The following is a 56,371-nucleotide window of genomic DNA, read 5'->3' as shown; positions in this document are numbered from 1 at the left end:
GACACTTTTTGACGACCCCCGAGGCATCGCCCGGGGGTTTGTCGTTTTCAGGGTCGGATGATTTATGCCGACTCGGGCCGCCTACGCGCGACAAGCTGCCATTTCCCCCTCAGCAACATTTTGCCCGGCATTTTGCAGCGCAGCGAATCTCGTGGCGGTAGCACTGCCCCGCCAAAACTCGCCTTAAAGCACTCCGTCCCTATGAACGCAGCATCCAGCCTTTGTAACTGGCGCCGTCTACCACGACAAAAACCAATCGGAGGCAAAAATGTCGACTGCAAGTAGTATCGAACGAGAAATGCTGGCGCTTATTAACCAAGAGCGTACATCCCGCGGGCTGGACCCCTTACAGCTTGAAACCCGCCTGAACGACTCGTCCGAGGATCACAGCGAGTGGATGCTGGAAACGAACAGGTTCAGCCACACCGGCTCGGGTGGCAGCAGCGCCACACAGCGGATGGAAATGGCAGGGTTCGATTTCTCGGGCAACTGGCGATCAGGTGAAAACATCGCCTGGCAATCCGAGCGCGGCGCGCCCGGTATCAGCGATGACGTCGCGCAGCTTCATCAGAACCTGATGAACAGCCCCGGTCACCGTGCGAACATTCTGAACCCGGATTTCAAATACATTGGCATCGGTATTGAAACCGGCGATATGCAGGGTTTCGACGCTGTGATGGTCACGCAAAACTTCGCCGCCACCCAAGGTGAAGTTATGCCGGACAATGGCTCCACCACACCGCCGACTCCGACACCACCGGTTGAAGAAACCCCGCAGCCCGACGAGCCCGTGGCCGAAGTACCTGATCCCGAGGTTACCGAGCCAGAGGAACCCGTAGCCGAAACACCGGATACCGACAAAGAGGAACCAGCACCCGAAACGCCTGACACAGATGTCACCGAGACTGAAGAGCCGGAGCCGGAAACGCCCGACACTGACGTCACCGAGACTGAAGAACCGGAGCCCGAAACGCCCGACACCGACGTCACCGAAACCGAGGAGCCGGAACCGGAAACACCCGACACCGACGTCACCGAGACTGAAGAACCGGAGCCCGAAACACCCGACACCGATGTCACCGAGACCGAGGAGCCGGAACCGGAAACACCCGACACCGATGTCACCGAGACAGAAGAACCGGAAACACCCGGAACCGAGGACCCGGAACAAGTCGCCTGTTTTGACGTTCAGGAATTCCTTGCCGAGATCAGGTCCTTTGTCCAATCACTGCAAGCACAGTTCGACCAGTTTGACTGGAACGACACAGACTATGCCGATGCAGAACCCGAAGCGGATGACTTTGATATGACGATGACCGGTGCCGACAACGGTGGGGACGATGTGGATACCACATGCTCTGACATGTCCGGAAACGATTCAGGTGATGTCTTTGTGTTCAACTATTATGACTTCGACTGCATGATGGACGCAGCTTAACAAACCCCACGGTGCGAGGTGGAGATGAGCCTGCCTCGCACCAATTCCAACTGGGATTTTCAATAGACCTTAGGAACGTATAGTTCGTCCGGCAGAATCCGGCGTTCATACTCAGGATTGTACTTACGGTCCGGCAAATCGACCTTTTCCTGCGGTACGTCCGAATACGGAATTTTGGTCAGTAGATGCTCGATACAATTCAGGCGTTCGCGCTTTTTGTCATTGCCTTCGACGATGTACCACGGCGCTTCGGGAATGTTCGTGCGAAACAACATATCCTCTTTGGCCTTTGTGTACGCCTCCCACCGAATGCGCGACTCCAGATCCATAGGGGACAGTTTCCACTGCTTCATCGGATCGTGAATGCGCATCAGGAATCGCAACTGCTGTTCTTCGTCGGTGATCGAGAACCAGTATTTCAGCAAGATGATACCCGACCGCACCAGCATTCTTTCGAATTCGGGAACGTCCTGAAAAAACTGTTCGACCTGATCTTCGCTGGCAAAGCCCATGACTCGTTCAACGCCTGCGCGGTTGTACCAGGACCGGTCGAACAGAACGATTTCACCGGCGGCCGGCAGATGCGGAACATAGCGCTGAAAATACCATTGGCTTTGCTCCCGGCGGCTGGGCGCGGGCAATGCGACCACACGCGCAACACGCGGATTTAGGCGCTGGGTGATGCGCTTGATCACCCCACCCTTACCGGCACTGTCGCGACCTTCAAAAAGAATGCACACTTTGGCACCGGTGTGTTGAACCCAGTCCTGGACCCGGATCAATTCGGCCTGCAATCGCAGAAGGTTCCGGAAATAAACCTTGCGGTCCAACATTTCGGGATGTTGTTCCTTATAGATCTTGCGAACTTCCATCGACAGCATCGGTTCGCTGAATTCAATCTCGAAATCTTCATCCAGCGTGTCTTCCAGCTCGGCTTCCAGCCAGTCTTTGGGGGCATCATTGTGTTCGTAAGCCAAGATCTGCTCCTTATTAGTCAACGGGTTCCGACCATACCGAGGTTGTGTGACCGCCTGATGTCATCAGAAAAATTGATGAACGCTCCGCGCAGGTTCAATACCAAGTTGGCGCGGCGCCGGAAAACAGGCAGATGTACGGTCATTCCCATAATTGAACTGACCAGCGCCGGGATACAAGCGTCTGAATTGACGCAATGCCGGCATACTGGCCCGGTCTGCCCCGTTTGGTCATTCTATTTTGGGGGTATCCGACGGTATCCCTACACACCTGAGCACGTAATGGCCGTGAGGCATTTTACATCCCTTTTGCCAGCGAAATGGCTAAGGCTCGAACGGATCGCTGGTATTCTCTGTGCGGTTTCGAAGCTGCGCACCTGACCCCGTTCACCCTGCGTCAGCCAGATGGTCACACCGGCAAGGCGGTCGTTTTGAACACGGTGCGCAGCGCGAATGAGCTTTGCATCTGCGCCACCCCAGGAAGCCGCGAAAGGTATTGACGGTGAATGCGGGCGAAATCCTCGGTATTCTCGGCAACCACTTTCAAAATATAGTCTGCCGTACCTGCCATAAGGTGACATTCAAGAACGTCGGGAATACGCGCCACCGCTTTTTCGAACGCGTCCAACAGTTCTTCTGCCTGACCTTGCAGGGTGATCTCGACAAACACCGTGGTGGGGACATTCATCTTGCGTGCATCCAGCAGCGCCACATAGTTGCGAATGTACCCTTCGGCCTCAAGTCGCTGGACTCGACGATGACAGGCCGAGGGCGACAGATTCACCTGATCTGACAGTTCTGCATTCGACATCCTGCCATTTCGCTGCAGGGCAGCCAGAATCTTTTTATCAGTCGTATCAAGGCTCATTCGCGCACATCCTTTGCAAGATGACGCAATATTACAGGAAATTATCGCAAAGAAAAACCAAATGACGGGCAGAGTTTCACAGAAATTGCATCCCAAGTTGCCCATAATTTAGGCAGTTTATGAATGGAGGAGCAAAACATGAAAATCGGTTGCCCCAAGGAAATCAAACCCCAGGAATTTCGTGTTGGCATGACGCCTAACGCCGCGCAAGAAGCTGTCGCGCGCGGCCACGAGGTTATCATTGAAACCAATGCCGGCATGGGTTCCGGCTTTGACAACGACTCGTATATCGCTGCAGGTGCCCGCATCGTCGACACCGCAGAAGAAGTGTTCGCGACCGCGGACATGATCGTAAAGGTCAAAGAGCCCCAGGCGATTGAACGCAAGATGCTGCGCGAAGGTCAGCTGCTGTTCACCTACCTGCACCTGGCACCTGATCCAGACCAGACCCACGACCTGCTGGCGTCGGGCTGCACCGCGATTGCCTATGAAACCGTAACCGACCGCAACGGCGGCCTGCCGCTGCTGGCGCCGATGTCCGAAGTTGCCGGTCGTCTGGCACCTCAGGTCGGTTCGTGGACCCTGCAAAAGGCCAATGGCGGCCGTGGTGTTCTGATGGGTGGCGTTCCCGGTGTTGGCCCAGCCAAAGTCATCGTGATCGGCGGCGGCGTTGTTGGCACGCACGCAGCCAAGATCGCGGCCGGCATGGGCGCTGATGTCACCGTTCTGGACCGGTCTCTGCCGCGCCTGCGTTACCTTGACGACGTCTTCGGCGGCACGTTCAAAAGCCAGTATTCGACAGCCGGTGCAACGGCCGAGCTGATCCAGGATGCCGACATGGTTATCGGTGCTGTTCTGATCCCCGGCGCTGCGGCACCCAAGCTGATCTCGCGCGCGCAGTTGTCCACCATGAAACCCGGCGCGGTTCTGGTTGACGTTGCCATCGACCAGGGCGGCTGCTTTGAAACCTCCAAGGCGACCACCCATGCGGACCCGATCTACGAAGTTGACGGCGTCATGCACTACTGCGTGGCCAACATGCCGGGCGCAGTTGCGCGCACCTCGACCATCGCACTGGGTAACGCGACAATGCCGTTCATGCTGTCGCTGGCAAGCAAAGGCTGGAAGAAAGCATGTCAGGACGACCCGCATCTTCTGGCGGGTCTGAACGTACATGCCGGTCAGCTGACTTACGAAGCTGTTGGCACGGCGCTGGGTCTGGATGTTGTCTCGCCCGAGGCAATCGTCAACGCCTGAAGCACTCCCGTCCCTGAAAGCACCCGCTGACGCGGCTGCTTTAAAGTGTTGGGCATGGCGGCGCGCCTTTGGCGCGCCGCTTTTCGTTTATGGCCACGATCCTGGCTTCCCAAAAAGAAACGCCGCGCTGAAAGCGCGGCGCCGGGCCCAACCGGAGGAGGACATTTCCAATGCCCGTGCGACGGGCGGGAGCCTTTACCCTTCCTTGTGGATTTCCACCGAATGCGGGTAGGGAATCGAAACGCCTTTGGCGTCAAAGGCTTCCTTGACAGCTTTGGTCAGGTCGAACTTCACATCCCAATAATCTGCTGCCGCGCACCAAAGGCGCGCGGTCAGATCAACCGAGCTGTCGCCCAGATTGGTCACGCGAACCCAAGGTTCCGGGTCATCCATGATGCGCTCATCAGCCTTGGCGACATCCAGAATGATCTTCATTGCCTCATCTGCACTGTCACCATAGTCGATGCCGAACACCAGATCGACGCGGCGCGTGTCATGAGCCGAGTAGTTGGTGATGATTGATCCCCAGGACTGGCCGTTCGGAACGATGATCTGTACGTTGTCTGGCGTCACCAATTCAGTCGTGAACAGGTTCAGGTCTTTCACCGTCCCCGCGGTTCCACCGATATCCACATACTGACCCAGCTTGTAGGGGCGGAAGACAACCAGCATGACACCGGCAGCAAGATCGCTCAGAGTTCCCTGAAGAGCCAGACCGATGGCCAGTGATGCAGCACCCAGAATGGCGACGATACTTGTCGCCTGAATGCCAAAGATGCCCAGGACGGCAACCAGCACCATGGCCAGTATGACCCACTTCACCAAGCTGGCGACAAAATTCCCAAGTGTCGGATCAATTTGCGGCGTCGCATTGATCCGGCGGCGGACCATGCCGGCAATGGCACCAGCAACGATCCACCCAAGGATCAGTACGAACAGCGCCTTGACCGCGCTTATGATCAGCGGGGCGAATGCACCCACCTGTGTTACGACGTCATCCACGCGCATCTCCTTTCGATTCACGGCGAACCCGCGTCTCTCGGCGCGGGATTGGCGGAATAGTGGTCCATAAGCGCGCTTCGGTCTAGGTGCGAGATACACAGGTTTTCCCCGTTGTTCCCAATTACACAGGCCCTGACCGGGTGCGCACAGCACAAACACTGGCAAGACAGGGTCACCATGCCTAACTATTGCAGGCAACCCATGACAGGAGCCCCCATGCTGGACACCGCCTCTCACCCGATTACAGCCCGCTGGCCTGCGCAGTTTTCAGACAGGATTCAGCTCTACTCTTTTCCCACACCCAACGGCGTCAAAGCGTCAATCATGCTGGAAGAAACCGGCTTGGCCTATGAAGCCCACCGGGTGACCCTTTCAGACACGGACGTCAAAAGCCCCGAGTTTCTTTCACTGAACCCAAACAACAAGATCCCGGCGATTATCGACCCGAACGGCCCCGATGGCACACCCATCAGCCTGTTCGAAAGCGGTGCAATCCTGATTTACCTAGCAGAGAAAAGCGGGAAGTTTCTGGGCCAAACCAAGGCTGACAAGTATCGCGTGATCCAATGGGTGATGTTCCAGATGGGGGGCGTCGGTCCGATGTTCGGGCAATTGGGATATTTCCACAAATTCGCAGGCAGCGAGATCGAGGACCCGCGCCCGCGTGAGCGTTACGTGAACGAAGCCAAGCGGCTGCTGAACGTTCTGAACCAACAGCTTGAGGGTCGGGACTGGATTGCCGGTGAATATTCAATTGCCGATATCGCAATTGCGCCGTGGCTGCGCGGGCTAGAATTCTACAATGCTCACGACCTTGTCGGCTGGGAAGACCACACAAATCTGGTGACTTATCTTGACCGGTTCTTGAATCGGCCCGCGGTGCAGAAAGGCCTGGTTACGCCGCCCCGCGATTGATTGTTTCGGCGATCTTTTCTGCAATCATGATAGTGGGCGCATTGGTATTGCCACCAATAAGTGTCGGCATGACCGATGCGTCCACAACCCGCAGCCCATCAACGCCATGAACGCGGCCTTCGATGTCCACCACCGCCATATCGTCTACCCCCATCTTACAAGTTCCGACCGGGTGATAAATCGTATCGGCGCGGTTCCTGATATCGGCTTCTAGCGCTTCGTCGCTTCCGTCATGTGCATAGAGGCGCTTTTTCCGCCACGGCTCCAGCGGTTCAGCTTCTAGAACTGACTCCATAACACGCGCCCCGCGCTTCAAAAGATCCAGATCACGGTTATCGCTGAGATAAGCCGGATCAATGCGCGGCGGCTCTCCGGCCTGATCCGAGCTAAGCCCAACACTGCCCCGGCTGAACGGGCGCAAGACACAGACATGACACGAAAACCCGTGCGGCAGGTGAATCTTTCGCATGTGGTCGTCGACGATGCCGACAACAAAATGAAGCTGAAGATCTGGCTTGGCGACGGAAGGGTCCGATTTGACAAACGCGCCGCCTTCGGCAAAGGGGGTGGCAAACAGGCCCTCTCCGGTACGACGCCAGTCCAGGCCGGCCTTGGCCAACTTCAGCAGGCCACCAGGTGTAAGCCCGACAACGTCTTTACGTTTCGAATGATAGCTGAGGACATAGTCCAGATGATCCTGCAGGTTTTGACCAACGCCGGGCAAGTCGTGCTGAACCGCGATACCGTGCTGCTTCAACTCGGCTTCCGGCCCGACACCTGACAACATCAGCAATTGCGGCGAACCAAAGGCGCCCCCGGACAGGATAACTTCCCGCCGGGCGCGCACTTCGACCGCTTTGCCTTTCCGACGCAGCAACACACCGGTTGCGCGCTTTTTGTCAAAAAGGATCTTCTCGGCTTCTACCCCGGTCATGATCGTCAGATTTGGCCGTGTTTTGATGCCCCGTAAATAGGCCGCCGCGGCCGAGCAACGTTCACCCTTATGCTCTCCGCCGTGGAACTGCGTGACCTGATATAAGCCCGCCCCTTCCTGTTCCGGCCCGTTGAAGTCGTCTGTCTCGCGAATTTGCTGCTGGCCGCAAGCTTCCACAAAGGCATGCGAGATCGCCCGCGGCTCGGACTGGTTCGACACTTGCAACGGACCGTCGCCGCCATGAAGGTCATCCGCGCCGCGCGCATTGCCTTCGGACTTTCGAAAGTAGGGCAGGACGTTTTCCCAATCCCAACCCTCGCATCCCAGATCCGCCCATTCATCATAGTCGCTGGGGTGACCGCGCACGTACAGCATCGCATTGATCGCCGACGACCCGCCCAATGCCTTGCCCCGCGGCTGAAACCCTTTGCGACCATTCAACCCGGGCTGACGCACGGTTTCAAAGGCCCAATTATTCAGCTTGGGTCGCCCCGAAACCATGGCCGCCACAAGGGCCGGAGCCCGGATCACCAGATCCTCGCCAGCTCCGCCCGCTTCAAGCAGGCAAACGCTTGTGTCTGGATCTTCGCTCAGCCGCGCGGCCATAACACATCCGGCGGACCCACCGCCCACGATGACATAGTCGAATTCCATGAATGTCTCCCCGTACTGCCCAAGCAGACGGTAGAAAGCACTCTGAATTCACGCAAGGAAAACGTCGCGTGAGTTATTTTGGCAGCGCGCCCGTCAGAACATAGCGCAGTACATCAACGACTTGGCCCGGTTGCTCGGCCACGGCCAGTGCCGCCGCATCCACCTCTTTCAACGCGTGTTGGTGATCAGGGCCGTGCAGCACAATCAGTGATTTCCCCAGCGCCGCAGCGTAACCCGCGTCAAATGCAGCGTTCCACTGTTTGTATTTTTCACCGAACCGGACCACGACCACATCGGCATCCGCGATGCCCTTGCGCGTGCGGATCGCGTTGACCATTGCACCTTTGTGGTCGTGCCAATACTTGTTTGGCTCGCCCCCCAGAATGGTCACACCGCAGTCATCGCTGGCCGCGTGATCAGTCACAGGACTGTTGAACGTGATGTCCAGACCCTGAGCGTCTTCGATGATCTGTTCCCGCCAATCGGTATGGATTTCGCCGGATAAGTAAACGTTCAGCATCTTTGCTCCTCCGCAAAAACAGAAAGGGCGCCGCCGCCCTTTCATCTTTTCAAAAACTCCAGCCGGAGGCGGCCAGGCATCACCCGCGCAGAACGCCGCCAGTCGCCTTGGTGACCTTCGCGATGATTTTTTCAGCCACCGCTTCGATGTCTTTTTCCTTTAGCGTCGCATCCGTCGGCTGGAGGCGAACAGTGATGGCCAGAGATTTCTTACCCTCACCCAGGCTACCGCCGACAAACTCGTCAAAGACCCGGACGTCCTCGATCAGTGCCTTGTCAGCACCCGCTGCGGCGTTCACCAGTGTCAGCGCTTCGACGCCCTCGTCGACGACAAAGGCGAAGTCACGCTCGACCGCCTGAAGATCGCGCAATTCCAGTGCCGCTCGGGTGGCACCGGACTTACGTGGCAGAGGCACCTCTTCCGGCCAGATGGTGAAAGCCATCGCAGGGCCTTTGATATCCATCGCCTGCAACACGCGCGGGTGCAGTTCTCCAAAGACACCCAACACCTTTTTTGGGCCAAGACAGATCTTGCCGTGACGGCCAGGATGCCACCACGCATCACCGTCGCGCAGGACCTGCACTTTAGCGGGCGCGCCGATTGCGGCCAGCACAGCCTCGGCATCTGCTTTGGCGTCAAACACATCGACAGGGCGCGAAGCACCGTGCACATCCTTGGGACCGCTGCGTCCAACCAAAAGGCCAGTGATCTGGGTTTTCTGATCGCCAGGCTCACCATCGTGAAACACCGGACCAACCTCGAACAGCGCGACATCGGTATAGCCACGCGCTTGATTTCGTGCCGCAGCCTGCAACAGGCCGGGCAGCAAATCAGGGCGCATATGGCTCATCTCGGACGAGATCGGGTTTTCAAGCTGCGTCGCCTCATCCCCGCCTCCGAACAACGCGGCCGAGGCCTGATCGATGAAGGTATAGCTCACACATTCGTTGTACCCCAGCGCCGCACAAGTGCGACGTGCCATCGACTGACGCCGCTGTGACGGGGTCATCACCGCCTTGGGAATACCATCCGTAATACGCGGCAGCGGCTTGCCCTGCAGTTTGGTCAGAGATGCAATCCGAGCGACCTCTTCCACCAAATCGGCCTCACCCATGACATCGGGACGCCAACTGGGAACGTGAGCCATCTCACCTTCCAGGCGGAAGCCCAGACGGGTCAGGGTTTGACGTTGCTCGGCCTCAGGAATGTCCATGCCGACCAGCGACTGCACACGCTCGGCATCCAGCTTGTAGGCCCGTGCGTGGTTCGGTGCTTTGCCCGCTTCGACCACCTTGGACACTTCGCCGCCGCAGATATCCAGGATCATCTGTGTGGCGTGTTCCAGCCCTTCCAGCGTGTACTCAGGATCCACGCCACGCTCAAAGCGATAGCGCGCGTCCGAGTTGATCTTCAGAGCACGACCGGTCAACGCGATCTGCACGTGATCCCAGAACGCGCTTTCGAGGAAGACGTTCACGGTCTCTTCGGTACAGCCGGTTTCCTCACCGCCCATGATACCAGCGATGGATTCGGGACCTTTGTCGTCCGAAATCACCATCATGCCGGGCTGCAGGGTGTATTCTTTCTCATCCAACGCCACCAGCTTTTCGCCACCTTTGGCACGGTGAACACGCAGGTTGCCCTGAACCTTATCGGCGTCGAACACGTGCAGCGGACGGTTCTGGTCGAAGGTCATGTAGTTGGTGATATCGACCAGCGCCGAAATCGGACGCAGACCAATTGCCTTTAACTGATCCTGCAGCCATTGCGGGCTAGGGCCGTTTTTGACGCCCTTGATCAGACGACCGGTGAAATGCGGCGCGCCGTCCAGCGTATCCTCATCAATTGTCACCTTGATCGGGCTTTCGAAGTCACCCGGCACCGGCACATAATCACGCTCTTTTAGCGTGCCAACACCGCGCGCAGCCAGATCGCGGGCGATCCCAGCCACGCCCAGCGCATCAGGGCGGTTCGGCGTGATCGCGATTTCGATCATCGGATCGACCTTCGCGGGTTCGTTTTCGGCCAGCCAGTCGACGAACTTGTCGCCGACGTCACCCGAAGGCAGTTCGATGATGCCGTCATGCTCGTCCGACAGCTCCAGCTCGCGCTCGGAGGCCATCATGCCATAGCTTTCGACACCGCGGATTTTGCCGACGCTAATGGTCAGGTCCAGACCGGGGATATACATGCCGGGTTTACAGACAACGACAGTGATCCCTTCGCGCGCATTCGGCGCGCCGCAGATGATCTGCAGATCGCCCTCGTCGGTCGCGACCGTGCACACGCGCAGCTTGTCGGCATCAGGATGTTTTTCCGCGTGTTTCACATAGCCCAGCGTAAAGCCTGCCAGACGGTCCGCAGGGTTCACGATTTCTTCGACTTCCAGTCCAAGATCGGTCAGCGTCTCTGCAATCTCATCCACCGACGCATCGGTGTCGAGGTGGTCTTTCAGCCAGGAAAGAGTGAATTTCATCGGTCGGTATCCGCCAGTCAATCTAGGGTCAGACCGCGTTTAACGGATATTGCGGACAGGGGAAAGAGGGTGCGGGGGGCTTGGGTGCCTACTCTTCCGCGACCGTGTTGGAAACGCCCTCTGCACCGGCAAACACCGCCAGAATCCGTGCAATATCACCACCTGAGTTCACCCCGGCATGAGGTGAACGGAATGCCTCGACCAGCGCGTCACCGGTTTTGTAGGTTTTGGTCCCGGCATCCCCGTAGTCCACGGTGATTTCACCCTCTAGCATGTAAGCTGCCAATGGGGCCTCGTGCCGGTGCTAGCCAGTTTTTTGGCCGGGCTGCATGGTCACGATGGCCATGGTTATCTGCGCCTTGCCTTCTGGGTATTCCAGCGGTTCGCCAATCACGGATTTATCGGTCTGCAACAGAACCTCGACCGGCGGGTAGGTGTCTCGCGCCAGAACAGGTGTGGATGCAAGGATCAGGGCGCTTAGCAGCAAGGTTTTCATCGGGCAGTTCCATTTTCGGATCATTCCGGGCAACCAAGCTGGAAATACCCGTCCAAGTCAAATGATCAGGGATATGTCGGTTCACGTCCCAGCAGCTCATCCAACTGCCGCCCAATCCAGCCGTGCGGGATGAAATGCCCGCCCGGATGCGTATCCAGCGAAACCTGCCCCCGGGCGCAATCGGTCCATTCCACCCGGCTGAGCGTCAGGATCGGCACCACGCTCCAATCCCCGCGCGGCGTCGCTGTTTCACACCCGAACTTCTGCCGCCACAGTGCCACCGGATAGGTCGTATCCCCGCCCGGCCCAAAAGGGAAATCCATCACGGTATCGCTGGTCCCGTGCACATGGCGCACCTCGGCCGGGGCCTGCGGGCAGTCCTCGGTCTGGCGGATCGAGCCTGCGACCGCCAGCAAAGCGGCCGTGTCATTTCCCGACTGACAGACATAACGCCACGCCATCGCGCCGCCGAACGAATAGCCAGAGACATAGATGCGGTCCGGGTCAATCGGATAGCGTTTGGCGACGTCCTTCAACACCCGGTCGGCAAAAGGCACGTCGCCGGTGTCCGAGGTCCAGAAATCCCAGCTTTTGCCCAACCCGTTCGGGGCCACCAGTAGCACACCCCGAAGCCTAGTCGCGCCTGCAATGCGTTCATGGTTCACGACAACATTACCCTGCCGCGCCCAGCCGTGGAAATGCAGCAACACCGGCAGAGGGGTTTCCCCGTCCCAACCCTCAGGTTCCAGCACATGGTATGAGCGGTCACCGAGCTCGCACGCGGTATCGCCGTGGCATTCGGTGTTCCATGGCCCCATGGCAAAGGTGGGTGTGGCGGTCAGCAAGAGGAGGCAAAGCAATCGGTAAATCATATGCCGAACCCTAGCAAGACTGCGCCCGCTGTCACGTCACAACCCCGTGCTAGATTGTGACAAGCCGCGCTATCGGGCTTTGCTCCGCGCATGCTCTTTGAAACGATCAATTCGAAAGGTTTACCACCAGTAGAAACACTATCTACCACCACTTCCAAAAACCGCTGTTCCGTCTATCGATCAGGTCTTGAGTTTTCTCTCTTTGGGTTCCTTCGCGCAGGAAGAAACTTCCTGTCCGCAAGAACTCCAGCCCAGCAATAAGAATGCCCGGCATAAACAGAAGCGCAGACACAAGAAAAGCGATCACGACGGCAGTCGAGTCACTTTCCCAAATCCGCGATGCGAGCGTTGGCAACACAAAAAGCGCGAGAAACAAACATAACAGCCAAAGCAGTGGAAGTTTGGAAACCCTAAGTTTCCACCAATCGCGATATGCTGTTAGCCAGTCGTCCAATAATTTCTCTAACGGCTCAAACCACCATGCAGGTTCGGCATATCCAGCGCTGCAAATCCGTAGTGGCGCAGCCAGCGCAGGTCGCTATCAAAGAACGCCCGCAAATCGGGAATGCCGTATTTCAGCATCGCCAGACGGTCGATACCAATGCCAAAGGCAAAGCCCTGATAGACGTCCGGATCAATCCCACCGGCGGCTATCACCTTGGGGTGGACCATGCCGGACCCCAGAATCTCCATCCAATCGTCGCCCTCACCGATCTTCAGCTGGCCGTTATCCCATGAACAGCGGATATCGACCTCGGCCGACGGTTCGGTGAAGGGGAAGTGCGAGGCGCGGAAGCGCAGTTCGACGTCATCGACCTCGAAGAACGCCTTCACGAACTCTTCGAGAACCCATTTCAGGTTCGCCATCGAGATGTCCTTGTCGATGGCCAGCCCTTCGACCTGATGGAACATCGGCGTGTGGGTCTGGTCGTAGTCAGCGCGGTACACACCACCCGGGCAGATCACGCGGATCGGCGCGCCCTGTTTCTCCATCGAGCGGATCTGCACTGGCGAGGTATGGGTGCGCAGCACATGCGGCGGGCGATTGTCGCCCTCGGCGCGGTGCATGTAGAACGTGTCCATCTCGGCCCGTGCAGGGTGGTGGCCGGGGATGTTCAGGGCGTCAAAGTTGTACCAGTCGTCTTCGATCCGCGGCCCTTCGGCGACCGAAAAGCCGAGTTCGGCAAAGATCGCGGTCAGTTCCTCGGTCGCCTGGCTGACCGGGTGGATGGAGCCCTGACGGCGCGCGCGGGTTGGCAGAGTCACATCCAGCCATTCTGTGCGCAGGCGTTCGTCCAGCGCGGCATCGGCCAAAGCGGCTTTCTTGGCCGAAAGCGCCGAGTTGATCTCATCCTTTAGGGCGTTCAGCGCGGGGCCTGCAACCTGGCGTTCTTCGGGCGTCATCTTGCCCAGCTCGCGCATCTTCAGCGCGACCTCGCCCTTTTTACCGACAGCTGCGACACGGATCGCTTCGAGTGCGTTTTCGTCGCCTGCATCGGCGATCTGACCCAGATATTTTGCCTTAAGATCGTCCATGACGGTTCCCTGAATGCTGTTGAGGCTCTGCTATCACAGCAGTCCGCGAAAGCAAGAGGGACGGATCAGATCGCCCGCAGCATTGCCGCTTGCGGGCCGCACTGCACGGGGCGAATGGTCGGGCCATAGGTTTGAGGTTGTTCCAGAAGCTCGGGGAACAAGGCGAACAGTTCATCAGCAGCGTCGCGATCAAGGCTGGATAAAGCCTGCGCGCCAGGGAAGAAGCTTTCCGAGATCAGGCCGGAGGTCGACACCAGTTGATGCCGGTCAAAGAACAGATGGACATAGTGGACAATGTCGCAAGGCGCGGATGTGATGAAGGTGTCGTTGATCAGCGACTTGGCTGGGACAAGCACTTCATCTTCTCCAAACAGCAGCTGCGCTTGCCACCCCGCCACCAGCAGACGATGTTGCGGCGAGACGTACACATCTCTTTCAGCCCCCAACGCCCCGGCGTGGATGCGAACCGGCGCAAAACGACCCCGCCCGGATACGGTGCGGCCACCAGTCCAGCGTATTGCGCAGGCACCATCGTCCTGCGTCACCACAAGATCACCGGGGATCAGAGTTTCTACCCTGCGCGGACCATCCGGCGTGTCGACCAATGTACCGGCTGCGAAACACTGTGCGCCGCTATCGCCGGGCGAAAGCGGCGCATATACTAGTGTGTCGGGATCAGGCTGGTTGAATTGCAAGGTCGTCGTAGTCTGGTTCGGCCCCACAAGAACCGGCAGATTTTCCGATGTTTCCCCTGCGGCCAACCCGTTTTGGGCTACGATATTCGTGGTTCCACCGCCGATATCATAGAAATCAATGACCTCGCCTGTGGACGTATTGGTCAGCGCGTAAGCTTCGTAGTTGTTAGGACCGCCGCCATTGGGATCTGTCAGCAGGATCGGAAAGAAATCCGCGGATATCACAAAGACCCGTTCGTTATTGTCGGGGTCTATCGAGACTTGAACCGACGGGTGGTCCAGTGGGATCTCGATGCCAACCTGGCCATTCGCCTGATAGAATGACACTGTGAAATTAGCCGGATCCTCATCGGATCTCAGCGCGACTTCAAGAAACTCCGACACACCGCTTTGCGCGGCGTAAGCATTGGAATAGTGCAGTTCGCTGATACGGGCCATTATGCCATCACGCTCGGGAAAACCTTGCCCACAATACCCGATGAACCCCGCCGATTGGCAAGGTCACATCGAATTAATTGGCAAAAGTTCACTTAAGAGCAACAGAACCCGGAGACGGCTCAGTAACTGAAATCGGGATAAATCCTGGTCAGATCGCCGTTCCAGTCGCCATTGTAGTGATCCAGCAACTCATCCGCCGGAACCTTACCGGTTTCGATACTGTCTTTCAGCGCGTTCAAGAAATGTGTCTCATCCGGCACCAGCCCACCGGCACCGGGGAAGGCGCGGGATTTCAGGCCAGCCTCAGCAATTGAAACGACCTCGCCGGCAAGATCGTGCATGTTGATTTTGCCGACCTGCGCCTGCAAACCGTCCTGAGCTGCAGCGACCCGAAGCGCTTCGCGGGTTTCAGCATCCCAGCCTTTTACCAGATCCCAAGCCGCGTCGAGCGCGCCCTGATCATAGGTCAGACCGACCCAGAATGCGGGTAAGGCGCACAGGCGCCGCCACGGTCCACCATCTGCCCCGCGCATTTCCATGAACTTTTTGATCCGCGCCTCGGGGAAGGCTGTCGTCAGGTGATCTGCCCAATCAGACAGCGTCGGCGTTTCGCCTGGCAACGCAGGCAGTTTGCCTTGCAAAAAGTCCCGGAAGGACTGGCCCAGCGCGTCGATATATTTACCGTCGCGATAGACGAAATACATCGGCACATCCAAGGCGTATTCCACCCAGGCTTCAAACCCGAATCCGTCCTCGAACACGAAGGGCAGCATGCCGGTGCGTGCATCATCCAGATGCCGCCAGATATAGCTGCGCCAGCTTTTCTGGCCGTTGGGCTTGCCTTCGAAGAACGGTGAATTGGCAAACAGAGCGGTTGCCACCGGCTGCAACGCCAGTGCAACGCGCAGTTTCTGCACCATGTCGGCCTCGGACCCAAAGTCGATATTGACCTGAACCGTGCAAGTCCGGCGCATCATCGACCGGCCCATTGTGCCGACCTTTTCCATGTAGTCGTTCATCAGCCGATAGCGCCCCTTGGGCATCAGCGGCATTTCCTCATGCGTCCAGATCGGGGCGGCCCCAAGACCAATGAACCCAACACCGATCTTGTCCGCGATATCCTTCACGTCGCGCAGATGCGCGTTCACCTCGTCACAGGTTTCGTGAATGGTCTCCAACGGCGCGCCCGACAGCTCCAGCTGCCCGCCGGGTTCCAACGAGACGTTCGCCCCGTCTTTTTCCAGCCCGATCAGCTTGCCGGCCTCTTCCACTGGGGCCCAGCCATGCAGATCACGCAGGCCCTGAAGTACCGCAAGAATGGAACGCTCGCCTTCAAAGGGCAGTGGCTTCAGCGTGTCTTTACAATAGCCGAACTTTTCATGCTCGGTTCCGATACGCCAATCCTGTTTGGGCTTGCAGCCCGATTCTAGATATTCGGCCAGTTGCTCATGGCGTTCGATCGGTCCGCCGCCGGACTGGGGGATGGACATGAACCGTGCTCCGATCCTGCTGTGTCTGTCGTTTGGTCAGTCGTGGTCTTAAACCGCGCCAGTGTCAATGCAACCGCAAATGGGCCGGGCGCGAGGGAGTGCGCTCCCAGATAACCACCGGGTGCGTCGCGCCACCGTTCAGTTCCGACAGCATTTGTTCGGTTTTTAACCCAGGCAAGGCCGAGAAGACGTCGAACAGTGCTTCGGCCCCCTCCGCATTCACAGGAATGTGAAGCGCAGGCTGCCCCGGTTGATCCAGAACCCAATGCGCCGGGGACGAAGTCGGATCCAGCGCAAGGCGTTCGATTTCCCGCGCGGCAACGATTCCGCCGTCCAAAGGGCCAAGATAGGTGATCTGGCCCTCGTCGATTGTCACCAGACCGGGACCACCGGCGCCCGAACGAAAGCGGGCACGCTGAACGCCAACGATGGCCAGGGCAATCGAAACGACAATAAGAACCCAACCCAACCAACCCAGCAGCCCACCGGGTCCGCCGATCCAACTAAGGCCAACCAGCAGGACAGCACCAGCAGCAAGCACTTCGCGCCAGCGCCACAGGGCCAATTTGGCTTCGGGTCGGATGAAACTCATGCCGTATCCTCAGGTTTTTTGAACAAAATCAGGGAATAGTGGCCGGCTGGCCTGAACCCAATAGCTATATAGGCACGCGCAGCAGCATCGCTAGCGGCAAACAGAACAGCGCGGGTTGCGCCGTTGCTGCGCGCCTCGCGCAGATGCAACGCGACAGCCAGTCGCGCATAGCCATGCCCACGCAAGTCCGGCGGCGTGTAGACACCCCCAATTTGGACGACTTGGGCTAACCGCGAGTTGAACCCCGTCATCCCAACTGGTTGACCGTCCACCAGCAAAGCCCGATGGGTATCACGTCCGATATAGGCTGCGATGTCTTTTTGCGCCTGTGGTTCCGCCCGCTCAGGGTCAAACCCCATTGCTTCGATCAGGTAGTCTTGCCGCCAACCCACTGCAGTAGACCGGTCCAGATCCTCTAGCGATACAAGTTCCGCGCCAGTGATGTCCGGCATAACAAGGTCTTTTAGATCCAGCGAGAAACCCGGCTCATCACTGTTCAGGGTCGCAGGCCGGTTTTCCCAGCCAGCAAGTTGAAGAACCCGGCGCGCCTGGCCGGCCTCTGCCGCCAGACCGAACAATTTGCGCCCCCGGATTAGGCGAATCGCTTGGCTGAGTTCCTCGTCCGTGCATTCGGGACACTGCGGCAGGACCATACCTTCATTCGTGATCCCAAAAACCGCGCGCGGCCCATCGCCCAGAACCCACATATTGACCGCGCGCGGGTCGGAACCGCGCAAGCCAAAATCCCGCAGGTTGGCCAATGGGAACATCGAGGTCTGGATGTGCCGGAAAAGGAAGCCGTCGATTTCTGGCACATCCTCTTCCTGCGCCAACCGCCACGTCACGACCAATCCCCCAAGGCCTGCTGCCACATGGTCAGCGCCGCGACAGCGGCAGTGTCAGCGCGCAAGATGCGCGGACCGAGGCTGACAACATGGGCAAAAGGCAAAGCCGACAACCTAGCGCGCTCGCGATCGGAAAAGCCGCCCTCAGGGCCGATCAAAATAGCCCAAGGTTGACCCTTTTCATTCGCGGCCAGACGCAGGGCCGATCCGACCTCGGCCTCGTCGCAGAACATGAGCTGGCGGTCCTCGGGCCAGCTGTCAAACACGCGGTCCAGTCGCTGCAATGTGGCAACTCCGGGCACAAAAGTCCCGCCGCATTGCTCGGCCGCCTCGACGGCATGAGCCTGCAAGCGGTCCTGCCGGATGCGTTCAGAATTGGTGAATTCGGTCTGCACGGGCATGATCTGCGCCACGCCCATTTCGGCTGCTTTTTCAACGATGAAGTCCGTGCGCGCCTTTTTAATCGGCGCAAACAGGAACCACAAATCGGGTGGCAACTGCAACGGTTTGGTCTGTTCCAAACACGTTAAAACGCCACCCCGCTTACCTGCCTCGGTCACCTCGGTCAGCCACTCTCCGTCCTGCCCATTGAACAACGCGACCTGTCCGCCGACGGACAGACGCATGACGCCGAACAGGTAATGGGCCTGATCACGCGTCAAAGGAACCGATTGCCCCTGCCCCAGAGGGTGCTCTACATACAGTCTAATCTTTGCACTCATGAGACCTTACATATGCAAGGCAATGCGCCAACACCAGACGGACAAGTTGCCGACGCCGTCGGCGGCAACTGGGTCGACACCTATGCGCCCGCGTTCACCCGCCCTTATCTGCGCCTCAGCCGTGCGGATCGTCCTATCGGCACCTGGCTGCTGCTGATTCCCTGTTGGTGGGGATTGGCGTTGTCCATCCTCAGTGACGGTAACCCCAGATGGGAGGACCTTTGGATCGCCATCGGTTGCGCTTTCGGCGCATTTCTGATGCGCGGCGCAGGCTGCACATGGAACGACATTACCGACCGCGAGTTCGATGGGCAGGTGGAACGCACCCGATCCCGCCCAATCCCATCCGGTCAGGTCAGCGTGCGTCAGGCCGTGATTTGGATGGGGCTGCAATGCCTGCTGGCGCTGATGATTCTTCTGACTTTCAACCAAGCCGCGATTGCAATGGGCGTTCTGTCGCTGTTGCCGGTGACAATCTACCCCTATGCCAAGCGGTTCACCTGGTGGCCGCAGGTATTTCTGGGCTTGGCCTTCAACTGGGGCATCCTGCTGGCCTGGGCTGCGCACACGGGAACCGTAGGTGTACCCGCAATCACGCTGTACGTGGCCGGAATCGCATGGACGCTGTTCTATGACACGATCTATGCCCATCAGGACGCCGAGGATGACGAGCTGATCGGAATCAAGTCCACAGCCCGCCTGTTTGGAACCGACACTGCACGATGGTTGAAGTATTTCCTGGTCGCCACCGTGGCGCTTATGGGGCTGGCAATAATCGACGCGGCAACGACACAGGCATCAATCATAGCCTTGGTGGTGGCCCTTGCCGGGCCATGGGCGATGGGGTGGCACATGGCCTGGCAACTGCGTGGACTTGATATTGAGGACAACGCCAAACTGCTGCAATTGTTCCGCGCCAACCGCGACACCGGCCTTATTCCGCTGATCTTCCTCTGCGTCGCCTTGTTGCTCTGATTGCACCTTGGCCTAGCCCTCTGTAAGAGTTCCGAACACTCACCCGAGGAGTCGATAGTCCGCACATGCGCCTGCCTTATGTCTTCGTCGTTGCATTTGTCTTCCTTGTGTCCGCAGGGCTGTCTCTTTTGGCGGCAAGTTTTGCCGTGACAAAAGTCGAAGAGGCCTCGGAGTTCGCCGTGCGACGTGCGCTGGACCTGAAGGGCCATGACTGGGCCGAGGTCCAATCGGACGGGCTGCGGGTCGTTCTGACTGGTACGGCTTCGGATGAGGCCACACGATTCAACGCTCTGACAGCGGCAGGGACCGAGGTCGACACCTCGCGCGTCATTGACGAAATGGAAGTCGCACCCACGACGCAGCTGGCCTCGCCACGCTTTTCAGCCGAGATTCTGCGCAACGACAGCGGAATATCGGTTATTGGCCTGATCCCGGTCAGCGAAGATCGCGACGCGCTGACAGAGAGATTGCGCAGGCTGAATGACGGGCCGGTCTCAGATTTGTTGGAAACCGCCGATTATCCAAAGCCGAAAGGATGGGACGAAGCGATTACTTTTGCGGTCGAGGCGCTGACCCGTTTGCCCAGGGCCAAAATCTCGGCCAGCCCCGGTCTTGTGAAGGTGACCGCAATTGCCGACAGCCAGCAGGAAAAAGAGCGGCTCGAGCAAGAGTTGACCCGTGCGGCACCGCCGAGCCTGCGCATTGGCCTGTCGATCTCGGCACCTCGCCCGGTCATTACGCCCTTTACGCTGCGCTATCTGATCGATGAAAATGGCGGGCGTTTCGACGCCTGCTCAGCCCAGGATGAAAAGGCGCGGGATCGGATCGTCGCGGCCGCTCAGGATGCAGGTCTGCATGGCCCGTACTCCTGCACCATCGGTCTGGGCGAACCGTCTCCACGTTGGCCTGATGCCGCTGTGCTCAGCATTCGGGCCTTGTCGGACATCGGTCAGGGTACTGTTACGTTATCAGACGCCGATATCACCTTGGTCGCGGCTGAAGGTACAAGTACCGCGGTGTTCGACCAAGTGATCGGCGAACTGGAAAACGCACTGCCCGAGGTCTTTGCCCTGCACGCGGTTCTGCCGGAACCCGAGACGGAAGACCAATCCGGCCCTCCCGAATTCTCAGCTACGCGGAGCCCCGAAGGGCTGGTGCAAATGCGAGGCCGATTGGGTGATGAAACTCTGCGCGACATGGTCGACAGCTATGCACGTGCTGCATTTGGTTATGAACACGTCCATACAGCTACCCGCATCGCCCCCGACTTACCGGCAGATTGGCCCATTCGCGTCCTGAGCGGGCTTGAGGCACTGTCGCAACTGCACAACGGAGCGCTGACCGTGACGCCGGACGAAGTGGCCCTGAGTGGCATAAGCCATGATCCCAAAACCAGGGCTTATATTTCGGGGTTGCTGTCGGACAAGTTGGGCGAAGCACAGGATTTCAACTTGTCGATCACCTATCAAAAACCACCCGAGCCCGCAGACAAGCTGCCCGACCCGGGTGTTTGCGAAGAGCGCATCGCCGAGGTTCAGGCAGGTTCCAAAATCGCGTTTGAACCAGGTTCTGCCACGGTCGCCGCCGAATCGCGCGATACGGTCAATCAGATCGCCGACATCCTGCGGGAATGCGGACCCATCCGACTGGAGATTCAGGGCCACACTGACAGCCAGGGCCGCGAAGAGATGAACCAGCAGCTCAGCCAGTCGCGGGCGCAATCCATCTTAAATGAGCTGCGCGCGCGGCGCGTGCCCACAGCTAGCTTTACCGCGATGGGCTATGGCGAAACCCAGCCAATCGCCGACAATGATACCGAGGCCGGACGTGAAGAAAACAGGCGCATCGAATTCCGTCTGATCCGGCCCGAACCCATTGCGGATTCCGAAACCGCGCTGGAAGCGATGGAAGACGAAACAGAGACGTCACAAGACGCAGAGCCAGAGGCTGAAGCCACAGAAACGGAAACAGACTCGGGCGCAGGGGACCAGTAAGTTGAACAGAATTGAATTTATCATCGCCACCGCCGTCATACTGTTTGCCGCCTTTTGCATGGGTTGGTTCGCCAACTGGCTGGCACATCGCCTGTCGCGCGTCCGCCAAAGCGACGTGGCCGATCTGGACCGCATGAGCCAGGAACTGCACGAGGCCGAGGAAACGCGCGATCAAGCAATCACATACCTCCAGCAGCGAGAGGCAGAGCTGACGAACCAACTGACCCAGACCGAAGCGGAACTGGCCGCGGCAATGGACGGTCTGCGCGCTGCCCGGCAAGAGGCTGAAGAGTTGCGCGGTCGCATCAACAACGCGGACTGAACGCAACTGCTGTCTTAGGCGGCCTGTGCTTAGTTATGACAAATGAATACGTCGGCACAAATTAGCCGATCACAGGCGGTCGCCTTCAATTTTCAAAACAAATTCAATACTATGAATTGGTGCGTTTTTTTGCCTACGCACATCACTGTTCACTATCCAGAAAATTGGAGTGTACTATGAATTTCAAATCATCATTAACTGCTGCTGCAACTCTAAGCATCTTCACTGCTGCCGCTTGGGCGTCAAGTGATGTAATCCCGTCAGAGAATGACACCTTCACCAACTGGGGCGAAGAATCCGGCTGGACAATCTTTGTGGATGACTCCCGTGGGTCCTGCCTGATCGAGCGTATGGACGAAAACCAGAACGTCGTTCAGATGGGTCTGACCAAGGACCACGAGATGGGCTATCTTGGTGTCTTCACGAAGAACGACATTGGCCTGAAGGGTAAGAAAGAAAAGATATTTCTGTCACTCGACGGCAACGTCTACGAAGCTGAAGCGCACAAGAAGACCAAGCATCTCGCTGACGGTTATACCGGCGGGTACATCCTTGCGAATAACGCCCAGTTTGTAGATGACGTCATGAACAAATACGAAATGACGGTGTTTCCGAAAAAAGAGTTCGCATTCACCGTAAGCCTTGATGGAACCAAAAAAGCCATCGAAGCAGCACGGCAATGTAACACGGAACAAAGCACCTAACCTGCTTTGAACAGCCCCGGCACCTGTTTGACCCGGTGCCGGGCAACGCACCTACCACCGGTTCAGTGCGTTTTCGTCTTCATCCTTGGCATCAACCCATTCCGCGCCCGACGACGTGATTTCCTTTTTCCAGAACGGGGCGCGGGATTTCAGATAATCCATCAGATACTCGGCCGCCTCGAACGCGTCTTTGCGATGCCGTGCAGCCGTGGCGACCATCATGATCCGATCACCCGGAGCCAGACGCCCGTGCCGGTGGATCACCAGAACATCGCCCAGCGACCAGCGGCTCTGCGCCTCTTCCGCGATTTTGGTCAGCGCCCGTTCGGTCATGCCGGGGTAATGTTCGATTTCCATCACATCCAGATCGCCCGATACCAGATCGCGCACCACGCCGGTAAAGGTCACGATGGCGCCATTGGCATCGTCTCCGGTGGCAAAGGCATTGGCTTCGGCCCCAAGATCGAACTCTTCCTGCTGAACCGAAATACGCATCGTTTCAACCGCCAGTCATCGGCGGGAAAAACGCCACTTCGCGCACGCCAATAAGGGATGCGTCAAAGTCGGACAGCTCTTGATCCAGTGCAACACGCAATGCGGATAGGTCCGCAAAAGCGGCAGCATAGCGGTCTTCGCGCGCGCTGAGCTCGGCGACCAGATCGGATACAGTTGCGGCTTCGGTTTCGATCCGCTCTTTCGGCAGGCCAATCCGTTCGCGTACCCATGCAAAATACAGCACGTCCATCCCTTAGCTCTCCTTCAGATGGGGCATGGCTTTACGTAGGTAGTCATAGCCGGTGATCAATGTCAGGGCCGCCGCTATCCACAACAGCCACAGCCCAATGCGACCGGACCAGAACATCGCCTCGAGGTGCCAGCGCATATGATTCAGGTCTTCCAATTGACCTGTCAGAACCTGATCCATCGTTGCGGCATCCATACCGAACGTAGCCATCACAAAGTAGTGTTCGAAAATCCCCTGCGAAAACAGAATGGCAATCGCCACCATCTGCGCGGTTGTTTTCCATTTCGCCAGCTTCGTGACCTTCAGCGTTCCAGCTGTATCGCCCAGATATTCCCGCAGGCCCGAGACAAAAACTTCGCGGAACAGGATCACTGTGGCAGGCAACACCAACCAGGGCGTCCAGTGCTCAGCGGAGTAACCCACGAGGATCATCAGCGCGATCACCACCATCGCCTTGTCCGCAATCGGGTCCAACATGGCGCCGATCTTGGTTTCCTGTTTCCACGCGCGAGCCAGGTATCCATCAAACCAGTCGGTAATCGCGGCAGACAAGAACAGGATCAACGCAAACCAGTCCGCATAGGGTCTGGTGAAATACAGAAACATTACGGCCAGACCGGGCGCGGCCAGCAGGCGCAAGACGGTCAGGATATTCGGCAGGTTCCACTTCATGAAGCGGACCCTACATCGCCAGTCAGGGACAGAAAAGACAAGGCGGAAAAAAACTGCACCGATCACAGAGGCTTGGTCAAAGCGCCGCAGCCTAGATCGGCACCGGATATTGGCCTTGGCCTCGGACCGGATTGTCGTCAGAGTGCCACCGAAAAGGCCCAATGGCGAAGACGACCAGATGACCCCGAATATAAAGACCGACGCGCGCGCAAACCTGATCGGCAGCGCGTGGATGATCGGAGCGATGGCATGTTTTGCTCTGGAAGACGCGCTGCTGAAAGCGGCGGCAATTGCCTTACCCATCTGGCAAATTCTGGTCCTGTTCGGAGCGGGCGGCGCGATGATCTTTGCCTGTGTCGCCATCGCGCGGGGCACACGGTTGCTGCAGTCCGATGTGCTGTCGCCGGCAATGAAAATCCGCGCGGTTTTCGAAATTCTCGGGCGGTTGTTCTACGTTCTGGCCATCACACTGACACCGCTATCGTCCGCGACCGTCATTCTTCAGGCCACGCCGCTTGTGGTCGTTGCCTGCGCCGCGCTTCTTTTCGGCGAGACCGTGGGCTGGAGACGTTGGAGCGCAATTCTCGTCGGCCTGATCGGCGTAGTGATCATCATCCAACCGACCGGAGACAGTTTTACCATCCTGTCTCTGCTTGCCGTGCTCGGGATGTTGGGATTTGCCGGTCGCGATCTGGCCAGCCGGGTTGCCCCCGCCAGTCTTGGAACCGAAGTGTTGGGGTTCTACGGCTTTATCAGCGTGATTGTCGCCGGTCTCGCCTACAGCTTTTGGGAACAGGCCCCGATTGCGCCAGTGCCCTTCCACACATGCCTGCATGTCGCCGGAGCAGTAGGTCTTGGCGCAATCGCATACGCTTCCTTGATGAAAGCCATGCGGACGGGAGAGGTATCCGCCGTCACGCCATTCCGCTATTCCCGCCTGCTGTTCGGTGTCGCCCTGGGTGTGGTCTTCTTTGGCGAAGATCTCGACCAGACGATGTGGATCGGCAGTTCACTGATCGTGGCTTCGGGCCTGTACATCTTGTGGCGCGGGCGCAAGGCCTAGCCTTTGTCGTGGAAGAAGTCATAGACCTTTTGCGCCAACCCGGCTGAGATCCCCTCGACCGCTTTCAGATCCGCCAGATTAGCCCGGCTGACCGCCTTGGCACTGCCAAAATGCGCCAGCAAGGCACGCTTACGCGCGGCACCAACTCCGGGGATTTCGTCCAACGGCGTTGCTCCGACGGCCTTGGCACGTTTCGCGCGGTGGGTGCCGATTGCAAAACGGTGTGCTTCGTCCCGCAGGCGCTGAATGAAGTATAGCACCGGATCGTTGCGCTTTAGCGCAAATGGGCGTTGCCCGGTACGGTGGAATTCTTCCTTGCCGTGATCGCGATCAACGCCCTTAGCCACGCCAACCATGGGGATGTCTTCGACCCCATGCTCGACCATGATTTCACGCACGGCACTCACCTGCCCCGCACCCCCGTCAATCAGCAAAAGGTCGGGCCACATCCCCTTGTCACGATCTGGATCCTCTTTTTGCAGGCGGGTAAAGCGGCGGGTCAGAACCTCTTTCATCATCCCGAAATCGTCACCAGGGGTCAGGTCGTCGCCCCGAATGTTGAACTTTCGATAGGCATTTTTCATGAACCCGTCCGGGCCTGCTACGATCATCCCGCCGACGGCGTTGGTGCCCTGGATGTGAGAGTTATCGTAAACCTCGATCCGGTTCGGCGGGCTGTCCAGATCAAACGCCTCAGCCACTCCGCGCAGAAGCTTGGCTTGCGTGGCACTCTCTGACATCCGTCGGGCCAGAGACTCCCGTGCGTTGCGCAACGCACCCGCAATCAGTTCCTGTTTTTCACCCCGTTGAGGCACCAGAATTTCGACCTTGCGTCCCGCCTTCTCGCTTAGTGCTTCTTGCATCAGGTCAGCGTTTTCGACGGCATCCGAAAGGATCAGTTGCCGCGGCGGTTCCTTGTTGTCGTAGAACTGGCCAAGGAAAGCCTCCATCACCTCAGCCGCGGACACATCCGCACCGACACGTGGATAGAAATCCTTGTTTCCCCAGTTTTGATTGGCGCGGATAAAGAACACCTGAACACAAGCCTGCCCGCTGTCCATATACAGGCCGATCACATCCGCCTCGGCCACGCCACGCGGGTTGATGCCCTGAGATGTCTGCACCTGCGTCAGCGCGCGGATGCGATCACGCAGTCCGGCTGCACGCTCGAACTCCATTGCCTCGGACGCGGCCATCATCTGTTCCGCCAGTTCTTCCTGCACTTTGGTCGACCGGCCAGACAAGAACCGCTCGGCATCTTTGACGCTTTCGCTGTACTCTTCTTCCGAGATCAGGTTCACGCAAGGCCCGGAACAGCGCTTGATCTGAAAGAGCAGACAGGGACGCGTCCGGCTATCGAACATGGAGTCCGAGCAATTGCGCAACAGAAACGCTTTTTGCAACTGGTTCAGCGTCCGATTCACCGCACCCGCGCTGGCGAAGGGGCCAAAATAGGTCCCCTTCTCTTTCTTTGCACCGCGATGCTTTTTGATCTGCGGATAGGTGTGCTCTTTGGCGACCAGAATATTGGGAAAGCTTTTGTCGTCGCGCAGTAAGACGTTGTATTTAGGCTTGAGCTGCTTGATCAGGTTCTGTTCCAGCAACAGCGCCTCGGTCTCAGTCCTTGTGGTCAGGAACATCATCGAGGCTGTCGCCGCGATCATCCGTTCGATCCGCCCCGAATGCCCCGGCCGCGCATAGTTCGACACACGCGCCTTGAGATTACGCGCTTTCCCAACGTACAGAACCCGGCTGTCCGCATCCAACATCCGATATACACCAGGTGAGTTGTCCAGCGTTTTCACATACCGCTGAATGCAGGCATAGCCGGTCTTTTGAGTGTCTTGGGTCGGGTCGCTGTCTGTTGTCATTTGCCTGAGATATGATTCTCTGACCATGGCTGCAATCTTGTGGCCTTCAGATCAAGAGAAAACAAATCCACGGTTTCTGTGGATAAGTGTGAAGATAAGTTTCTGAGCTTGGCGAATTTCCCTTGTTTCATTAAGGAATCCTTGATTTGCACAAAAAATAAGCAAATATTTAACCTGTTGTTTTTATGGTAAATATTTTCATTCACAAGGCAAGTGTATGAAAAAAAAGACATTTTTGTAACGCGCATGTAACAGAAACGAGAGCGGTGCAAAACTTGCAGCAGTTTTACCTATTCAAGGCCCAGAACGTCCGGCGTTTTCCACCCCAGATGCTGCCCACCGTCGACGCATAAAAGCTGCCCCGTGACCGCATGCGCATCCAGGAAATAGCCCAAGGCGGCAGTGATATCTGACGGGTTCGACCCACGTTCCAGAACCGTGTTTGCACGCTGCGCCTGAAAGTGTTCTTCGCTTTGCCGGTGGCCCTGCATTGTTGGTCCCGGGCCGATCGCATTGACGCGGATCGCTGGCGTGAGCGCCTGTGCCGAGGTTCGGGTCAACGCCCACAGACCCATCTTGGCAATCGTATAGGTCATGAACTCTGGCGTGAGCTTGCGCACCCGCATATCTACCATGTTAACGATCAGACCGGTGGCAACAGGTTCGCCCGCCTCGTCCGTGCCCGGCTTCAGCCCCTGCGCGGCCATGGCCTGCGTCAGAACGAATGGCGCGCGCAGGTTACTGTCGAGATGCCGGTCCCAGCTTTGTCGCGTGGCGGATCGAAGGTTGTCATATTCAAAAATCGACGCGTTGTTCACCAGACAGGTGATCGGTCCTCCAAGCGCCTCCGCCGCGCGGGGCAACAAGGCTTCGACCTGTGCTTCGTCCAGCAGATCAGCCTGCAGGGCAACCGCTTTCCGCCCAAGCGCCTGCACCTCTGCCACGGTCTCAGCAGCAGGTTGCTCGGACGTCGCGTAGTGTACAGCGACGTCATATCCCCGCCTTGCCAAATACAGGGTCATTGCTCGGCCAAGACGGATACCTGCACCGGTCACCAACGCTCGGGCCATGGATTTCCCCTATCTTCAGGTTACGCCAACAGCGAGACAATGTAGACCGCATACAGCAGGGTCAACAGCAGACCCCAGCCGCGCGTGATGTCTTTCTTCAGGAACACAAACGGTATCAAAAGAAGCGATGCGCCAAGCATGACCCACAGATCGAATTGCAAGAATTCCGGGTCAACCGGGATGCGCCCAAACAGCGTGGCTATGCCGACAATGGCCAGCAGGTTGAACATATTCGACCCGATCACGTTGCCCAAGGCAACGTCAGCCTGTCTGCGCAGGGCCGCCATCACGGTCGTTGCCAATTCTGGCAGAGAGGTTCCGACCGCGATCAGTGTCAGGCCAATAATTGTTTCGCTGACGCCATAGGTTCGGGCAATAATCGTGGCGTTGTCGACCAGAAGATGCGCACCCATCGGCAGGCCGATAAGACCCAGGACCAGATAAATCGACAGCTTCCAATACGGCATGTCCGGGTCGGCTTCTTCCAGACCTTCCAGCTCATCTTCTTCCGCGCAGGCTTCACCACAGGCTTTGCGGTGTGCGCGCGCATCTCGGAATGCGTTGAACAGGACCAATCCCAGAGCAGCCAGCAAAATTGCGCCGCTGGCCAGATTGAACACGCCGCAGAATGCAAGACCGATGAACAACACTGTGGCCAGCAGCATGAACACATAGTTTCTTCGAGTGTTGCATTCGCTGGTGTGCAGCGTGGCCAGCAAGGCCGGCAATCCCAAAACCAACAGGATGTTTGCCGTGTTCGAACCGACAACATTACCCAGTGCGATCCCCGGCGCGTTTTCCTGGATCGCGCTGATTGCGATCAACAGCTCGGGGGCCGAGGTTCCAAAGGCCACAATGGTCAGGCTGACAATCAAGGCAGGCACGCCCAGACGCAGGCTCAAGTTAACTGCGCCGCGCACCAAAGCATCACCCGCCAGCAGCAAGATCAGCAATCCAAGGCCGGATAACAGCCATGCCGTCATGTACGGCCTCCTTTTTCGCAGGCGCAGGGGCCTTTACCGATCCTGAACCGTCCACAGCGTGGGCATCTTGCAGATTGCAGCCTTTTCTGCCCCGGAAAGCGCAGCTTGCCGAACATCGCCAGGACACCCATAGCGATCAGGAAAAGGGTTACAATCTTGATAATCACGTCACAGACCAAAGCGCGCGTAGGCCGCCCGCTCCTCAAGCCCGGTTATTGCGTCCTGGGTCAGCGAAGCTCCAAACCGCGACCAGAACGGTTTGCGCAGGCCATAGCGGCGGAACTTCACCTTATCACCGAACCGGTCCTGCATCATGGGCTTGAGATGGGCTATGCCCTCGATCAAGCCCAGTTCCTGCGCACGTCTGGCCAGCCAGACCTCACCCGTGAACAGATCCGCACTGGTATCAAGCTTATCGCCGCGGCGGTCTTTGACATGGGTGATGAAATTCTCGTGGATATCGCCCAGCAAGCCCTGAAGCCGCGCGACATCCTCTTCTTTTTCCGGTGCAAACGGGTCAAGCATCGACTTTGATTTGCCTGCGGTATGTACCCGCCGTTCAATACCTTGTCGCGCCAGAAAAACGTGGGCGCCGAACCCGGCCGAAATCACACCAATCGACCCCAGGACCGAGCTGTCATCAGCCCAGATCTCGTCAGCGGCCGCGGCCAGCCAATATCCACCCGATGCGGCGACATCTTCGACGAAGGCGATGACAGGCACGTCAAGCTCGTCTGACAGCCGCCGAATACGCGATCCGATCAGAGAGCTTTGCACGGGCGAGCCGCCGGGCGAATTAATCTCAAGCGCAACGGCCGCGGGCTTACCTTTGCGAAACGCTTTTTCCAAAACGGGGGCGAGTGCGGTGTCGTTCAACGACCCACGCCCCGCCATTCCGATGGCGCCCGACAAACGGACCACGGCCACGAGGGGCTGTTTTTTGACAAACGGCAGGCTGAGTTTCATGGGTGCCGATGTAGAGTGCGGGTCTGCGCTAAACAAGGGACTGTTCGGGCCTAAAACGCGACGTGAACCAAATTCCCACACATGAAGGGCAAAAATGCAACGCCCCCTCGCCTCAAACCCTAGCTGCGAATGCGCCAGCCGGTTTTGAATATCCATCCGATCACGGCCAAACAAATCCCCGTAAACGCCAGAATCGCCAGCAGGCTGAAACCAATCGGCACATCTGCCAACCCATAGAACGACCAGCGAAAGCCCGAAATCAGATAAACGACCGGATTGAACAGGGTGATTGTTTGCCAAAGCGGCGGCAGCATCGAGATAGAATAGAAAGTGCCGCCCAAAAAGATCAGCGGCGTGACCACCAGTTGAGGTACCAAAGACATCTGCTCAAAATTGCTGGCCCATATCCCGATGATAAAGCCCAACAGTGAAAAACTAAGGCAGGACAGGATCAGAAACGCCGCCATCGCAAAGGGATGTTCGATGCGTATGTCTACGAAGAAGGTGGCGGTCACAAGGATCACCAACCCGACAAACAGCGACTTAGTGGCGGCAGCCCCAACGTAACCTATTACAATTTCTATGAAATTTACGGGCGCCGATAACAGCTCGTAAATCGTGCCCAGAAACTTTGGGAAATAGATCCCGAATGACGCGTTGGAAATCGCCAGCATCACAACCGACAACATGATCAGGCCTGGCACGATAAACGCGCCGTAAGACACACCCTCAACCTCTTGAATGCGGCTGCCAATCGCGGTGCCGAAGACGACAAAATACAACGAGGTCGACAGGACCGGCGACAGAAAACTCTGCGCCATGGTGCGGAAGAACCGGGCCATTTCGAAGCGGTAGATGGCGGCGATGGCAGACCAGTTCATGCGGGTTCTCCGGACACGAGGTTTACGAAAATCTCTTCCAGACTCGACTGCCGGGTCTGCACGTCGCGCAGCACCAGACCGGCCTGCGCCACATCGTTCAGCAACGTGGTGATCCCGGTACGGTCCGCATGAGTGTCATATGTATAGACCAGCGCATCACCATTGCCGTTCAGCGTCAGGTTATGCGCTGCCAGACTATCGGGAATGACCTTGATGGGATCGGTCAGCATAACCTCGATCTGTTTCTTGCCCATCTGGGCCATCAGGGTGTCCTTGTCCTGCACCAGCCGCAACTCACCTTTGTCAATGACGCCCACCCTGTCGGCAATGGCCTCGGCCTCTTCGATGTAATGCGTAGTCAGAATGATGGTGACCCCGGCCTGTTTCAGTTCGGCCACGATCTCCCACATGTCTTTACGCAGTTCGACATCCACGCCGGCAGTCGGCTCGTCCAGGAACAATATGCGCGGCTCATGAGCCAGGGCCTTGGCGATCAGCACACGGCGTTTCATGCCGCCGGAGAGTTCCTTGATCGCGTTCTTACGCTTGTCCCACAGTGACAGCTTGCGCAGGATCTCTTCTATCCGGGCATTGTCGCTGCTGTATCCGAACAGACCACGCGAAAACCGAACTGTGTTCCAGACCTTCTCAAATGGCTCAAGCGCGATCTCCTGCGGCACCAAACCTATCATACGGCGCGCGGCACGGAACTCGGTCTGGATGTCATGCCCACCGACGGTAACGGTGCCCGAAGTCGGCGTGGTAATCCCACAAACGGTGGATATCAGGGTCGTTTTGCCGGCGCCGTTTGGTCCCAGCAACGCCAGAATTTCGCCTTGCTCGATATCCAGCGAAACACCTTTCAGGGCCTCAAACCCACCGGCGTAAGATTTGCGTAAATCCCTGATGGAAAGAATTGTCGTCATGCACGTTCCCTGTTCTGGCGGGGACACTACCCCGACAGATCACTACAGAACAGGTCAATTCCGCACATTGTTCTGCGCTTTTTTGTGGATACGCGACTGTATCAGGCCTGGCTGTGCTGCTGCAATTCAGCGATCCGCTTTTGCACAAGTTCGACATGCAACCGTGCATCATATTGCCCTTGCCGATAAGCTGCAGGCAACCTCAACGTCGCGAGGCGCTCGTCCAGGTCGTTCAGATGCGCCTGCATCTCGCTCAGCTTTTTGATATCGGGGTTATTGGCCAGCTCTTCCTCAATGTCCCGGATTTCGGGGTAATGCTGCCAAACCCGCCACCGCATCACATAGGCATAAGCCAATGGCACGAGCCGGATCAGAGGCACTACGATAAAGAAGAATGGCAGCAACAATAGCAGAACCCGGTTGATCTGGGCCGCGACCCAATAGGGAAGCCAGTCATGCCAGGTCGAAGGACCATCAAGAATCAGCTGCCGGGCCGTATTGCTTACCGTCATTCCCGCTCCTTCAAGATTGGGGAACGCCCCCGGATCGGCGATAATTCCGCGTGTGCTGTGCAGTTCGATTGCCGCCATCGTCAGGCGGTTGATCAACGCGGGGTGCAAATCCGGCCGCACGACCAAACGGGCCTCAATTGCGATCAGCTCCACCGGTCGTGGCGGAAGAACCGGGGCCAGCGACATTCCTCCTGCCGGCACCGTTACCACCGTGGCATATTCCAACCGGCGTGAGATTGCCTGAACGTGATCCAGTGCCATCACACGCAGCCCTGGTTCCTCATATGCCGCTTTCAAATAGGGGGCTTCGATGGGGGCAACATAGACAGCGATATCCAGGTCTCCGGCTAACAAGGCCGCTGCCGCATCGGCATAGGGGATCGATAGATGCCTGTTATCCGCCTCACTCAAACCCACCGCCTTTTCAAAGTCCCGAAAGGCCGCAGCCGTGCCAGAACCCGGCTCGCCGCTGTTGATCCTAAGACCAGACCAAAGTGCCGGATTTCGGGGTATGTTAGCCCCTTCGTTAACCAGAAAGATAACAGGTTCAAAAAACACTGCCCCGATGGCCTCGGCCTTGTTGGGGTCAACGCGGATACCGCCTTGTAGAAACGCAGCATCGACTTCACCCGCGTTCATCAGTTCAGCATTCTCAACAGAACCTGCAGTATCAAGGATCTCAAGTTGAACATTGTCGCGTGCCAAAATCGTCGCATAGTCCTGCGCGACCGCCGCATATGCGCCGCCGTCAGGCCCCGCCGCCAACTTCAAACTGCCCGGCGGATGCAAGCGCGCCAAAACGCCCACCAACACAGCCAGCGCAACGGCGCTACCAAAAATGACCCACAACCGCATCCGAGCCTCGCTCTCCATCCCGTTCAGAACGCTAAGGACCGCGTGACCATCTGGCAAGTAAGCAGAATCCAGTCTTGCAATCCTTGTGTATCCCCGAAAACCTGCCCCGAAAGGAGAAGGCCCATGCTCAGCGGATTACGGATTATTGAAATCGAAGGTTTGGGTCCGGGCCCTTTTGCAGCCATGTTACTGGCCGATCTGGGGGCGGACGTCATCACGATTCATCGCAAGGGACAGCCCGCTGTACCGGGTATGCCCGAGCAGTCTGTCCTGGACCGCGGCAAACGCTCGATTGATTTGAACCTGAAGGATGCCGCTGATTTGGACATCGCCAAACGCCTGATCGATTCCGCCGACGCGCTGATCGAAGGGTTCCGCCCCGGCGTGATGGAAAAATTGGGTCTGGGTCCCGAAACCTTCAATGCTTCGAACCCCAAATTGGTCTATGGCCGCATGACCGGCTGGGGCCAAGATGGCCCGCTATCGGACACCGCTGGGCACGATCTGAATTACATCTCGCTGTCCGGGGCACTGTGGTACACGTCAGCAGCAGGCCAACCCCCGCAGACACCTGCGACTCTGGTCGGGGATATCGGCGGAGGCGCGATGTACCTTGTCACGGGCATTCTGGCCGGAATTCTCAACGCACAGCGCACCGGACAGGGCACCATTGTCGATGCCGCCATCTATGACGGCTCGGCGCATATGATGAACCTGCTGATGAGTTTGCGGCAAACCGGCAATCTATCCGAAACCCGCGGTCAAAGCCTGCTGGATGGCCCACATTGGAGCCGTACCTACACGTGCTTGGACGGGGGCTTCATCACAGTTCAGTGTCTTGAACCAAAGTTCTACAGCGAATTCCTGGAAAAACTGGGGCTTACCGAAGATCCCGATTTCCAAAAACAATTTGTCCCGGCACTGTGGCCGGACCTTACACAGCGCCTTTCCGAGGTTTTTGCAGCCAAACCGCGCGCCCACTGGGCCAAGATATTCTGGGGATCTGACGCTTGTGTTGCACCCGTGCTCGACCCGATCGAGGCACAGGCTCACCCCATGAACACCGAACGTCAAACCTGGATCGACCATCACGGGGCACTGCAAGCTGCTGCGGCGCCCCGCTTTTCAACCGAAACCTGGCGCCCCAAACCCAGCCCCCGCCGGGGCGAACACAGGCAGGACATTCTTGATCAGCTTTCCGCAAGCGCACGCGCAGACCTTCACCCGGCTGAAAAAAACCTGGGTTGAATTGGCCGAAGGCCAAGAAGGGCTGACCCCTCTACCCGTCCCGCCACGAACGCACCGTGTCGATCATCAACTGAACGTTGTCAGGATCGGCATCGGGTGTGATCCCGTGACCCAGGTTAAAAATATGCGGTCCTTTCGAAAACGCCTCAACAATCTGACGCGTTTCATCCACCAGCGCCTGGCCACCTGTCACCATGTGTGAAGATGCCAGATTGCCCTGTACACAGCCATCCGCTTGCACATTCTTGGCTGCCCATTCCGGCGAAACCGAATTATCCAGTGCAACACAGTCTACGCCAGTGGCCTTGGCAAAGCCGACATAACCTTCGCCCGCCTCGCGCGGGAACCCGATTACAGGGATTCCAGGATGGCGTTCCTTGATGGCTTGCGTAATGACACGGCAAGGTTCGACGGCATATTTCTGAAACGCCACGCCTTTCAACGACCCCGCCCAGCTGTCAAATATTTTGACAACTTCTGCACCGGCCTCGATCTGCGCCGAAAGGTATTCGATTGTCGCAAGCGTGATCCGATCCAACAATGCCTCAAACAACTCTGTGTTCTCTTCGCGCAGCGCATGCGCCGGGCCTTGATCCGGCGTGCCGCGCCCGGCGATCATGTAGGTCGCAACCGTCCACGGTGCGCCTGCAAACCCGATAAGGGTGGTCTCGGATGGCAATTCTCGCGAAAGGATTCGCACTGTTTCGTACACCGGCGACAAGGTTGCATGGATATCCGATACCGGTTTCAGCGCATCGAAATCGGATTGCTGAGTGATCGTCGACAACCGCGGCCCCTCACCTGTGACAAACCACAGATCCGCACCCAGCGCTTGCGGCACCAACAGAATGTCAGCAAACAGAATGGCCGCGTCAAAGCCATAGCGGCGGATCGGTTGTAACGTCACCTCAGCCGCCAACTCGGGGTTATAGCACAAAGACAAAAAGTCCCCGGCCTGCGCCCGGGTTGCGCGGTACTCCGGCAAATAACGCCCCGCCTGCCGCATCATCCAGATCGGTGGCACGTCCTGTACTTCGCCAGCCAGCGCCCGCAGCAGTTTCTTTGTCTCGGCCATCTTTGTCCCCACTCGTCTGGTTTGCGGCAAACGGGTCTGCCTTCGGCGTCAATTTGTCAAGGTCTGCCCCCATTGTCAGGGCAATGTGACGCGACTAAAGCTGTGCATATGACACTGACCCTGCCAACCCCCGCATCACCGCTCAAGATCGGCACTCGTGGCTCACCGCTGGCGCTGGCGCAAGCTTATGAAACCCGTGAGCGACTGGGCAAAGCCTTTGATCTGCCCGAAGACGCGTTCGAGATCGTGGTGATCAAAACCACCGGCGACAACCGCGCCATGATTGATGCGGACCGTCCATTGAAAGAGATTGGCAACAAGGGCCTGTTCACCAAAGAAATCGAAGAGGCGATGCTGCGCGGAGATATCGACATCGCTGTGCATTCAACCAAGGACATGCCGGTTGAACAGCCCAAGGGGCTGGTACTGGATACTTTCCTGCTGCGTGAAGATGTGCGCGACGCCTTTATCTCACCCAGTTTGAATTCGATCCACGACCTTGCACAGGGCGCGGTGGTCGGCACGTCGTCGCTACGGCGGCGCGCGCAATTGCTGAACCGTCGCCCGGACCTGAACGTGGTCGAATTTCGGGGCAATGTGCAAACCCGTCTCAAGAAGCTGGCGGATGGAGTGGCCGATTGCACGTTTCTGGCGATGGCCGGCATCCGGCGTCTGAATATGGATGAAGTCCCAGCGACTGCCATCGCCGTCGAAGACATGCTGCCAGCCATTGCACAGGGCACGATCGGCATCGAACGCCGCAGCGACGATTCTCGGGCTGCCAATATGCTAGAGGCCATCCACCACGCTACAACCGGCAAACGGCTGGCTGCGGAACGCGCATTGCTGGCCGCACTGGATGGGTCATGCGAAACACCAATCGCGGGTTTGGCGGAAATTCAAGGTGACCAATTGCGTCTACGCGGTGAAGTTTTGCGCCCCGATGGGTCCGAATCCATATCCGAAGACATCACCGGTTCGGTCAAAGACGGCCCGGAAATAGGTCGCGTCATGGCAGAATCCCTTTTGAAACAGGCGGGACCCGGGTTTTTTGATTGGAAAAAATAAAAAAGTTTATGAAAAGTGAACTACTTCACTGAGGCAGTGCCGCAGATGGTACATAAAGAATTCATACCGATTGAGAAGTCGGGTCGGTCTCGAAGAAGTCGAAAGTTTTTTTAAACCGTTCTCTTTTAAGTGGTATTCGAGGGGGCGAGACCAGACCCAGAAGTCCAATCAGTTAGGGCCGCTGTCATATTAGACAGCGGCCCACTTTATTTTTATGACGTTTTGGTTCTTATTCAGCGCAGATCGCCTGAACTGCCTTTTCGACCGCCATCCGCGTTTGATCCAGATCGGCCTGGGTTACAGCCAGCGAGGGATAGAGTTTACCCGGAGCCTTGAAGATCCCGTTCGCGCGCAATGCACCGTTATAGAGGACATTGCGTTGCGGATCGTCGTGTTTGGCACTGCGGTAATCGCGACAATCCCTGTCGGTAAAATAGACGTCAAACAGGGTCTCGTCGCCGCAGATCTGATGCGGGATACCGGCCTTGTTCAGTTCGTCCACCTGTATCTGCTGCAACTGCGACCCGATCCCGCGCAGTTGGTCATAGACGCCATCGCGCCGCAGGATTTCCATCGTCTTCAGCCCGGCGACCGAGGCGACGGGATTGCCGGACAAGGTTCCCAGCTGCATCAGCCAGCCTTCCTCGCCAACCTGCCCCTTGTCGAAATGCTTCATAGTCTCGGCACTTGCCCCCGTTGCGGCCAGAGGAAAGCCACCACCGGTGATTTTACCCAGAGTGCAAATGTCCGGCGTCACGCCATACTTCTCTTGCGCACCGCCATAAGCAAGGCGAAATCCGGTGACGATTTCATCGAAAATCAGCAGAACACTGTGTTTGTCGCACAGATCGCGCAATCCCTGCAGGTAGCCGGGCTCCGGAGGGATGATCCGTTGCAACGGCTCGACCATTATTGCGGCAATATCATCATGCTCGGCCAGCAGGTTGGCGACGGCCTCCAGGTCGTTGAAAGGCGCAATGAGCATCTGGCCGGCCACGCTATCGGGAATGCCTGCGCTGTCTGGAACAGCTTGCGGGAAGTTGACCTGACGACTGGGGGCCAAGCTCATCTGTGCCTCGGCACTCATCCCGTGATAGCCGCCTTCGAATTTCAGGATCTTACTTCGACCGGTATAAGCCCGCGCCAATCGGATCGCGTACATGTCCGCCTCACCGCCCGAGGCCACGAAACGGACCTGTTCGCAACATGGCACGGCATCGATGATGGCCTCAGCTAGTTCGATGCCCCTGGCGTTGTTGGCAAAGAACGTCATGCCCTTGGGCAGTTGTTCGAGCACGGCTTCCATCACTTCGGGATGGCCATGACCCAGCAGCATCGGGCCGGACCCGATCAGGTAATCGATGTATTCGTTGCCATCCTCATCCCAAACATGACTGCCTTCGCCACGCGCGATGATGATACCCGGATCGAAGTTACCGAATCCTCCGGCAGGCAGAACCTCGTTTGCGCGGGCAATCCATTCGGATTGGGTGTTGATTTTCAGCATGTCAAACGATCTCCAATATTGGCAGGCCAAGCACTTCGGGGTCTGGCACAACACCTAACCCCGGACCTTCGGTCGGAGCAATCCGGCCGTTGTCACGGTTTGGTGCGTCCGGGCAGATGCGCGGGGACACATAAGAGGACAAGTCGCAGGTGTTCATCAACGACCCATGCGGGGTCGAGGCCGCAAAGTGCAGCGATGCGGCTGTTACGATATCCGACCCCCATGTGCATTCGGCGCATATCTCAGCGCCCAAATGTACGGTCAGATCCCGCGCGCGGCGCATGGCCGACAAGCCGCCGAACTTCGACAGCTTCAGCGCAACGGTGTCCATACAGCCCAGTTCATGCGCCCTTAGCAGCGAGGCCAGATCATGGGCGTTTTCATCGATCTTCATAGGCAGGCCGGTTGCCTGCCGGACGGCCGCGCAGTCCTCAAGCGTTTTGCAGGGCTGCTCCAGCATCACATCCAGATGCGCCACGGCCCGTCCTGTGCGCGTAGCCTGCAGCCGCGAGGCGCCGCAGTTCCAGTCGCCATAAACGAGCGGACCCGGCCCCACGGCCTCGCGCACCTTGATCAGCCGTTCCGCATCAGCCTGCCAGTCGCCTTCGACCCCCAGCTTGACCTGAAACTGGAGTATGCCGGTCTGATAGGCCGCCTTGGCGATCCGCGCCATGTCATCCGGTGCGATGCAGGTGATCGAATGATAAAGCGGCATGTCCTTTCGCGTCCGCCCCCCCAGCAACGCATACACCGGCTGGCCCGAGGCTTGCCCAAACAGGTCCCAAAGGGCGATATCGACCATGGACTTGGCATAACGATGCCCAAGCAAAAACCCGTCCAGCTTGCGCATTGGCGCATCGACACCGAAGGGCGACATGCCCAGGATTTCCGGCCCCATCTCAGTCACAGCCGCAGGAACGCCATCGGCGTAGGCGGGCAAGTAATGTGGGATCGGGCAAACCTCGCCCCAGCCCTTCAGACCAGTATCGGTTTCCAGGCACAGGATGTGGCTTTTGACCGTCGCGCAGGATTTGCCTTCGGCCATATGATAGGTTTCGTGACTGGTCAGGTCGACGGACCAAAGCGTTATCTTGGTGATCCTCATTGGTAGACTCCAACCGGATCGCCCAGCGCATCCTCGTCCGGGTGTACGCCAAGCCCCGGCGTTTCCGGCAGGTGCAGGTGGCCGTCGATGTTGCGTGGACCCCGACCGCCAGCGATATCGACGGTGATCATGTCCTGGCAGGCCCAGACGGCGCGGCAATTGTCATCCGGGATCGTCGCCGCCAGATGCAGCGCCTCGGTATCGGCCAGAACCGAGCCCCCCGTGGCCATCACGAACATGTCGATCCCATGCGCCAGCGCGATATCCCGCATCCGGGCGGCCTTGGTCAGACCGCCGACGCGGTTCAGCTTGATCCCGAACACTTCGGCCAGCCCGTCGCGGGCAATCCGCGCGGCATCTTGCAGGGTCACCAGGCTCTCATCCACGGAAACAGGCGAGGCATGGCGGCCCGAAATGGCTGCGATGTCGTCCAGTGACTCGCCGGGTTGTTCGAAAGTGACGTTCAGATCCTCGCAGGCGCTCATGACGCGCAGGGCTTGCTGGCGGGTCCAGCCACGGTTGACGTCATAGAGGACGATCTCTCCCGGTCGCCGGATGCTTTCCACATCCCGCACGCGGGCAATATCACGTTCCACATCGCCGCCGATCTTAACCGAATGGGCGACATAGCCCCGGCTGCGATAGCGCTCCATCACCTCTCGGGTTTCATCCACTGTCTTGGCCCCCACCGAGGATGCAATCGGACGCGGTGTCCGCGACCCGCCGCCCATCAGATCTGCAATCGGCATTCCCGCCGCTTGCCCGGCAATATCCCAGCAGGCCATATCGATCGGGCTTTTGGCATAGAGGTGGCCGGGCAAGGCGATATCCATCGCCCGCTCGACATCCAGCACCCGACGCGGATCAAGGCCCAGAATGAACGGTGCCATCGTTTCGATCCCCGCGCGAATGCCTGGGCCATGCGCGGGAACATATGTGTGCCCCCAAGGCGTACCTTCGCCCCAACCGGTCAGGCCACTATCCGTTTCGACCTTGACCAGCGTCGCATCCAGCACTTCGAACTTTAGCCGGCCACCGGACAACCAATACGGATGCTCGAGCGGGAGATCGACATGATAGACCGAGATTCGGGTAATTTTCATTTCAGTTCCACCTCAACAAAGGACATCGGTTCGTCCCCGGCATTGATCACGTTGTGCTCGACACCCTCGTCTCGGCGATAGGCGGTTCCCGCAGGAACCGTAACCTCGTTGACCGAGCCGTCGGGCAATTCCAGCCGCATATGGCAATCGGTGACCGCCGTGATGACGTAATCCATTGCGTGACGGTGCCACCCCGTTTCGGCATCGGGCGCAAAGTCAAATCGCGTCACCCGAACGCGGGCGTCATCGATCATCTGGGTTGCAATGGCTTGCGGTCTCATAGGCTGAACTCCTCAATCGGTGCACCGAGGCTTTCGAAATCAGGCACTACGCCCATTCCTGGTGTATCTGAGGCATAGAGCTTGCCATTCCGCGACATTGGTCCGCCAATTCCGGTAGATCGCGTGTTGTAGTTCATCAGGTCGGTGGTGTTTTGCAGGTATTCGGGCGGTGTCGAGGCCGCAAAATGGGCGACAGCCGAGGTTGCGATTTCTCCGCCCCATGTGTCTTCGCTGACCACCGGTATGCGGTTTTCGATCAGATAATCCCGCACCCGCCGCGCCTTGCTGAGTCCGCCAAGGTTCGAAATCTTGAGACAGCAGATCTCGGCCCCGCGATCCGCGACGATGCGCTGTGCCATATGCATGCCGGTCAGGCATTCATCCAGCTTCATCGGTTGCTCGGCGACACGGCGCACCTGCTGACATTCCTCATAAGTCCGGCAGGGCTGTTCCAGGATGTAATCCAGCTCCCGCGTTGCCCGCGCGACCCGGATCGCGTTGTCGACGCGCCAGCCCTGATTTGCATCGGCCATCGCCTTCTCGCCCGGATTTAGCAGCGGTACAGTTGTACGAATACGGTCAATGTCGGTGGTCCAGTCACCACCGACTTTGACCTGAAACTGTCGATACCCCTGCGCACGGTATCGGTCCATTTCGGCCACCGTCTCATCCACCGCTTTCTGCGGCGCGACCCGATACATCGGCGCGCCGTACGTCAGCTTGCCGCCGAGCAGCATCCAGACGGGCTGATCACAGGCCTTGCCCAGAATGTCCCAGCACGCCGCATCGAACGGAGCTTTGGCGTATCCATGCCCCTGAACCAAATTGTCCATCAGCTGTTCTATCCGCCCCACCTGTCGCGGATCTTCGCCCAGCAACTTAGGCGCAACCAATCGGGCCAGCGCCGCCACGCCCTCGGAATGCGCAACCATGTAGTTCTCACCACAGGGCGTGAATTCGCCGCAACCCTGCAGACCGGCATCCGTATCGATGACAACTACCGAGGCGATGGCCGTTTCTATCGCGTTGCCCGCGCCCCAGACATAGGCCCCGCCAACATAAGGAAGGCCGGTCTGAAAGACACGGATACGGGTGGTTTTCATGCGGCGTCCATTTTTGGCAAATCGCCCATTCCCTCACCGCGCCAGAGAACAAATGTCAGGATCGGCTCTTGGGTTGTGGTCATCGCATGGCTTTGCCAGCTTTCGTGATGGCGCGTCTGGTTCGGGCCGACATAGGCTTCGCTCCCTTCCACCCGAAACGTCGCTCCGCCGCCTACGATCAGGTAAAGCTCCTCAGCCTGATGGCTGTGCCAATCATAATTCAGGCCCGCGCCCCAATAGGCGACATAGCCGCGCAACTGGGTCGACTGGAAATGCCCGGTCGGGCCGAACAACTCGTAGTATCCATAGCGATTGAGAAAATCGGCTCCGACCTCTTCTTCGGTATAGGTGTGCTTCCACTGTGCCAGATGCGCTGTTGCCTTAATCGCATCAGACAAGGATCGCGTAGCACCCTCGGTCGGGAACTCGGTTTGCTGAACCAATTCCACGGCCGGAATTTGGTTTGGGTTCAGATCCGCCGCCACAAGGTCGTCAGGCCAGGCACCGAAGGCTGCAAGCTCAGGATGCGATTGGTGCAGTTGTCGAACAGCCTCGAGAACGTCGTCCATCGTCATGGGATCACCACGATGTTGCCGGTGTGTTGTTTGGCAATGAACGCGGCCTGAGCCTCGCGCAGTTCTTCCAAAGGATAAGTAGCTGCCAGCGCAGGCTTGATCTCTCCGGCCTCGATGTATTTCACAAGGTTCCGCATCACCTGAGGGTCAATCACGGTCGATCCAGTGAAGGTCAGATCGCGCAAATAGAACGTACGCAGGTCGAATTCGACCATCGGACCGGCAATCGCGCCTGAACAGGTATAGCGCCCGCCGCGCTCCAGAATGTCGATCAGGTTCGGCCAGTAAGGGCCACCGACTACGTCAGCGACAACGGTGATCCTTTCATCCCCAAGGGCAGCACGCAGGTTATCCGGAGCGCGCGACAGGATAACGTCCGGCCCCAAGTCCGCCACATCCGCATGCTTCGCTTCCGATGCCATTGCGACGACCCGTGCACCCCGGCGTTTGGCAAGTTGTACCAACGCGCCGCCGACCCCGCCTGAGGCCCCTGGCACCAGAACTGTATCGGCGTCGGTAACATTGGCGCGGGTCAGCATGCCCTCAGCCGTCGAATAGGAACACGAGAACGTGGCAAGTTCGGCGTCCGACAAGTCGGACTGAATCGGTACGGCATTTACAGCCAGAGTTGTGGCGTATTCGGCAAACCCGCCGTCCCGCTCCGAGCCGAAATACCCGGTCTTATCCATGTTGCCCGGGTCCGACGGGTCGCGCAGCCAACCATCGGTGATGACACGTTCGCCGATCATCCTGGGATCGACACCTTCGCCTACGGCTACGATGTGACCGCAGATGTCAGCCCCCTGAATACGAGGGAAGGTGATAGGATTGCCGCCCCAAGTGGGGTCCTCTTCGCCAACCTCTTCGAACGCTCCGCCGGTGGTCGCGTCGGTGACCGTTTTGGAATACCAGCCCGATCGCGTGTTCACGTCCGTGTTATTCAAACCGCAGGCCGCAACTTTGATCAGCACCTCTCCGGCGGCGGGTTCAGGACGCGGCCAGTCTTGGTGCAGCACCATCTGCTCCAGGCCGCCATGGCCCATTGTGACCATGGCTTTCATTGTGTCGGACAAGCTCATTATGCAGTCTCCAGAATGGCGTCGGTACGCGGCAGCAGGCTTTCGGGATCATAGGCTGGTTCGCCCAAAACGCGGGCTGCACGCGGTTTACCGTGAACTACAACTTGCAGTTCGGTCCCGGCTGTGGCTGCCTCAGGCTTGATGTAGGCAAAGGCGAGGATTTTGCCCACGGTATGGCCATAAACCACTGAGGCAGTAGAGCCCACGACCTTGCCGTTCAACATGACAGCTTCGCCACCATGCCCGTCAATCTCACCATCCGGCTCGATCTCGAGGTAAGCACAGACCCACGGCAGGTCAGTGTTCAGTGTCCTGTCCTTGCCCAGATACTCTTTGTCGGTGCGGGCAAAGCGCAGCACATCGGCTTCGGCCAAAGTAACTTCGTTGGTCAGCTCACCTGCGCCTTTGAAACCCTTCTCCATCCGCATCACGTTCATGGCAAAGCTGCCATAGTCGGTGATGCCAAACGCCTCACCCGCAGCCCAAAGCGCGTTGTAAACGTCGAGGCAGGCGGCGTTGGGCATGTGCAATTCCCAGCCCAACTCACCGGCATAGGACATACGGAAGGCCCAAACCTTGCGGCCTGCGATGGTGATCTCCTGCGCGGATAGCCAACGGAATCCGGCATTGCTCAGATCGGCATCGGTGCTGCGCGCCAGCACGTCCCGCGACCGTGGGCCGTTCAGTGACAGGGCGGACCAGTCAGAGGATAGAGCGGTGATCTGCACGTCCTCATCCGCGCGCTGCTGCGCCAGATGATCCAGCAGGCGCTGTTCAAAGAAGGCCGCACAGACCAGATAGAACCGGTCGTCGGCCATGCGGACAATCGTGGTCTCCAACTCGATCCGGCCACGGCGGTTCAGCATGTGGGTCAGAGTGATCGAGCCAACTTTCTGCGGCATCCGGTTGGCTGTCAATCGATCCAGCAGGGCATAGGCCTCTGGCCCCGAAACCTCGACCTTGGTGAATGCGGTGACATCCATAATGCCGACGCTCTCTCGCACCGCTTTGACCTCAGCCGCGACCATGTCGTCGGCAGGGGTACGACGGAAGGAATAGTGATCGCGCTGCTCCACACCATCCCGCGCGAACCAGCGGGGGCGTTCGAAGCCATAAACCTCTTCATGCACCGCGCCCTTGGATTTCAGCAGCTCGTATAGAGGCGACGGCTTGATTGGACGCCCTTCCAGACGGTTGAAATGCGGGAAGGGGATCTCGTGACGCAGGCAGTAATCTTCCTCGGCCTTGATCACCTGCCAGCCCTTGGTGGCATAGCTGCCGAACCGGCGCGGGTCGTATTCGCGCATTGAGATATCGGCCGCGCCATGCACCATCCAGCGTGCCAGCTCGCGGGTCAGGCCCGGACCCCAACCGATGCCGATCTGCGTCCCGCAGCAGCACCAATAGTTCCGAACACCCGGCGCAGGCCCGATCAGGGGGTTACCGTCCGGCGGATGCGAGATCGCCCCGTGCACGTCGCGCTGAATGCCAAGTTCGGCAAAGATCGGCATCCGGTTCAGGCTTTCCTCAAGCCACGGCATCACACGTTCGTAGTCCGCGTCGAACAACCAGTTCTCGTATTCCCATGGGCAATGGTCATGCCATACCGAGTTCGGGTTCTCTTTCTCGTAAATCCCGATCAGCCCGCGCTGCTGCTCCATCCGGATATAGCCCGAGACTTTACGGTCATCACGGATCACCGGCAGTTCCTTGTCCAGGTTCTGGAACTCGGGCACCGGCTCGGTCACGAAATAGTGGTGGGTCATAGAAGTCATGGGCAGTTGCAGCCCCGACCATTCGCCCATCTGACGGGCATAGGTGCCGCCGGCGTTTACAACATGCTCGCAGGTGATGGTGCCCATTTCGGTCTCAACCACCCACTCGCCATTGTCGGCCTGAGTAATGTTGGTGGCGCGGCAGTTGCGGAAGATGCGCACGCCCTTTTGACGCGCGCCCGTTGCCATCGCCATTGTCACGTTGGTCGGGTCCACATGGCCGTCATCCGGTGTGTGCAACGCGCCCAAAACGCCTTCGAGGTTATAGAACGGGTGCAGCTCAGCCACCTTTTCAGGTCCGACCAGTTCGATGTTGAATCCAAGCGAACGGCCCACCGACAGGGTATGACGCAGCCAGTCCATTTCATCCTCGGTATAAGCCAGACGGAACGAACCGCAGCCATGCCATGTGACGGGCTGGCCGGTCTCCGCCTCCAACTGACCGGAATACAGGCCGATGTTGTAATCCACGCATTTCCCCAGCCCAAAGCTCGAAGTCGAATGCGTGATCTGGCCTGCCGCGTGCCATGTGCTGCCACTGGTCAGCTCAGCCTTTTCCAGCAGGACAGTGTCACCGCCCCACCCTTCATGCGCCAGGTGATAGGCCAGACCGACCCCCATGACACCTCCGCCCACGATGACCACGCGGGCATGTGACGGCAGATTCTTCTCGGACATGATTTTTCCTCTTCCCGAGTCGCGTTTCTGCTCGACAGGCTAATTCCACAAATGTACCATCGTCAATCATGAATGACACAAATGTATCATCAATCGTTCTCGACCGCCTCACCGAAGAGTGGGACGCCCTCACCCCTGAGGCGCAGAAAGCCGCACGATACGTGCTGGAAAACCCAACGGACGTTGGGGTTTCAACAGTGCGCGAGATTGCCGAGGCGGCCAAGGTCAAACCCAACACTTTTGTTCGGATGGCACGTCAGGTGGGCTTCGAAGGGTACGAGGATTTCCGCGCCCCGTTCCGCGATGCGATTCGGCGGGGCACCGTGTCGTTTCCTGACCGCGCCCGCTGGCTGCAGGACATTGGCAAGTCAGGGGATCTGGGCGGTCTTTATGCCGATATGATTGGCGCGGCGATCCGCAATATCGAAGAGACCTTTGCAGGGATTGACGCCACATCCCTGAAAGCAGCTGCTGAAGATATCTGGAACTGCCGCCAGATTTTCACGCTGGGCGTGGGCGTCAACAATTCGAATGCACGCAACTTCACTTACCTTGCCTCAACCGGAATGAAGCAGTTTCACGCCATTCCACGCCCCGGCTCGACCCCGGTGGATGATCTGGCTTGGGCTGACCAGCAGGACGTGCTGATCGCGATTACCTGCCACCCCTATCGCACCGAGGTCATCGAGGCGATCAAGCTGGCTCGGCAACAGGGTCTGACTGTTGTCGGCATTTCCGACAGCCCGGCCAGCCCAGTGATCCTGAACGCCCATCACGGCTTTGTCGTCGCCGCCGACACGCCGCAATTCTTTCCGTCATCCGTCTCGACCATCGCGTTGCTGGAAACGCTGCTGTCTTTCGTGATCGCAGTATCCAGCGATGAAATCGTTGAGCGGGTGGAACGGTTTCACCAACGCAGACACCAACTTGGCCTCTACGCGGAGGAGCCCGAATGAACGCACCCCTGACCCACTCACTGGACGCCCGGTATTACACTGACCCAGCGATCTTCGAGCAAGAGATGCAGGGTTTACTGGCCCGAACGTGGCAATTCGCCGGTCACGTCGCCCAGGTGCGCGAGACAGGGGATTACTTCGCCTTCGAGATTGCTGGGCAGAACCTTTTTTGCATTCGCGGCCGCGACGGGGAAATCCGAACTTTTTTCAACGTCTGCCAGCACCGCGCACATGAGATGGTGACGGGCGCAGGCAACACTCGGGTCGTGGTCTGCCCCTACCATGCCTGGACTTATGAGCTGTCCGGTCAATTGCGCGCCGGGCCGAACATCAAATCTGTACCCGGATTCGACCGTAGCGCCATTTGCCTGACCTCGGTCCGCACCGAGGTGTTCAACGGCTTCATCTTCGTCAATCTCGACGACGACGCCGCGCCGATGGATGAATGGTACCCCGGCGTGCGCGAGGAAATCCGCGCCTTTGTTCCGCATATCGACGATCTGGAACCACTGGAATGGGTCGAGATCCCCGAGAACTGTAACTGGAAGGTCAGCATCGAAAACTACTCGGAATGCTATCACTGCCCGACGAACCACCCGACCTTTGCCGAAGGTGTGGTCAAGCCTGAGACCTACGACATTCAGCCTGATGCGGGCGGCGGCTATGTGCTGCGACACACGACCGAGTGCCAGAGCCTCGACAAGATGACCTATCCCATCGATCTGTCTGTACCGCACGCGGGCGATTATCAATCATGGTTCCTGTGGCCGATGTTCTCGTTCCAATGCTACCCCGGCAATGTGCTGAACACCTATCACTGGCGCGCGGTCGATGCTGATCACTGCACAGTCTGGCGCGGCTGGTATACCGAAGGCGGCTCGGAAAGTGCTGTGATCCGGCAACTGGCGGTCCAGGATCGGGAAACCACAGTCGAGGAAGACATACACCTCGTTGAATCTGTTCATCGCGGCCTGAAATCCCGAGGCTACCGCCCCGGGCCGCTGGTACTGGACCCGGGCTGCGGTGTTATGTCGGAGCATTCGATCGCTCGCTTGCAGCAATGGATGCGCGAAGCTGTGGATTAATGACCGAGGTGACCCACCCATGTTGATGCCCGAAGACTGGCGCCCGGAACACAAGCTTTTCCCCCATCAGGTTGGGTTTACTAGCCCACCTTTTGATTTTGATGCGGCCCCGTCGGACTTTCTGCGCATTTGCCCTGAAACGGTCGGTGTACATGGCTGGATGCTGCACGTTCCGAACTACGTGCATGGGCTGGATCAGCGGAAACAGAACTTTGGCATGCTTGAGGACTTTGTGCATTGCATGTCCCGCAATGGCGTCGATGTCTGCGGTCAGGTCGGTTCGAATTGGGTCCACGCCTGCGGGTTAGGCGTCGAAGGGGTCCGGCAGCATTGCGCGGACCTGTCGGACAAGTACGGCACGCAGTTCCACATGGCCGGTTACGCCATGGTCGAAGCGCTGCGCGAGATGAATGTCGAAAAGGTCGCCCTTAACGCAGCCTATCACTGGCCCGAATGGTGGCAAGGCACAGTCGGGTTTCTGAAAGAAGCTGGCTTCGACGTACTCTATGCCGGGAATTTCCACGATCAGGGATGGTTCGACAATCAGGAAGAGGTCAATTCCTACCGCTGGGTGTTTGACGGTGATCTCGCGATGAAAAGCTTCGAATACGTGGCCGAACAGGCCCCCCAGGCCGATGCGATCCTGATCAACGGCATGTGCAATTTCCGCACCGGGCCGAATGGCCTGCCACAGCGCCCCCTGCATCTTGCGGATACGCTTGAGGCCGCGTTTGGCAAACCGGTGATCGGTCACGACATTGCGCTGTACTGGCGTATCTTCAAATCTCTCAACCTCGCGCCGGAAACACCGCACGGGGAACTTCTCCGACGGCTATAGACCACATTTCAAAGGATCATCGCTATGACCAAAATCCTCGCGCTCTGGGCGGTGCCTCGCTCTACGTCCACCGCTTTTGAATGGATGATGCGACAGCGCGGAGATCTGGACTGTCTGCACGAACCTTTTGGCGAGGCTTGGTATCAGGGGGAGGACCCGCTGTGGCACAGGTTCAAACCGGGGGATACGACGACGCCGGGCCTGACACTGGAGACAGTGTGGGCCGACATTCAGGCTCGTGCGCAAAAGGGGCCTGTGTTCATCAAGGACTTCCCGCATTACATCAATCACATGTGGAATGCCGAGTTCCTGTCGAACTTCAACCACGCCTTCCTGATCCGCGACCCGGCAAAAACGATCACCTCGATGTACAAACAATGGCCCGACTTCGCCGAAGGTGAAGTCGGCTTTCCTGAACAGCGCGCCCTGTTCGATCTGATTACTGCCCTGAATGGCACGCCCCCACCCGTCATCGACAGTGATGACCTGCTGGAAAACCCGCACGCCATGACCGAACGGTTTTGCGACGCGGTCGGTATTTCGTTTCTGGAAGAAGCGCTGAGTTGGGAACCCGGTGGCGACCCTTCCGCCCACTCTTGGTGGGATGGCGGGTCGTTCCACGCCAATCTGGCCAATTCGACGGGGTTGGCTCCGCAACCCCGCAAACATATCTCGATTACGGACGCGCCGGATCGGGTCAAACAGGTGTACCGCCGGATGAAACCCCACTACGACCACCTGTATAAACATCGGCTGACGGGCTGATACACCGGAGAGAAGAGATGGCAGACATTTTTGACGAGGACCTGTTTCTGAAAGGTCTTGAACAGCGCAAGAACACGCTAGGCGCGGAATACGTGGAAAAGAACCTGGCGGCGGCAGATGACTTTACCCGTCCGTTCCAAGAGGCGATGACTGCCTGGTGCTGGGGATTTGGCTGGGGCGATGACGTGATCGACGCCAAGACGCGGTCGATGATGAACTTGTCCATGATCGGCGCGTTGGGGAAAATGCATGAATGGGAAATCCACTGCAAAGGCGCGATCAACAACGGCGTCTCGCCCGAGGAAATCCGGGCTATCATCCACGTCATCGGGATCTATTGCGGTGTCCCACAAGCGCTGGAGTGTTTCCGCGTTGCGCGTAAGGTTCTGGGCCACACCTAACCCAAGCAACACCCAACCCAAAAAGCGGCTCGTTGGGCCGCTTTTTTCATGCCTTGGGCGCAAAGGTTATTCGAGCGAAACCCACAAGACTTTAGCGTCTTCCTCACTGGTCGAAATACACCCGTGCCCCATTCCACTGTCGTAATAAAGTGAATCTCCGGCCTTCATCGGCAGCGGGCGGTAATGCTCTGACACAAAAATCAGCTCTCCGCTGATGACATACATGAATTCTTCGCCCGTATGCCGGATCCAGGTTTCGAACTCTGACAGGTCGCGAGCTTTGATCGTCGCGATATAGGGCAGCATCCGCTTGCTGGTCAGTTCTGGACACAGCAATTCGTGCATATAGGTCGGCGTGTTTTTGACTTCGCCCTCTCCTTTGGGTGTAAAATCCCGCCGGCCCGAGATTCCGGATTGCCCTGACTGCAGAAACAGCTGCGGCGTGCTCATATCCAGCGCCTGCGTCAGCCTGCGCACAATATCAAAACTTGGTCGCGTCTGGTTGTTCTCGATCTTCGACAGGGTGGACCGGCCGATTCCCGCGGCGCGTCCGGCCTCCTCCAAAGTCCAGCCCTTTGCACGGCGTGCATCACGAATGGAACGCCCCAGAACCTCACCTTCATCCAGATCCTCCGGTGAGGAAACATCACCACGGGTCTCGTCGCCCATAAAAATCTCCCTGTTTTATCAGAGGTTACAGATTTCCCCCACCGCGCACAACTTCACAAATGTGAGATATATGTTGCTTTAGCTGCACGATTTCCACTATAGGAAACAAAATTTCGTACTGAGGATTCGGTGCTGGAGGAGGAAATCATGTTCAAAACGTCGCTCATCGAAGCTGATCCCGTTGTCGCAGCGTCAATTGCGCGCGAAGGCAAACGCCAGGCTGAACAGATCGAACTGATCGCATCCGAGAACATAGTCTCGCAGGCTGTGATCGATGCGCAGGGGTCCGTCCTGACCAACAAATACGCCGAAGGCTATCCAGGTCGTCGCTATTATGGCGGCTGCGAATATGTGGACGAAGTTGAATCCGAGGCCATTGATCGTCTGAAACAGCTGTTTGGCTGCGAATACGCAAACGTTCAGCCGCATTCTGGCGCACAAGCAAACGGCGCCGTTAAACTGGCCCTGCTCAGCCCCGGTGACACGATTTTGGGCATGTCGTTGGATGCAGGTGGCCACCTGACGCACGGAGCCAAACCTGCGCAATCCGGCAAGTGGTTCCGACCGATCCAGTACGGTCTGACGGACGCAGGTCTGATTGACTATGATCAGGTCGAGGAATTGGCCAAGGCTGAAAAGCCAAGACTGATCATCGCAGGCGCGTCGGCCTATTCTCAGAAGATCGATTTCGCCCGTTTCCGCGCCATTGCAGACGAAGTTGGCGCTTGGCTGCTGGCTGACATGGCCCATATCGCTGGTTTGGTTGCAACGGGCCTTCACCCTTCGCCCATTGGTCATGCTCATGTGGTTACATCGACCACGCATAAAACCCTGCGCGGTCCGCGCGGTGGGATCATCCTAACCAACGATGAAGCGCTGGCAAAAAAGATCAATTCAGCCGTCTTCCCCGGCCTTCAGGGCGGCCCCCTTATGCACGTGATCGCCGGCAAAGCGGTCGCATTTGGCGAAGCGCTGAAGCCAGACTTTAAGAGCTACATGCAGCGCGTCGTGGACAGCGCCTCGGCGCTGGCAAACGTTATGATGGCACGGGGATGTGACATCGTTTCGGGTGGCACCGAAAACCACCTGATGCTGGTCGACCTGCGCCCGCTTGGCGTGACAGGCAAAGACGCCGAAGCCGCGTTGGAGCGTGCCGGGTTCACCTGCAACAAGAACAGTGTGCCGGGCGATCCGGAAAAACCTACCGTGACCAGCGGCATCCGTTTGGGAACCGCTGCAGGCTGCAGCCGCGGCTTCGGACCGGAAGAGTTCAAACAGATCGGTCACCTGATCGGTGATGTGCTGGACGCTCTGGCCCAGTCGCCGGAAGGCGACGCGACGATCGAATCCGAAACCCGCGAAAAAGTCCGCGCGCTCTGCGCCAGTTATCCGATCTACTGAAAGACCACGAAATGAGCATCTACGACCTAATCGTCATCGGGGGCGGACCCGGCGGATACGTTGCAGCGATCCGCGCTGCACAGTTGGGACTGAAAGTGGCTTGCGTTGAAGGCCGCGGTTCGCTTGGCGGAACCTGTCTGAATGTGGGGTGCATACCCTCCAAAGCGTTGCTGACCTCCTCGGCCAAATATGCCGAGCTTGCACATCTCTCCTCCCATGGCATTGCTGTCGAGGGGGCCAGCATCGATCTGAGTTCTATGATGGGGCGCAAGGACAAGATCGTCGGCGATCTGACCAAGGGTATTGCGTTTCTGTTCAAGAAAAACGGCGTCGATCTGATCGAGGGCTGGGCCAGTATCCCCTCTGACGGGCAGGTCAAAGTTGGCGACGATGTTTATGAAGCCAAAAACATCCTGATCGCCACCGGTTCCGAGCCAGCACCGCTAAACGGGATCGAGATTGACGAGCAGGACATCCTGAGCTCGACCGGAGCAATCGCGCTGGACGCTGTACCCGAACATCTGGTTGTCGTCGGTGCCGGGGTTATCGGGTTGGAGCTTGGCCAGGTCTGGTCCCGACTGGGCGCCAGGGTGACGGTAGTTGAATATCTGGACCGCGTCCTGCCCGGAATTGATGGCGAGATCGCGAAGCTCGCGCAGCGCGCGTTGTCCAAGCGTGGCTTGAAGTTCCAACTGGGACGCGCATTGAAAACCATCGACAAGACCAACGTTGGACTGACGCTGAAATTGGACCGGGTCGGCAAAGACAAGGAAGAGGTGATCGAGGCTGACAAGGTCCTGATCGCCGTCGGACGCCGCCCCGTAACGCGCGGGCTTGGGCTGGAAGATCTGGGGATAGCCTTTGACCCGCGCGGCTTTATCCAGGTGGACAAGTCGTTCCGGACTTCGGTCCCCGGCATCTATGCGATCGGCGATTGTGTTCCCGGCCCGATGCTTGCCCACAAGGCTGAAGAAGACGGTGTCGCCTGTGTCGAGATGCTGGCAGGTGAATCCGGTCACGTGGACTACAATACCGTTCCTGGCGTTGTGTACACGGACCCCGAGGTCGCCTCGGTCGGTCTGACCGAGGAAGCGCTGAAAGAGGCTGGGACCGAATACGCCGTCGGCAAGTTTGCCTTCATGGCCAACTCACGCGCGCGCTCGACCGGTGAGACAGACGGCGCGGTCAAGGTTCTGGCCGACCCGAAAGGCAACATCCTGGGCGCGCATATCTGCGGTGCACACGGTGGTGACCTGATCGCTGAATTGGTTCTGGCCATGGCCAAGGGCGCCACCGTCGCTGAAGTCGCCTCAACCTGTCACGCTCACCCGGCAATGGGCGAGGCCGTCAAGGAAGCCTGCCTCGACGCCATGGGCCACGCAATCCACGCCTGAGAGGGAACAGCCAGATGACCATCCAGCTTCGCACCCGTCACCCGGAAAAGGCCAAGAAGGCTGACAGTGTCATCCCGCGAAAACCGAAGTGGATTCGCAAGAAAAAGATCGACGGGCCCGAGTATTACGAGACCCGTCGCCTGATGCGCGACCACAGTCTGGCAACGGTCTGCGAAGAGGCCGCCTGCCCCAATATTGGCGAATGCTGGTCCAAACGCCACGCCACCATGATGATCATGGGCGAGGTTTGCACGCGCGGCTGTTCCTTCTGCAACGTCTCCACAGGACGCCCCGATGCACTTGACGTGTTCGAGCCGGGCCGCGTCGCGGCAGCTGTCAAGAAGCTGGCCTTGCGCCATGTGGTCATTACATCTGTCGACCGCGACGATCTGGCGGATGGCGGAGCCGAACATATCGCCCAGACAATCCGCGCTGTGCGTCATCAAAACCCCGAAACCACGGTCGAGGTTCTGACCCCCGACTTTCTGGGCAAAGGCAGCGCTGCCGACGTGGTTTTCGACGCCGCACCGGATGTGTTCAACCACAATCTGGAAACCGTCCCGCATTTGTATCCAACGGTGCGCCCTGGCGCGCGCTACTACACATCTCTGCGCCTCCTGGACGATGCAAAACGTGCCAAACCCGAGATTTTCACTAAATCCGGCCTGATGGTGGGCCTGGGCGAAAGTCTGAACGACGTTCGACAGGTGATGGACGACCTGCGCGCAGCAAAGGTCGATTTTCTGACCGTGGGTCAGTACCTGCAGCCGACACCAAAACACCACCCGATTGACCGGTTCTGGTCACCGGAAGAGTTCGCCCAATTGGAACAGATCGCAAGGTCCAAGGGCTTTTTGCATGTGTCCGCAACACCGCTGACACGTTCGTCGTTCCACGCCGACGAAGACTTTACCGCCCTCAAGCAAGCCCGCCAGCGGGCCATCGCCAACGGGGCATAAACCAAACGCAAATGGGAGGGAAACCATGGAAGCGTTAAATTCAATCGTAGGAGCCATCAATGGCGTCGTATGGGGGCCGCTGATGCTGGTCCTCATCCTTGGCGTCGGCTTCTTCCTGCAGGTAGGGCTGAAATTCATGCCGATCCTGCGCATTGGCACAGGCTTCAAGCTTTTGTTTGCAGGCCGTGAGGGTCAGGGCGATGGGCAAATCAGCCCGTTCAACGCGCTGATGACCTCTCTGTCGGCGACCATCGGTACCGGCAACATCGCCGGTGTGGCCACTGCTGTCTTCCTGGGCGGTCCGGGCGCTTTGTTCTGGATGTGGATGACCGCCCTGGTGGGCATGGCCACCAAATATGCCGAAGCCGTCTGTGCGGTGAAATACCGTGAAAAAGACGAGCTCGGTAACTTTGTAGGCGGCCCGATGTACTACATCAAAAACGGCCTCGGCGCAAAATGGGCCTGGCTGGGCGTTGCATTTGCCCTGTTCGGTGCAATCGCGGCCTTCGGCATCGGTAACGGCGTACAGGCCAACGGTGTTGCTCAGGTTCTGGAATCGAACTTCGGCGTGAACACCTCGGTCACTGGCGTTGTTCTGATGGTCCTGACCGCAGCCGTTATTCTGGGTGGCATCACCCGCATTGGCGCGGTTGCCGGTAAACTGGTTCCGTTCATGGCGATTGCCTACATCATCGCTGGTCTGCTGGTTCTGCTGATCAACATCGGCAACATCGGTCACGCACTGTCGCTGGTCTTCACCTACGCGTTCACCCCTTCGGCCGCCGAAGGTGGTTTCGCCGGTGCAGCCGTCTGGGCCGCCATCCGCTTTGGTGTGGCACGTGGTGTCTTCTCGAACGAAGCCGGTCTGGGTTCGGCCCCGATCGCGCACGCCGCTGCCGAGACCAAAGGTCCGGTTAACCAAGGCTTGATCGCGATGCTGGGTACATTCATCGACACCATCATCGTCTGCTCGATCACCGGTCTGGCGATCATCTCTTCGGGCGCGTGGACGTCAGGTGAATCGGGCGCGGCGCTGACCTCGCTGGCCTTTGCAAACTCACTGCCAGGCGGTGGTCACCTGATCGCAATCGCACTGTCGATCTTTGCCTTCACCACCATCCTCGGCTGGTCGTTCTACGGCGAGAAATGCGTCGAGTTCCTGCTGGGTGTCAAATCCTTGATGCCGTACCGCATCCTGTGGATCATCGCGATTTACTTCGGTGCTACTGCGGATCTGGGCTTCATCTGGCTGCTGGCGGATACGCTGAACGCGATGATGGCCATCCCGAACCTGATCGCCCTGGCCTTGCTGAGCCCGATCGTCTTCAAACTGACGAAAGAGTTCTTCGCCTCGGGCGGCAAATCGGAAGAGCCCGGCGGATCACCCGCCGAATAATCCGGCCCTGAGAAAAACGGGGGGCCAATCCGGCCCCCCGCCTTTGAAACAGAATTCCATATCCCGAGGAGAGACGTGATGGCCACGAAAATCCTGCTGCCGATTGATCACACCGACGACCGTTCGTGGAAGAACGCCCTGCCGCTCGCACTTGAACAGGCAAAGTTCTACGGAGCCGAACTGCATGCGGTTGCCGTCATCCCCGAGATCATCCAGTTGCCGAACCTGCCCGCCAATTATGGTGCTGGTGCCAAGGAACACGTACGCAATGCGGTTCAGGCCATTCTGGATCATGGCAATGCCTCCGACGTGCCGGTGCATATCGAAGAAGGCAGCGTCTACCGCGAAATCCTGAAGCTTGCCCACAAGGATGGCTTTGACCTGATCGTCATGGCGTCTACCAAGGGCGATTTCCCGAACTATGAGATTGGCCCGAACCTCGCCCGTGTCGTGCGCAACGCGCATTGCACTGTCATGGTCGTTCGTGACCAGTCCCGCTAATTGAAAGGTCCCTGCTATGTCTGATGATTTGAAGCGCACGCCTCTCCATTCGTTGCATGTTGAGTTGGGAGGTAAGCTGGTTGATTTTGCTGGTTGGGAGATGCCTGTTCAGTATCCGTTGGGGATCATGGGTGAGCATAAGCAGT

The 56,371-nt window shown here is 58.2% G+C and carries 55 protein-coding genes and 2 pseudogenes; 21 read left to right on the top strand and 36 right to left on the bottom strand.

Features of this window, described 5'->3' with window-relative positions; translation table 11 throughout:
• Positions 1–268 precede the first annotated feature (268 nt).
• Complete coding sequence (locus tag ACR0AK_RS21480) at positions 269–1,438, top strand: CAP domain-containing protein (RefSeq protein ID WP_480794914.1); 1,170 nt, start codon at positions 269–271, stop codon at positions 1,436–1,438.
• Positions 1,439–1,497: 59 nt separating this feature from the next.
• On the opposite strand, the gene ppk2 is transcribed toward ACR0AK_RS21480, so the two are convergent.
• The gene (gene ppk2 / locus ACR0AK_RS21475; protein ID WP_170562548.1) at positions 1,498–2,415 is read right to left on the bottom strand and encodes a polyphosphate kinase 2; all 918 of its coding nucleotides are present in this window, start codon (positions 2,413–2,415) and stop codon (positions 1,498–1,500) included.
• A gap of 406 nt (positions 2,416–2,821) precedes the next feature.
• Entirely contained in the window at positions 2,822–3,280 is a 459-nt protein-coding gene (locus ACR0AK_RS21470; protein ID WP_170562543.1) for an Lrp/AsnC family transcriptional regulator, read from the bottom strand.
• A gap of 138 nt (positions 3,281–3,418) precedes the next feature.
• On the opposite strand from ACR0AK_RS21470, the gene ald reads away from it, so the two are divergent.
• Positions 3,419–4,537, top strand: a complete 1,119-nt coding sequence (ald, locus tag ACR0AK_RS21465) for an alanine dehydrogenase (protein ID WP_170562540.1) — start codon at positions 3,419–3,421, stop codon at positions 4,535–4,537.
• A gap of 195 nt (positions 4,538–4,732) precedes the next feature.
• On the opposite strand, the gene ACR0AK_RS21460 is transcribed toward ald, so the two are convergent.
• Entirely contained in the window at positions 4,733–5,545 is an 813-nt protein-coding gene (locus tag ACR0AK_RS21460) for a mechanosensitive ion channel family protein (protein ID WP_174822549.1), read from the bottom strand.
• 210 nt (positions 5,546–5,755) lie between these two features.
• Here ACR0AK_RS21460 and ACR0AK_RS21455 point away from each other — a divergent pair, with 210 nt between their 5' ends.
• Positions 5,756–6,454 (top strand): glutathione S-transferase family protein, encoded by a 699-nt coding sequence (locus ACR0AK_RS21455; protein WP_480794913.1) that lies wholly within the window; start codon positions 5,756–5,758, stop codon positions 6,452–6,454.
• Here ACR0AK_RS21455 and ACR0AK_RS21450 read toward each other — a convergent pair.
• The 13 genes and pseudogenes from ACR0AK_RS21450 to ACR0AK_RS21390 all read right to left on the bottom strand — a co-directional run bounded on the left by ACR0AK_RS21450 (position 6,435) and on the right by ACR0AK_RS21390 (position 18,724).
• Positions 6,435–8,042, bottom strand: a complete 1,608-nt coding sequence (locus ACR0AK_RS21450; RefSeq protein ID WP_480794912.1) for a GMC family oxidoreductase — start codon at positions 8,040–8,042, stop codon at positions 6,435–6,437. The two genes, ACR0AK_RS21455 and ACR0AK_RS21450, sit on opposite strands and share 20 nt — an antisense overlap.
• 73 nt (positions 8,043–8,115) lie before the next feature.
• Positions 8,116–8,562 (bottom strand): YtoQ family protein, encoded by a 447-nt coding sequence (locus tag ACR0AK_RS21445; protein ID WP_480794911.1) that lies wholly within the window; start codon positions 8,560–8,562, stop codon positions 8,116–8,118.
• Positions 8,563–8,641: 79 nt separating this feature from the next.
• The gene (gene pheT / locus ACR0AK_RS21440) at positions 8,642–11,038 is read right to left on the bottom strand and encodes a phenylalanine--tRNA ligase subunit beta (RefSeq protein WP_480794910.1); all 2,397 of its coding nucleotides are present in this window, start codon (positions 11,036–11,038) and stop codon (positions 8,642–8,644) included.
• Between the two features lie 88 nt (positions 11,039–11,126).
• Positions 11,127–11,330 (bottom strand): annotated as a pseudogene (locus ACR0AK_RS21435) (cupin domain-containing protein); the annotation flags it as partial.
• A gap of 12 nt (positions 11,331–11,342) precedes the next feature.
• Positions 11,343–11,534, bottom strand: coding sequence for a cupin domain-containing protein (locus ACR0AK_RS21430; protein ID WP_480794909.1), 192 nt, complete (start codon positions 11,532–11,534; stop codon positions 11,343–11,345).
• A 65-nt stretch (positions 11,535–11,599) separates the two neighbouring features.
• Positions 11,600–12,406 carry a CE1 family esterase gene (locus ACR0AK_RS21425; protein ID WP_480794908.1) on the bottom strand — a complete coding sequence of 269 codons (807 nt, stop codon included), beginning with the start codon at positions 12,404–12,406 and terminating at the stop codon, positions 11,600–11,602.
• 142 nt (positions 12,407–12,548) lie between these two features.
• Positions 12,549–12,860 carry a hypothetical protein gene (locus ACR0AK_RS21420; RefSeq protein WP_480794907.1) on the bottom strand — a complete coding sequence of 104 codons (312 nt, stop codon included), beginning with the start codon at positions 12,858–12,860 and terminating at the stop codon, positions 12,549–12,551.
• A gap of 8 nt (positions 12,861–12,868) precedes the next feature.
• Positions 12,869–13,942, bottom strand: a complete 1,074-nt coding sequence (pheS, locus tag ACR0AK_RS21415; RefSeq protein ID WP_480794906.1) for a phenylalanine--tRNA ligase subunit alpha — start codon at positions 13,940–13,942, stop codon at positions 12,869–12,871.
• A 65-nt stretch (positions 13,943–14,007) separates the two neighbouring features.
• On the bottom strand, positions 14,008–15,075 hold the full coding sequence (locus ACR0AK_RS21410; RefSeq protein WP_480794905.1) for a Hint domain-containing protein: 1,068 nt from the start codon (positions 15,073–15,075) through the stop codon (positions 14,008–14,010).
• Between the two features lie 119 nt (positions 15,076–15,194).
• Positions 15,195–16,565: a glutamate--cysteine ligase gene (locus ACR0AK_RS21405; RefSeq protein WP_170562510.1), complete on the bottom strand. Its 1,371-nt coding sequence runs from the start codon at positions 16,563–16,565 to the stop codon at positions 15,195–15,197.
• 64 nt (positions 16,566–16,629) lie between these two features.
• A complete protein-coding gene (locus ACR0AK_RS21400; protein ID WP_170562507.1) occupies positions 16,630–17,157 on the bottom strand; it encodes a hypothetical protein in 528 nt (175 codons plus the stop codon).
• Positions 17,154–18,002, bottom strand: coding sequence for a GNAT family N-acetyltransferase (locus ACR0AK_RS21395; protein WP_368040302.1), 849 nt, complete (start codon positions 18,000–18,002; stop codon positions 17,154–17,156). The genes ACR0AK_RS21400 and ACR0AK_RS21395 overlap by 4 nt, the downstream gene beginning before the upstream one ends.
• Positions 17,999–18,724: a 16S rRNA (uracil(1498)-N(3))-methyltransferase gene (locus ACR0AK_RS21390; RefSeq protein ID WP_170562504.1), complete on the bottom strand. Its 726-nt coding sequence runs from the start codon at positions 18,722–18,724 to the stop codon at positions 17,999–18,001. The genes ACR0AK_RS21395 and ACR0AK_RS21390 overlap by 4 nt, the downstream gene beginning before the upstream one ends.
• A gap of 12 nt (positions 18,725–18,736) precedes the next feature.
• On the opposite strand from ACR0AK_RS21390, the gene ubiA reads away from it, so the two are divergent.
• The 4 genes from ubiA (at position 18,737) to ACR0AK_RS21370 (ending at position 22,719) form a co-directional block, all read left to right on the top strand.
• Complete coding sequence (gene ubiA / locus ACR0AK_RS21385) at positions 18,737–19,699, top strand: 4-hydroxybenzoate octaprenyltransferase (RefSeq protein ID WP_170562501.1); 963 nt, start codon at positions 18,737–18,739, stop codon at positions 19,697–19,699.
• 65 nt (positions 19,700–19,764) lie between these two features.
• On the top strand, positions 19,765–21,693 hold the full coding sequence (locus ACR0AK_RS21380; protein WP_170562497.1) for an OmpA family protein: 1,929 nt from the start codon (positions 19,765–19,767) through the stop codon (positions 21,691–21,693).
• 1 nt (position 21,694) lies between these two features.
• Entirely contained in the window at positions 21,695–22,015 is a 321-nt protein-coding gene (locus ACR0AK_RS21375) for a hypothetical protein (protein WP_058273621.1), read from the top strand.
• Between the two features lie 176 nt (positions 22,016–22,191).
• Positions 22,192–22,719: a hypothetical protein gene (locus tag ACR0AK_RS21370; RefSeq protein ID WP_170562494.1), complete on the top strand. Its 528-nt coding sequence runs from the start codon at positions 22,192–22,194 to the stop codon at positions 22,717–22,719.
• Positions 22,720–22,770: 51 nt separating this feature from the next.
• On the opposite strand, the gene ACR0AK_RS21365 is transcribed toward ACR0AK_RS21370, so the two are convergent.
• From ACR0AK_RS21365 to pgsA, 3 genes are read right to left on the bottom strand one after another with little or no spacing between them, the layout of a single operon-like run.
• Complete coding sequence (locus ACR0AK_RS21365) at positions 22,771–23,214, bottom strand: molybdenum cofactor biosynthesis protein MoaE (protein ID WP_480794904.1); 444 nt, start codon at positions 23,212–23,214, stop codon at positions 22,771–22,773.
• Positions 23,215–23,218: 4 nt separating this feature from the next.
• The gene (gene moaD / locus ACR0AK_RS21360) at positions 23,219–23,464 is read right to left on the bottom strand and encodes a molybdopterin converting factor subunit 1 (protein WP_480794903.1); all 246 of its coding nucleotides are present in this window, start codon (positions 23,462–23,464) and stop codon (positions 23,219–23,221) included.
• A 3-nt stretch (positions 23,465–23,467) separates the two neighbouring features.
• Positions 23,468–24,136, bottom strand: a complete 669-nt coding sequence (pgsA, locus tag ACR0AK_RS21355) for a CDP-diacylglycerol--glycerol-3-phosphate 3-phosphatidyltransferase (RefSeq protein WP_480794902.1) — start codon at positions 24,134–24,136, stop codon at positions 23,468–23,470.
• Between the two features lie 178 nt (positions 24,137–24,314).
• On the opposite strand from pgsA, the gene ACR0AK_RS21350 reads away from it, so the two are divergent.
• The gene (locus ACR0AK_RS21350; protein ID WP_480794901.1) at positions 24,315–25,199 is read left to right on the top strand and encodes a DMT family transporter; all 885 of its coding nucleotides are present in this window, start codon (positions 24,315–24,317) and stop codon (positions 25,197–25,199) included.
• Here the strand turns inward: ACR0AK_RS21350 and uvrC are convergent.
• The 7 genes from uvrC to ACR0AK_RS21315 all read right to left on the bottom strand — a co-directional run bounded on the left by uvrC (position 25,196) and on the right by ACR0AK_RS21315 (position 33,320).
• Positions 25,196–27,070, bottom strand: a complete 1,875-nt coding sequence (gene uvrC, locus ACR0AK_RS21345; protein ID WP_480794900.1) for an excinuclease ABC subunit UvrC — start codon at positions 27,068–27,070, stop codon at positions 25,196–25,198. The two genes, ACR0AK_RS21350 and uvrC, sit on opposite strands and share 4 nt — an antisense overlap.
• 290 nt (positions 27,071–27,360) lie before the next feature.
• Positions 27,361–28,140, bottom strand: coding sequence for an SDR family oxidoreductase (locus ACR0AK_RS21340; protein WP_170562480.1), 780 nt, complete (start codon positions 28,138–28,140; stop codon positions 27,361–27,363).
• A gap of 20 nt (positions 28,141–28,160) precedes the next feature.
• Positions 28,161–29,123 carry a calcium/sodium antiporter gene (locus ACR0AK_RS21335; protein ID WP_170562475.1) on the bottom strand — a complete coding sequence of 321 codons (963 nt, stop codon included), beginning with the start codon at positions 29,121–29,123 and terminating at the stop codon, positions 28,161–28,163.
• A 168-nt stretch (positions 29,124–29,291) separates the two neighbouring features.
• Positions 29,292–30,089 carry a S49 family peptidase gene (locus tag ACR0AK_RS21330; RefSeq protein WP_170562471.1) on the bottom strand — a complete coding sequence of 266 codons (798 nt, stop codon included), beginning with the start codon at positions 30,087–30,089 and terminating at the stop codon, positions 29,292–29,294.
• Between the two features lie 119 nt (positions 30,090–30,208).
• The gene (locus ACR0AK_RS21325) at positions 30,209–30,970 is read right to left on the bottom strand and encodes an ABC transporter permease (RefSeq protein ID WP_170562468.1); all 762 of its coding nucleotides are present in this window, start codon (positions 30,968–30,970) and stop codon (positions 30,209–30,211) included.
• Positions 30,967–31,896 carry an ABC transporter ATP-binding protein gene (locus ACR0AK_RS21320; protein WP_480794899.1) on the bottom strand — a complete coding sequence of 310 codons (930 nt, stop codon included), beginning with the start codon at positions 31,894–31,896 and terminating at the stop codon, positions 30,967–30,969. Before ACR0AK_RS21320 ends, ACR0AK_RS21325 begins: the two co-directional genes overlap by 4 nt.
• A gap of 101 nt (positions 31,897–31,997) precedes the next feature.
• Positions 31,998–33,320 (bottom strand): TAXI family TRAP transporter solute-binding subunit, encoded by a 1,323-nt coding sequence (locus tag ACR0AK_RS21315; RefSeq protein WP_480794898.1) that lies wholly within the window; start codon positions 33,318–33,320, stop codon positions 31,998–32,000.
• 66 nt (positions 33,321–33,386) lie between these two features.
• Between ACR0AK_RS21315 and ACR0AK_RS21310 the strand changes: the two genes are divergently transcribed.
• Positions 33,387–34,511, top strand: coding sequence for a CaiB/BaiF CoA transferase family protein (locus ACR0AK_RS21310; protein WP_480794897.1), 1,125 nt, complete (start codon positions 33,387–33,389; stop codon positions 34,509–34,511).
• Between the two features lie 31 nt (positions 34,512–34,542).
• Here ACR0AK_RS21310 and hemE read toward each other — a convergent pair whose 3' ends face one another.
• A complete protein-coding gene (hemE, locus tag ACR0AK_RS21305) occupies positions 34,543–35,586 on the bottom strand; it encodes a uroporphyrinogen decarboxylase (protein WP_480794896.1) in 1,044 nt (347 codons plus the stop codon).
• A gap of 108 nt (positions 35,587–35,694) precedes the next feature.
• Between hemE and hemC the strand changes: the two genes are divergently transcribed.
• Positions 35,695–36,654 carry a hydroxymethylbilane synthase gene (gene hemC, locus ACR0AK_RS21300; protein ID WP_480794895.1) on the top strand — a complete coding sequence of 320 codons (960 nt, stop codon included), beginning with the start codon at positions 35,695–35,697 and terminating at the stop codon, positions 36,652–36,654.
• A gap of 229 nt (positions 36,655–36,883) precedes the next feature.
• Here the strand turns inward: hemC and ACR0AK_RS21295 are convergent, their stop codons facing one another.
• The 8 genes from ACR0AK_RS21295 to ACR0AK_RS21260 are packed head-to-tail and all read right to left on the bottom strand — an operon-like array spanning position 36,884 to position 45,860.
• Entirely contained in the window at positions 36,884–38,161 is a 1,278-nt protein-coding gene (locus ACR0AK_RS21295) for an aspartate aminotransferase family protein (protein ID WP_480794894.1), read from the bottom strand.
• A 1-nt stretch (position 38,162) separates the two neighbouring features.
• Positions 38,163–39,266: a mandelate racemase/muconate lactonizing enzyme family protein gene (locus tag ACR0AK_RS21290; protein ID WP_480794893.1), complete on the bottom strand. Its 1,104-nt coding sequence runs from the start codon at positions 39,264–39,266 to the stop codon at positions 38,163–38,165.
• Positions 39,263–40,369 carry a mandelate racemase/muconate lactonizing enzyme family protein gene (locus ACR0AK_RS21285; protein WP_480794892.1) on the bottom strand — a complete coding sequence of 369 codons (1,107 nt, stop codon included), beginning with the start codon at positions 40,367–40,369 and terminating at the stop codon, positions 39,263–39,265. Before ACR0AK_RS21285 ends, ACR0AK_RS21290 begins: the two co-directional genes overlap by 4 nt.
• Complete coding sequence (locus tag ACR0AK_RS21280) at positions 40,366–40,650, bottom strand: cupin domain-containing protein (protein WP_254453073.1); 285 nt, start codon at positions 40,648–40,650, stop codon at positions 40,366–40,368. Before ACR0AK_RS21280 ends, ACR0AK_RS21285 begins: the two co-directional genes overlap by 4 nt.
• Positions 40,647–41,753, bottom strand: a complete 1,107-nt coding sequence (locus tag ACR0AK_RS21275) for a mandelate racemase/muconate lactonizing enzyme family protein (protein WP_480794891.1) — start codon at positions 41,751–41,753, stop codon at positions 40,647–40,649. Before ACR0AK_RS21275 ends, ACR0AK_RS21280 begins: the two co-directional genes overlap by 4 nt.
• The gene (locus tag ACR0AK_RS21270; protein WP_480794890.1) at positions 41,750–42,322 is read right to left on the bottom strand and encodes a dimethylsulfonioproprionate lyase family protein; all 573 of its coding nucleotides are present in this window, start codon (positions 42,320–42,322) and stop codon (positions 41,750–41,752) included. Before ACR0AK_RS21270 ends, ACR0AK_RS21275 begins: the two co-directional genes overlap by 4 nt.
• Before the next feature lie 2 nt (positions 42,323–42,324).
• Complete coding sequence (locus ACR0AK_RS21265) at positions 42,325–43,407, bottom strand: alcohol dehydrogenase family protein (protein WP_480794889.1); 1,083 nt, start codon at positions 43,405–43,407, stop codon at positions 42,325–42,327.
• On the bottom strand, positions 43,407–45,860 hold the full coding sequence (locus ACR0AK_RS21260) for an FAD-dependent oxidoreductase (protein ID WP_480794888.1): 2,454 nt from the start codon (positions 45,858–45,860) through the stop codon (positions 43,407–43,409). Before ACR0AK_RS21260 ends, ACR0AK_RS21265 begins: the two co-directional genes overlap by 1 nt.
• 68 nt (positions 45,861–45,928) lie before the next feature.
• On the opposite strand from ACR0AK_RS21260, the gene ACR0AK_RS21255 reads away from it, so the two are divergent.
• From ACR0AK_RS21255 to ACR0AK_RS21235, 5 genes are read left to right on the top strand one after another with little or no spacing between them, the layout of a single operon-like run.
• Positions 45,929–46,816 carry a MurR/RpiR family transcriptional regulator gene (locus ACR0AK_RS21255; RefSeq protein ID WP_170562433.1) on the top strand — a complete coding sequence of 296 codons (888 nt, stop codon included), beginning with the start codon at positions 45,929–45,931 and terminating at the stop codon, positions 46,814–46,816.
• Entirely contained in the window at positions 46,813–47,901 is a 1,089-nt protein-coding gene (locus tag ACR0AK_RS21250; protein ID WP_480794887.1) for an aromatic ring-hydroxylating oxygenase subunit alpha, read from the top strand. Before ACR0AK_RS21255 ends, ACR0AK_RS21250 begins: the two co-directional genes overlap by 4 nt.
• A 19-nt stretch (positions 47,902–47,920) precedes the next feature.
• Positions 47,921–48,739 (top strand): hypothetical protein, encoded by an 819-nt coding sequence (locus ACR0AK_RS21245; protein WP_480794886.1) that lies wholly within the window; start codon positions 47,921–47,923, stop codon positions 48,737–48,739.
• Positions 48,740–48,763: 24 nt separating this feature from the next.
• Entirely contained in the window at positions 48,764–49,504 is a 741-nt protein-coding gene (locus tag ACR0AK_RS21240; protein WP_480794885.1) for a sulfotransferase-like domain-containing protein, read from the top strand.
• 17 nt (positions 49,505–49,521) lie between these two features.
• Complete coding sequence (locus ACR0AK_RS21235) at positions 49,522–49,905, top strand: carboxymuconolactone decarboxylase family protein (RefSeq protein WP_058273646.1); 384 nt, start codon at positions 49,522–49,524, stop codon at positions 49,903–49,905.
• Positions 49,906–49,971: 66 nt separating this feature from the next.
• Here ACR0AK_RS21235 and ACR0AK_RS21230 read toward each other — a convergent pair whose 3' ends face one another.
• A complete protein-coding gene (locus tag ACR0AK_RS21230) occupies positions 49,972–50,574 on the bottom strand; it encodes a helix-turn-helix domain-containing protein (protein WP_170562418.1) in 603 nt (200 codons plus the stop codon).
• A gap of 147 nt (positions 50,575–50,721) precedes the next feature.
• Between ACR0AK_RS21230 and glyA the strand changes: the two genes are divergently transcribed.
• The 6 genes and pseudogenes from glyA to gcvT form a co-directional block, all read left to right on the top strand.
• Entirely contained in the window at positions 50,722–51,975 is a 1,254-nt protein-coding gene (gene glyA / locus ACR0AK_RS21225) for a serine hydroxymethyltransferase (RefSeq protein WP_480794884.1), read from the top strand.
• Positions 51,976–51,986: 11 nt separating this feature from the next.
• Positions 51,987–53,369, top strand: coding sequence for a dihydrolipoyl dehydrogenase (gene lpdA / locus ACR0AK_RS21220; protein ID WP_480794883.1), 1,383 nt, complete (start codon positions 51,987–51,989; stop codon positions 53,367–53,369).
• 14 nt (positions 53,370–53,383) lie between these two features.
• Positions 53,384–54,328, top strand: coding sequence for a lipoyl synthase (gene lipA, locus ACR0AK_RS21215; protein ID WP_480794882.1), 945 nt, complete (start codon positions 53,384–53,386; stop codon positions 54,326–54,328).
• Positions 54,329–54,353: 25 nt separating this feature from the next.
• Complete coding sequence (locus ACR0AK_RS21210) at positions 54,354–55,724, top strand: alanine/glycine:cation symporter family protein (protein WP_480794881.1); 1,371 nt, start codon at positions 54,354–54,356, stop codon at positions 55,722–55,724.
• 78 nt (positions 55,725–55,802) lie between these two features.
• A complete protein-coding gene (locus ACR0AK_RS21205) occupies positions 55,803–56,225 on the top strand; it encodes a universal stress protein (RefSeq protein ID WP_480794880.1) in 423 nt (140 codons plus the stop codon).
• 16 nt (positions 56,226–56,241) lie between these two features.
• A pseudogene (gcvT, locus tag ACR0AK_RS21200) lies at positions 56,242–56,371 on the top strand (glycine cleavage system aminomethyltransferase GcvT); the annotation flags it as partial.

It is taken from the genome of Ruegeria sp. BI12, assembly GCF_056537985.1.
Note: the sequence above shows the minus strand (reverse complement) of the source record. Positions and strands in the feature narration are given on the sequence as shown.

Bases quoted from the DNA above. Each gene is read 5' to 3' on its own strand.
- ACR0AK_RS21480 (WP_480794914.1), top strand. From the start codon at position 269: ATGTCGACTGCAAGTAGTATCGAACGAGAAATGCTGGCGCTTATTAAC.
- ACR0AK_RS21470 (WP_170562543.1), bottom strand. From the start codon at position 3,280: ATGAGCCTTGATACGACTGATAAAAAGATTCTGGCTGCCCTGCAGCGA.
- ald (WP_170562540.1), top strand. From the start codon at position 3,419: ATGAAAATCGGTTGCCCCAAGGAAATCAAACCCCAGGAATTTCGTGTT.
- ACR0AK_RS21460 (WP_174822549.1), bottom strand. From the start codon at position 5,545: ATGCGCGTGGATGACGTCGTAACACAGGTGGGTGCATTCGCCCCGCTG.
- ACR0AK_RS21455 (WP_480794913.1), top strand. From the start codon at position 5,756: ATGCTGGACACCGCCTCTCACCCGATTACAGCCCGCTGGCCTGCGCAG.
- ACR0AK_RS21450 (WP_480794912.1), bottom strand. From the start codon at position 8,042: ATGGAATTCGACTATGTCATCGTGGGCGGTGGGTCCGCCGGATGTGTT.
- ACR0AK_RS21445 (WP_480794911.1), bottom strand. From the start codon at position 8,562: ATGCTGAACGTTTACTTATCCGGCGAAATCCATACCGATTGGCGGGAA.
- pheT (WP_480794910.1), bottom strand. From the start codon at position 11,038: ATGAAATTCACTCTTTCCTGGCTGAAAGACCACCTCGACACCGATGCG.
- ACR0AK_RS21430 (WP_480794909.1), bottom strand. From the start codon at position 11,534: ATGAAAACCTTGCTGCTAAGCGCCCTGATCCTTGCATCCACACCTGTT.
- ACR0AK_RS21425 (WP_480794908.1), bottom strand. From the start codon at position 12,406: ATGATTTACCGATTGCTTTGCCTCCTCTTGCTGACCGCCACACCCACC.
- pheS (WP_480794906.1), bottom strand. From the start codon at position 13,942: ATGGACGATCTTAAGGCAAAATATCTGGGTCAGATCGCCGATGCAGGC.
- ACR0AK_RS21410 (WP_480794905.1), bottom strand. From the start codon at position 15,075: ATGGCCCGTATCAGCGAACTGCACTATTCCAATGCTTACGCCGCGCAA.
- ACR0AK_RS21405 (WP_170562510.1), bottom strand. From the start codon at position 16,565: ATGTCCATCCCCCAGTCCGGCGGCGGACCGATCGAACGCCATGAGCAA.
- ACR0AK_RS21400 (WP_170562507.1), bottom strand. From the start codon at position 17,157: ATGAGTTTCATCCGACCCGAAGCCAAATTGGCCCTGTGGCGCTGGCGC.
- ACR0AK_RS21390 (WP_170562504.1), bottom strand. From the start codon at position 18,724: ATGAGTGCAAAGATTAGACTGTATGTAGAGCACCCTCTGGGGCAGGGG.
- ubiA (WP_170562501.1), top strand. From the start codon at position 18,737: ATGCAAGGCAATGCGCCAACACCAGACGGACAAGTTGCCGACGCCGTC.
- ACR0AK_RS21380 (WP_170562497.1), top strand. From the start codon at position 19,765: ATGCGCCTGCCTTATGTCTTCGTCGTTGCATTTGTCTTCCTTGTGTCC.
- ACR0AK_RS21370 (WP_170562494.1), top strand. From the start codon at position 22,192: ATGAATTTCAAATCATCATTAACTGCTGCTGCAACTCTAAGCATCTTC.
- ACR0AK_RS21365 (WP_480794904.1), bottom strand. From the start codon at position 23,214: ATGCGTATTTCGGTTCAGCAGGAAGAGTTCGATCTTGGGGCCGAAGCC.
- moaD (WP_480794903.1), bottom strand. From the start codon at position 23,464: ATGGACGTGCTGTATTTTGCATGGGTACGCGAACGGATTGGCCTGCCG.
- pgsA (WP_480794902.1), bottom strand. From the start codon at position 24,136: ATGAAGTGGAACCTGCCGAATATCCTGACCGTCTTGCGCCTGCTGGCC.
- ACR0AK_RS21350 (WP_480794901.1), top strand. From the start codon at position 24,315: ATGACCCCGAATATAAAGACCGACGCGCGCGCAAACCTGATCGGCAGC.
- uvrC (WP_480794900.1), bottom strand. From the start codon at position 27,070: ATGACAACAGACAGCGACCCGACCCAAGACACTCAAAAGACCGGCTAT.
- ACR0AK_RS21340 (WP_170562480.1), bottom strand. From the start codon at position 28,140: ATGGCCCGAGCGTTGGTGACCGGTGCAGGTATCCGTCTTGGCCGAGCA.
- ACR0AK_RS21335 (WP_170562475.1), bottom strand. From the start codon at position 29,123: ATGACGGCATGGCTGTTATCCGGCCTTGGATTGCTGATCTTGCTGCTG.
- ACR0AK_RS21330 (WP_170562471.1), bottom strand. From the start codon at position 30,089: ATGAAACTCAGCCTGCCGTTTGTCAAAAAACAGCCCCTCGTGGCCGTG.
- ACR0AK_RS21325 (WP_170562468.1), bottom strand. From the start codon at position 30,970: ATGAACTGGTCTGCCATCGCCGCCATCTACCGCTTCGAAATGGCCCGG.
- ACR0AK_RS21320 (WP_480794899.1), bottom strand. From the start codon at position 31,896: ATGACGACAATTCTTTCCATCAGGGATTTACGCAAATCTTACGCCGGT.
- ACR0AK_RS21310 (WP_480794897.1), top strand. From the start codon at position 33,387: ATGCTCAGCGGATTACGGATTATTGAAATCGAAGGTTTGGGTCCGGGC.
- hemE (WP_480794896.1), bottom strand. From the start codon at position 35,586: ATGGCCGAGACAAAGAAACTGCTGCGGGCGCTGGCTGGCGAAGTACAG.
- hemC (WP_480794895.1), top strand. From the start codon at position 35,695: ATGACACTGACCCTGCCAACCCCCGCATCACCGCTCAAGATCGGCACT.
- ACR0AK_RS21295 (WP_480794894.1), bottom strand. From the start codon at position 38,161: ATGCTGAAAATCAACACCCAATCCGAATGGATTGCCCGCGCAAACGAG.
- ACR0AK_RS21290 (WP_480794893.1), bottom strand. From the start codon at position 39,266: ATGAGGATCACCAAGATAACGCTTTGGTCCGTCGACCTGACCAGTCAC.
- ACR0AK_RS21285 (WP_480794892.1), bottom strand. From the start codon at position 40,369: ATGAAAATTACCCGAATCTCGGTCTATCATGTCGATCTCCCGCTCGAG.
- ACR0AK_RS21280 (WP_254453073.1), bottom strand. From the start codon at position 40,650: ATGAGACCGCAAGCCATTGCAACCCAGATGATCGATGACGCCCGCGTT.
- ACR0AK_RS21275 (WP_480794891.1), bottom strand. From the start codon at position 41,753: ATGAAAACCACCCGTATCCGTGTCTTTCAGACCGGCCTTCCTTATGTT.
- ACR0AK_RS21270 (WP_480794890.1), bottom strand. From the start codon at position 42,322: ATGGACGACGTTCTCGAGGCTGTTCGACAACTGCACCAATCGCATCCT.
- ACR0AK_RS21265 (WP_480794889.1), bottom strand. From the start codon at position 43,407: ATGAGCTTGTCCGACACAATGAAAGCCATGGTCACAATGGGCCATGGC.
- ACR0AK_RS21260 (WP_480794888.1), bottom strand. From the start codon at position 45,860: ATGTCCGAGAAGAATCTGCCGTCACATGCCCGCGTGGTCATCGTGGGC.
- ACR0AK_RS21255 (WP_170562433.1), top strand. From the start codon at position 45,929: ATGAATGACACAAATGTATCATCAATCGTTCTCGACCGCCTCACCGAA.
- ACR0AK_RS21250 (WP_480794887.1), top strand. From the start codon at position 46,813: ATGAACGCACCCCTGACCCACTCACTGGACGCCCGGTATTACACTGAC.
- ACR0AK_RS21245 (WP_480794886.1), top strand. From the start codon at position 47,921: ATGTTGATGCCCGAAGACTGGCGCCCGGAACACAAGCTTTTCCCCCAT.
- ACR0AK_RS21240 (WP_480794885.1), top strand. From the start codon at position 48,764: ATGACCAAAATCCTCGCGCTCTGGGCGGTGCCTCGCTCTACGTCCACC.
- ACR0AK_RS21235 (WP_058273646.1), top strand. From the start codon at position 49,522: ATGGCAGACATTTTTGACGAGGACCTGTTTCTGAAAGGTCTTGAACAG.
- ACR0AK_RS21230 (WP_170562418.1), bottom strand. From the start codon at position 50,574: ATGGGCGACGAGACCCGTGGTGATGTTTCCTCACCGGAGGATCTGGAT.
- glyA (WP_480794884.1), top strand. From the start codon at position 50,722: ATGTTCAAAACGTCGCTCATCGAAGCTGATCCCGTTGTCGCAGCGTCA.
- lpdA (WP_480794883.1), top strand. From the start codon at position 51,987: ATGAGCATCTACGACCTAATCGTCATCGGGGGCGGACCCGGCGGATAC.
- lipA (WP_480794882.1), top strand. From the start codon at position 53,384: ATGACCATCCAGCTTCGCACCCGTCACCCGGAAAAGGCCAAGAAGGCT.
- ACR0AK_RS21210 (WP_480794881.1), top strand. From the start codon at position 54,354: ATGGAAGCGTTAAATTCAATCGTAGGAGCCATCAATGGCGTCGTATGG.
- ACR0AK_RS21205 (WP_480794880.1), top strand. From the start codon at position 55,803: ATGGCCACGAAAATCCTGCTGCCGATTGATCACACCGACGACCGTTCG.